The sequence below is a fragment of the Rhizobium sp. M10 genome (assembly GCF_002531955.1).
Lineage (GTDB): Bacteria > Pseudomonadota > Alphaproteobacteria > Rhizobiales > Rhizobiaceae > Rhizobium > Rhizobium etli_C.
The window spans coordinates 1-56915 of the sequence record NZ_NWTA01000025.1 but is presented as its reverse complement, the minus strand read 5'-3'; the positions used below and the strand labels follow the sequence as shown (position 1 = coordinate 56915).

The following is a 56915-nucleotide window of genomic DNA, read 5'->3' as shown; positions in this document are numbered from 1 at the left end:
CTCGTCTCCAAACGCAAAAAACCTCTGGCACGGAATTCAATCCGTGAACCAGAGGCTACATAGCCATGATGTGAATGCGGCAGCCCTGCCGCTGAGCAAACCTGCTCATTATCTTTAGGCTGGCACGAAAGAATGTGACCGTCAAGCCGCCTTAGCAGGCATTTTCGAAGCCGGCAGTTCCAGCGACTTAAGGTTGATTTTTTCCGCCGATGGAAAGCCCGAGGCTTTTCATGGTGTCTTGCGCGGCAATGATGGATTCGGCGATCGTCGCCATCGGAACGCGCTTGGACGTCGCCTGATCGCGCAGGAGCTTGTAGGCCGCCTCCTCGTCGAGACCGTTCATGGCCCGCAGCGCTGAAACCGCTTTTTCCACAAGCCGGCGACTCTTCAAGGTTTCCTCGAGTTTCTGCACCTTGCCGGCGAGCCGTTTTTCGTAGCTCTGCCGATAGCGTGCAAGCACAAATTGCGTCAGGATGCCGAGCGGGCGCAACGGTTTGCTGATCACGCCGTGGGCGTTGAGATCGATGATGGCCTGGAGGGCGGTCGGGCTCTCATATGTTACGATGGCGATGATCGCCGTCTGCTGGAGGTCGATGATCTCAAGCGCGTGCTCGACATGCACATCCTCGATATGCAGGAAAACGGTGTCTATGTCGGGAGGCAAGGATGGCGGAAGCGGCCAGGTCGCCCGGACCTCGCAGCCAAGGCGCTTGAGGTGAGCGATCAGCACGTTGCCGTCCTCGTCGCGCGGATGGACGACAAGAACGCGTGCGCGCCGCAGATCCTGAACGATCCTGCTGGGTCCCGCCATCTCAGGCCTCCAACCAAACGTCTTCGAACCGCGACGCCGTCAGGTACGGGTCCGGCCGGACCGGGCCGGGCGCTTGCCAGGCAATGTCGAAAAGCCCGTCGGCCCGCGCCACGCCGATGCGGGGATGCAGCCAGAGATGACGGGTATCGGTGTCGAAGTTGATCCGGCCCTCTGGAGCAAGAAAGTCCTCCAGGAGAATTTCTTCGGAAATACGATGGGTATCGAGCGAGCCAGCCCGGGCAAGCGCACGGGCGAAGAGGTGAACCTGCGCATAGGCAGGCTGCGACCACACGCTCGTCGTGCAGTCCTGGCCAAAACGGGCCTTGAACGCACTTACGAAGCGCTCATTTGCCTCGTTCTCGACCGTCTGGAAATACGTCGCCGAAAGAATATGGCCGGTGCAAGCGTCGGCTCCGATCTCGCGGATCTCGCTCTCGGCCATGGTCAGGCTGGCGATCGGAACCTTCTTGCGATCGATTCCGGCCTCGGCATACATGCGGTAAAAGCGCTGCGCCGGCCGGCCGATGATCGTCGAGAAAATAGCATCGGGCTGAAGGCGGACGATATCGGAAATAACCGAACGCAAGGTTTGTTCGTCGGCATGAAGGGGAAGATATCGCTCGCTGACGACTTCGCCGCCCTTTGCTTCTACCACATCGCGCATCACCCGATTGGATTCGCGCGGATAGATATAATCCGCGCCGACGAAGAGGATGCGGCGTCCATGGTGGCGGAGAAGATATTCCGCGAGCGCGAAAGTATTCTGATTGAGGGTGGCGCCGGTATAGACGACGTTCTCCGAATATTCGAAACCTTCATACATCGACGGATAAAACAGCAGTCCATTGTGCCGCTCGACGATCGGCAGCACGGCCTTTCGGCTGGCCGACATCGAGCCACCGAAAATGATGTTGACGTCGTCGTCCGCCAGCAAGCGCCGCGCCAGATTGCGATAGGCGGTTTGGTCCCCGCCGGGATCATAGGCGATCGGGACAATGGGCTTGCCAAGCACGCCGCCCGCCGCATTGACTTCCTCGATCGCAAGTGCGGTGCCAAGAAAGTGCTCGGTTTCCGTAACTTCGCTAATTCCGCTTCTGGAAAACAGCACTCCCACCCGCCATTCGGAGCTTGTCATCTTTGCCTTTTCCGACGTGTTGGAGGATCGAAAGCGGTGAATGCCTCAGTTCCGCGCCTTCGACTTCCATACCCTTAGTGCTTTTTAATGGGATGCTGCAAGCGGGTACGATGCGGGGTCGCTGTCCCAGTGGACGAAGACGGGACGACATCGGCATCCGGCCCGGAAATCGCGGTACAAATTTTGCTGAGTGCAACCCAACGAATGTCGGGAACCGTCGATCCCTATCTGTGGCCGGTCCCCATTCTCATACATTTGCATCAAATCCGATATAGGCGAGCGGCGTTATGATGAAATAAGGCAAGCTGCTCGTCGCCGGTGTAGTTCGCTGTAATCACCTTGAAGGCGTCCATGATCTTGTCGTAGCTGCCGAACAGCTTGTCGACCGGGAAGTTCGAAGCGAACATGCACCTCTCGACGCCGAACGCTGCAATCGCCTCCTCCACATAGGGCCTGATGCTTTCGACCGTCCAGGTCCAGTCGCCCATTCCGAGGCCTGAGATTTTGCAGGCCACATTGGGTGCCTGTGCAAGCATGCGCATCCCACTTCGCCACCCCTCGAAATGGCTTGGGCCGTCAACCTGCATGCCCGTGTGGTTCAGGATGATCTGCACGTCGGGAAAGGCGCGGGCAAGATCGAGAAATTCTTCCATCTGCCAGTAGTAGAGCTGGAGGTCGAAACTGAGATCCCGTCGGGCAAGTTCCTTGAAGCCCCTGCGCCATTCCGGCGTGCGGCTAACGCCAGGTTCGGTCAGGTAGGTCTTGGCAGGATCCTGGTGATAGTTCATCGACTGCCGGATGCCGCGGAAGTTCGCGAAAGTCATGTGCTCGTCGAGGAGATCGCCGACGTCGGGTCTGCGGAAATCGGCATATCCGACGATGCCGTGAGGAAAACCGTGCTTGTCGGCCACGCCCTGCAGCCACCGCGTCTCGCCGGCCGGATCCTTCGGATCGTATCCGACGTCGAGGTGGACTGCCTTCACCAGGTTCTGATTCCTGGCGTCCGCCAGGAAGTCGTCGATGAGGTAAGTCTTGTTGATGGCGGTATAGTCGCCGAAGGCAGACTGTTTCACGCCGTCCGACAGCCACGGATAGTAGTTGTTGTCGAGATCCCAGAGATGAAAATGCGGATCGATGATCGGGAGGTCTTTCATGCCTGCGGCCCTTCAAGAGATCGCCGAAATGGACGCCGGCCAGAACAGCCGGCGTCCACACCACCTTAGTTGGCGGGCGGGAACACCCGCGCGATGACGGCCTTCGCTTCCGGCGAGTCAACCTTATCGGCCGTCACCAGCGGCATGACGAGAGCGAGGTCTTTCTTGACCGGCGCGCCGGAGATTGCATTGAAAACCTGCTGAGTCCCGTCGATTCCTTGTCCGACCGCCTCCTGGAAGAAGATGCCCTGGATCGCGTTCGACTTCAGCAGCGAGATCGTCGTCGGGCTGCCGTCTGCAACCGCAATGCCGACCTTGCCGGTAAGACCGCGGGTTTGAAGCACTTTCGCGGCACCTGTCCCGGCCTCATCATACATGCCGTAAATGGCCTTGATATCAGGATGGGCGGTGAGCATGTCATTGGCCTGCGTGACCGCCTCGTTGACGGTAAGTCCCCTGGTCTCCAGCATCTGCGCCAGATCGCAGCCGCTCGCCTTGAACGCTTCTTCCGCCCCCTTCAGATATTTCTGGGCATTCTCGCGATCCTGCGGCAATGAGAGCATGCCGACCTGGTTGCCGCCGCGGTCCTTGGCAAGCTTGCAGACGAATTCGCCCTGCGCCTTGCCGGTCTCGTAATTGTTTGCCGTAACTGACGACGTGTAGTCGGTCTGGCCGGGCTGCGGGCCGATGCCGGCGAACGCGATGGGGATGTTCTGCGATTTCAAATAGGCGAGGAGCGGCGGCGTGCTCGTCGAGCTCACGGGGCCGATCACGATCGCATCGACGCCCTTGGTCACGGCGGTGCGGGCATTGTCCATCTGCTTGGCCGGCGAATTTTCCGACGTGTACTCGACATAGTCCATGCCGAGTTCCTTGGCCTTCTCCTTCACGCCATAGCCGACCCACTGCCAGTAGGAGATGTCAAGCGACGGCGCCAGGTACGCCACGGTCTTCTTTTCCTCAGCATGGGCGGCAGCCGAAAGTGAAAGGGCCACCATTGCAACGCCGGCAAACAACCTCATTGCGTGTTTCGTGCTTTTCATTTTCATTCCTCCTCCAAAGACCGGCTTTGCCGGGTTGATGTCAAACGGCCCCCCGCCGCGACTTGCTGAAGCGGTCGATAAGGACCGCGATGAGAATGGCGACGCCGGTGACCGACCCCTGCCAGAAGCTGTTGATGCCGATGAGATTGACGCCGTTCTGGATGACCGTGATCATCAGAGCCCCCAGCACGGCGCCGACCGCGGTGCCCGTGCCGCCGAGCAGGCTTGCACCGCCGATCACGACCGCCGCTGTAGCCTGAAGCATCAGGCTCGACCCCGCCGTGGATTCGGCGTTGAGAATGTAGGAGATCGTCAGGAGGCCGGAGAACGATGCAAGCAGCGACGACGCGACATAGGCCATGAATTTCGTTCGCTTGACCGGGATGCCAAGCAGATAGGCAGCCGTCGAACTGCTGCCGACAGCATAGAACCATCGGCCCGCCACCATCTTCTTCAGGAAGAGCTCGATCGCGATCAAAAGGATCACGCAGAAGAGGATGTAATTCGGAACGCCCGGTATCAGGCTGCCGCTGTTAAGGAGCCAGAAGTCCGGATCGCCGATTGGCATCGAGCGCCCGTTGGTGACGATGAAGGCGAGCGAGCCGGCAACGGCAAAGGTGATGAGCGTCACGACGAACGGCGCCAGGCCGGCGATCGTGACGAGGAAGCCGTTGATCGATCCGAAAAGAAGTCCGACGCCTAGACCGATCAGGCTTGCCGAGATGCCGCCAAACCCATTTGCCATCGCCTGAGCCGTCACCATGCCGGTCAAGGAGAAGACCGAGCCGACGGACAGGTCGATACCGCCGGTGATGACGACAAGCAGGACGCCCAGCGACATGATGATAAGAGGCGCACCTGCCTGTGTGATATTGGCGAAGTTGCCCCAGGTGAGCGCCTGCGGAACCCGCGAGCCGACCGCAAGGGCCAGCAGCACGATGGCCAGAGCGATGGCGATCTCGGTCCTGTAGGCGCTAAAGAGGCTTTCCCTCTGTTTGATTTTTGTTGCGGGCGCCTCAGTCGGCGCGATGTGTGCCCGGGTCTCAGTCATGCGGCCATTCCAGTCAAGGTAACAAGTTTCTCTTCACTGAAGTCGACGCGGTCCATCACGCCGGCACAGCGTCCCTCGGTGTCGAAGCCGATGACTCGGTCGCAGACTTCCAGCAGTTCGACATTTTCGGTAGACCACCAGACGATCACTGTGCCTGAAGCGGCCATCTGTCTGATGAGCTGATAAATCTCACGCTTGGTTCCGATATCGACGCCTCTGGTCGGTTCCTCGAGGACCAGCAGCCGGGAGGGCACGCCCAGCCAGCGGGCAAGCAGCAGCTTCTGCTGCGTGCCACCGCTCAGCGTGCTCGGCAGATCCCAGACGGAAGCGGCCTTCACCTTCAAGGCCTTCAGCAGATCGAGGCATTCGCCCCCTTCAGAGCCGCCGGCGAGGAGCGCGCCTCTGGTCACACGGCGGGACGCCATCACGTTATCGATGATCGGAAGACTGTGGAGGACTCCCTTGTGTGCCCGATCGCCGGTCACATATCCCGCTCCCAGGCGGGCGGCTTTGCGCGGCGATCGGAGCTGGTCCGGCCATCCCCCACGCGCAACCGTCCATCGCTTCTTCCGGGCGGCGCCTGTCAGCGCTTCGATCAGTGCCGCCGGTCCAGCCGGTGCGCCGGCCACGCCGAGGACGGTGCCCGGCAGCAGTTCCAGTCTGAAACCTGCCTCCTCGATGGTGATGGTGTCCGTCGCAGCGGAGGCGTCCGACCGGTATTCGGGCTGGGGCGCCCGTTCCGGTGCATGAGAGGCTGCCACCTGCCCCATCTTTTCGATGATGCCGGCGTCTGTCAGCTCTGCCATCGCCTGACGATCGACTACCGTCCGGCCGTCGCGGATGATCGTGCAGACATTGGCGATCTGCCTGATCTCCTTCATCCGGTGCGAGACGAACACGACCGACAGACCGGTGTCCCGGGTGAGCCGCCTCAGGACCGCAAACAGCCTCTCCGTCTCAAGAGTTGTGAGATTGGCAGTCGGCTCGTCGAGGAGGATTAATTCCGCACCCGAAGAAAGAGCCCGGGCAATTTCGACCATCTGACCTTCGTGGAGGCTCAGGCTGCCCACCAGCCTGTATAGAGACTTGGCGGCGAAATCCTGGTCGATCGTTCTCAGCGCATCGTAGGCCTGTCCCGCTGCGGCCGCACGCCGAAACAAGCCCGCACCTCTGCGTTGATGCGGCAGGGCAATGTTTTCGGCGACGGTCAAATGCGGCAGGAGCGCAAGTTCCTGGTGCACGACTGCGACCTTCGCCCTACCCTCGGCCTCGCTCCGTTCGCTGCCGTTGCTGTCGAAGAAGCGGATCTCTCCATCATTGCGCGAGGCCGCGCCCGTGATGATCTTGATCATCGTCGACTTGCCGGCGCCATTACCGCCAAGCAGCGCATGAACCTCCCCCCGAGCAACGGAGAAGTCGACGCCCTTGAGGACCGAGGTCGCACCGTAGGACTTTGTGAGTCCTCGGACGGTGATGACGTTCTTGGACGTTTCGCTCATCGAACGCTCCTCAGTAGATCGTCAGCGCGGGCACGAAGCTGACCGCGAGAAGGAGGAGCATGGCCATGCCGAAAAACGGCCAGAGCTCGTTCGTTGTGGTGCCGAGCGGCGCCTTTGCGATTGAAGACGAGATGAACAGGGTCGTGCCGATCGGCGGCGTGTAGAGACCGATCCCGAGGTTGATCACCATCATCAGGCCAAGCTGGACCCGGTCGAGGCCGATGGAATCGGCCAGAGGAACGAAGATCGGTCCGAGCAGGAGGATCGCCGGCGGCATGTCGAGCGGCATGCCGACCACCAACATGATCAGGTTCATCATGAGAATGATGACCATCGGGCTGGAGATGTGCGTCGAGACCCATTCGGCCATGTGCTGCGGGGCCTGATCGAATGTCAGAACCCAGCCGACCGCCGCGCTGCCCATGATCACGAGCATGACGACACCCGTCGCGACGCCCGCCTCCACCATGTTCTCGCAGAAGCGTTTCCAGGTCAGGTCACGGTAGAAGAGGATGCTGAGCAGCAGCGAGTAAACGACCGACAGGACCGAGACCTCTGTCGGCGTCGCCAGGCCGGAACGCAGAAAGACGATGATCAGGATCGGCAGCAGGATTGCCGGCAAACTTTGTAGTGCCAGTCGCGCCAGCTCACGCTTGCGGACCTTCACGGCCGCGGCGGCATACCCCCGCCTCACGGAGACATACCAGCAGACGAAGACGAAGCTCGCCGCCATGATCAGCCCCGGAACGATGCCGGAGATGAACAGATCACCGACGCTGACGCCGCTGATCAGAGCGTAGAGGATCATCGGGATCGAAGGCGGGATGAGGACGTCAATGACGGCGGAGGTCGCGTTGTTGGCGGCGCAGAGTGCCGGCGGGAACCCGTGCTTCTTCTGCCATGGGATGAGAACGGAGCCAAGCGCACTGGCATTCGCCACGGCCGAACCGGATACGCCGCCGAAGACGACCGAGGATACGACCGTGGTCGAAAGCGGTCCGCCCCGCCACCGCTGCATCGCGCGAGAGGCGAGCTCCAGGAGCTGACGCCCCAGCTCGCCGCCAAGCATCAGCGTGCCTGCAAGCATGAAGAACGGGAGCGCCAGCATCGGGAAGGACTGGGTCTGGTCGTAGACCTGCTGGGCGACCACCGAGAGCGGGACGTAGCCATTGAACAGCACTCCAAGCCCTGCTGCGATGATCAGCCCATAGCCGACGGGAACGGCGAGGACCATGAGGATGCAAAAGGAAAAGATCATGACGAGTGTCATAGCGCGATCTCCTCGGGCTTGATTTCGAGGCGGTGATCCCAGCCGAGGCGGAGAACGCGGACGGTCGCGGCGATGGTGACGATAGACACCAGCACGGCACCGATCGAAAGCGAGTAGTATCCGATGCTGTTCGGAAGCTGCAGAACGGGGCTGCGTTCAGCCCCGGCGATCTCGGCCACCACGGTCGCCTGATATGCCAACACCAGAAATGCGGCGACGCTGATCGCGTTCGCTACGATGAGGGCCGTCGTCCGAGCACTGCCGTCGAGCTTTTCGTAGAGCCATTCGACGGCCATATGCCCGCCCGTGTGGGCCGCAATGATGATTCCGGCGATGATGAACCATGGAAACATCAGCATCGGCAGCTCCTGGGCGAACGACAGTCCCCCGCTCGCCGAAGCGTATCGAGCGACGACGTTGGCCGTGGTGACCACCGTCAGCGCTACGCCGCTGACGATGATGACCAAACGGGCAAATAAGACGATGATACCGGCGACCAGATCGACGGCTGAATAGAACCTGCTCATGAGGCCTCCGGATCGTTGGAGAAGCCTCAGCCCCTCGCAGCCGCTTCCACCTGGGTGACAAAATCGCCGAAAGGCTTCTTCTTCCAGGTGTCGGCGACGGGCGCGGTCGCCTTGACGAAAGCGTCGTGGTCGACTTCCACCACCTCGACGGCGGAGTTCTTCTTGAAGTTCTCGAGCACTTCAGCGGCCTTCTCGCTCGAGAGCTTCCGCTGCAGAGCACCCGCCTCCTTTGCCGCGGCCTTGACCGCATCTAAATCAGACCCCAAGCGGGCCTGAGCGATCTTCGACATCAGGAACGGAGTGGATTCCCATTTGTGGGCGGTCAGGCTGATGTATTTGTTGACCTCGTGAAGTTTCGAGCTTTCGATATTGGCGAGCGGATTCTCCTGCCCATCGACAACGCCCTGCTGCAGGGCGATGTAGAGCTCGCCGAAGGCGATTTGTTCGGTGCCTGCTCCCAATGCCTGGAAGATGTCGATGGTCATCGGATCGGCGGGCGTCCTGATTTTCATGCCCGCCAGCTCAGCAGGCGAAGTCACCTTCCGCTTCGAGTTCGTCAGGTGCCGGATGCCGTTGTCCCACCAGTCGAGCGGTACGACTCCGACCGCTTCGAAGCGGCGGTTGAGCTCGGCCCCCACCGGACCGTTCAGGACAGCCACGGCCTTGTCGGTGTTTTCGAACAGAAACGGCAGGCCGAGCGCGCTGAGTTCCGGAACGATCGCCGAAGTTGCGCCCTGGCTGTTGGCGGTGAAGTCCAGCGCGCCTGTCCTGAGACTGGTGAGCATCGCGGAGTCGCTGCCAAGCGTCTCGGCGCCTGCGACGTTGATCTGGATACGACCTTCGGTCTTCTGCTTGACGAGTTCCGCGAACTTAGCGGCAGCGACGGTTCGGGGGTTGCCGGGCGCGGCGCCATGGCCGAGGGTCAGGGTCGTGGCGGCAGCGCTGGCGGATCGGCTCGAAAGCACGATTGCCGGGGCCGCGAGCGCAGCAGTGGCGCTCGCCAGGAAAAATCTTCTGTTCATCTGCACGCTCATATCATCCTCCATCACAAGCTTGTTTAAACGGCCGGCATCTCCTCAACCGGCCAATGTCGTCAGGTCGAGAGCCAGGCCTTGACCGCCTCCGTCATCTTCACGGTCGATAGCCCGTATTGGTCATGAAGCGTCGGCAAGGCGCCCGCCTCCAGGAACTGGTCGGGCAGGCCGATCTGGCGGAAGGCCGGCGGTGCGACGCCGGCACGCAACAGCGTTCCGGCGACTGCCTCTCCAAGGCCGCCAATGACCGTGTGGTTCTCCGCGACGACCACGAGCCGCCCACCTTTGCGGCACTCGGCGACGATCGCCGCCTCATCGAGCGGCTTTATGGTCGGGACGTGCAGGACGGCAGCGTCGACGCCGTCGTTTCGAAGCTGCTTGGCAGCCTCGAGCGCCCGCATCGTCATCAGCCCCGACGAGATGATGAGAGTGTCCTTGCCATCACAAAGGAGCTTGGCCTTGCCGAGTTCGAACTTGTAGCCGTATTCCTCCAGAACCAGCGGAACGTTGCCGCGCAGCAGGCGCATGTAGACCGGCCCCCTATGGGCGGCGATCGCCGGAACCGCCTGCTCGATTTCGCTCGCGTCGCACGGATCGACGATCGTCAGGTTCGGCATGCCGCGGAACATCGCGAGATCCTCAGTCGCCTGATGGCTCGGCCCATATCCCGTCGTCAGGCCCGGAAGGGCGCAGACGATCTTCACGTCAAGCATCTCCTCGGCAATCGCCAGGCAGATGAAGTCGTAGGCCCGCCGGGACGCGAAGACGGCATATGTCGTCACCCAAGGTTGAAAGCCTTCGCGCGCCATGCCGGCCGCCGACATCATCAGCAACTGTTCCGCCATGCCCATCTGATAGAAGCGGTCGGGATGGGCAGCGCGAAACACATGAAGGTCCGTGTATTTCGCGAGGTCGGCGGACATGCCGACAATACGCTCGTCGTTCCGCGCCAGGGCGGCAAGCGCATTGCCGAAGGGTGCCGGTCTCGTCGGCTGATCGGGACCGGCGATCGATGCGATCATCGCCGACGTCGTCAGGCGGGGCTTGTCGATGCCGCTTTCAAGATGGGCAGGCCGGATGTACTTCGAACGCCTCATGCTTCAACTCCCGCATCGATGATCCTGAGGGCCTCGGCCCATTCGTGGGATTCGACGCGCAGGAAGTGGTTTCGATCGCGCGCCTCGAGAAAGGGCACCCCCTTCGCCATTTTCGTGTCGCATATGATGATGCGGGGCTTCAGCTCGGCGTGGTGACGAGCGGCGTCGAACGCCTTTACGAGCGCATCGAGATCGTTGCCGTCGACCCGCTGGACGAACCAGCCGAAGGCCTCGAATTTGGGGCCCAGCGGTTCGAAATTGAGCACGCCGACCGACGGGCCGTCGGCCTGCATCTGATTGACGTCGACGACGCCGATCAGATTGTCGAGCTTGTAGGAACCCGCCGACATCGCGGCCTCCCAGGTCGAACCTTCGTCGAGTTCGCCGTCTGAAAACAGATTATAGACAAAGGAAGAGGACTTCTTCCGCTTCAGCGCCAAGGCCATGCCGACCGCGATGCCGAGCCCGTGTCCGAGCGAGCCGCCGGTGATTTCCATGCCGGGCGTGTAGGCGGCCATGCCGGACATCGGCAGCCGGCTGTCATCCGTGCCGTAGGTTTCCAGCTCGTCCTCGGGAATGATCTTGGCTTCGATCAGAGCTGCGTAAAGCGCGATCGCATAGTGGCCGATCGACAACAGGAACCTGTCGCGGCCGTCCCATTCCGGATCTTCCGGCCGGTAGTTCGTGGCGTGGAAGTAGGATACGGCAAGGACGTCGGCGACGCCGAGCGCCTGGGCGATATAACCCTGCCCCTGCACTTCCCCCATACGCAGCGCGTGACGGCGGATGCGCCGGGCGCGCTCTGTCAGGCTGATATTGTGGCCAATCTGGCTCATGTCGGTGTCTCTCCAGATTGGGCCTCAATGGATCAGCATGCCGCCGTTGACATCGATGACCGCGCCGGTGACGTAGGCCGACAGATCCGAGGCGAGGAACAGGTAGATATTCGCGACGTCGGCGGCCTCTCCGAGCCGGCTCAGAGGGATGCCCTTGATGACGTCGGCGCGCATCTGGTCGGTCAGTTTGCCACCGGTGATATCCGTCTGGATGAGGCCAGGCGTGACGGAGTTGACGCGAATGCCGGCTGGACCGAATTCGCGGGCCATCGCTTTGGCGAGGCCGAGCACGCCTGCCTTGGCTGCGGAGTAATGTGGCCCGCCGAAGATGCCGCCGCCACGCTGCGCCGAGACAGAAGACATGCAGGCAATCGATCCGCCACCATTGTCGCGCATGTAGGGGATGAAGGCTTGGCTCAGGAAGAGCACGCCGGTCATGTTGACCGCCACGATCCGCTGCCAGTCTGCTTCGGTGATATCGAGCGTGCCGACGGGCTGGGTGATGCCGGCATTGTTGATCAGCGCGTTTACCGAACCGAACGAGGCGATCACCTTGGATGCGGCATCGGCGCAGGACGACTTGTCGGCGACGTCGCAGCGCAGGCCGACATGGTTGCCAGACTTGACGCTCGGCAGCGCCGCGGCGGCCTCCGCAGCGGCGTCGGCATCGATATCGAGGATGGCGACGCGGGCGCCATGCTCGGCGAAAAGCTGCGCCGTTGCACGGCCGATGCCGCGCCTGCTCGCCGCGCCAGAAATGACCGCGGTCTTCCCATTCAGTAACATGTAATCTCCTCCCGATGCGTCCCGAGCATCTGGCAAATTTTCGACAAGTCAGTTGGCTTGCTGGGTCGAAACTGATCGAGTTGATGCCGTTCGACAAACGCGAAGTTTACAACGGTGGGTGAATCTGGTTCACTAATCCGATGTTACAGATGGCCTCACTTTCCGCGGTCCGCATCTTTGAAGCCGCAGCCAGGCTGGCATCTTTCCGCGCTGCAGCCGAGGAGCTGCACCTCTCACCCAGCGCCGTAAGTCACGCCATTGCAAAGCTCGAGCGTGACCTTGGCATCTCCCTCTTCGAGCGAAGCACGCGAAAGGTCACCTTGACTCTGGCGGGGCAGACGCTCCTCTCCCATGCCTCCAACGCCTTTGAAGAGCTTCGTCGGGGTGTTGAGATGATTTCATCCAACAAGACCCACCTGCTGCGGGTTCACTGCGCGCCGAGCTATGCCGCGCAGGTGCTCTCGGCACGCCTTCCCGACTTCCTCGGCAAGAACGAGGGGGTAGAGGTCCGGGTGGCGGCGAGCACAAACTATGCGCGTTTCGTGGACGGCCTGTTTGATGTCGACATCATCTACGGCGAACCATCGAACAGAGAAGATTTGATCGTCGTGCCGCTTGGAGAAGAGATCATTTCTCCGCTGTGTTCTCCAAAGATGGCTGAACGACTGAAAAACCCGCGCGATCTCGCGCGTCTTCCCCTCATCCGCAGCGACCTGAAAAGGATCCAGTGGATCGACTGGTTCGAACTCAACAATCTCGGCCCTCCGCCCCTGCCCGCCATGAGCTTCGACAGAAGCTTTCTGGCAGTCGACGCCGCGGCGAACGGGCTGGGGGTGGCGTTAGAGTCCAACACTCTGGCAAGGCGCGAGCTCGACAGCGGGCGTCTGGTTCGCCCGTTCAGCAACAGCCGCGACAACCGCTACATCGGCCACTACCTCGCTTATCCAAAAGTCGGCAGCCAGCGGCGGCTGTCAAAGGTGTTCGCCGATTGGCTGACGTCGCAGACTTTTTGAGGACGTATTTGTTCCTCCCTGAGGAGGCTGGGCGTTCAAACCGTCTCCACTGATAACAACATCGGGAAGGCCGCAAAATGTGGGGGAGCTGCCAAGATGCTCCGCACCATGGCGCGGAACTCGGTATGTTCGAAAACTCGAGCTGTTGGGCAAGCCGGTGGATGCTTGCCGAAACCTGCACTTGCGCGCGATTGCAGCAGCATTACCCCTTTTCCAACTCTGGGAGTGTGCCCCATGAATCAACTGCGGCCAGCGGCGATCAGGGCGTGAGCGGCATCGCGGAGCAAGCCGGTCGCCTCGCCGGGTTCGAAGACCTGCATGCTGACAAAGGCGCCGTTGATCAGCACCGCGAGTTGCCCGGCAAGCCGGTCGGGCGCCGCAACCGCCAGTCGCTCGGCGATGGCCTTTAGGCGCCGCCGCATTTCACGCATATGGGCTTCGGCGACCTTGCGGGCGGGGTGACCGGCTTCCGGAAACTCAGCAGCGGTGTTGATCTGCGGGCAGCCGCGGTAATTGTCCCGTCCGACCCGTTCGCCGATCCATTCGAAATGGGCGTCGAGTTCGGCCAAAGCGTCATCCGCATGCCGCTCGGTTACCCGGTCCCAGGTGCTCCAGAAATCCAGGTCCTCGCGCTTAAGAAAGGCGGCAATCAAATCGTCCTTTGTGCCGAAATGGCGGTAGAGACTGGTTTTGGCGACCCCAGATTTTTCCACCACCAAATCGACGCCGACGGCGCGTACGCCGCGCCGGTAGAAGAGTTCCGATGCCGTCTCGAGAATTCTGTCCCGGACCTCGTTCACGGCTGGGGCAGGTGCGTTCGCTGTGCTTTTCGTCATTCGCTTATCTCCAATTCAGCCACACTAGCAGAAAACTGGTTGACACGCTACAGACCTGTATGTTTTGTAAAGAACAGACAGGTCTGTAGCGAAGGAGAGAGCAATGACCATGCATCAAGCCGCCGTCACCAGAACACCCCAGGCCGCCGTCGCGGTTTTCGGCGCGAATGGCCATACCGGCAGGTTTGTCGTCACCGAACTGTTGCGGCGCGGGTTGAAACCGATTGCGATCGGTCGGAGTGCCGGGCGATTGGCGGAAGCGGGTTTTCCGGAACGTGGCGTCGAATGCCGCGAAGCAGCCATAGAGGATGACGCGGCGCTCGACAGGGCACTCGCCGAAGCGGCGGCGGTGATCAACTGCGCCGGCCCGTTCATCGAGACGGCCGACGCGGTCGTGCGTGCCGCGTTGCGCGCCGGCATCCACTATCTCGATGTAACGGCTGAACAGCCGAGTGTTCAGGCCACGTTCGACCGGCATGGGGCTGCGGCCGGACAAGCAGGCGTAGCCATCATCCCGGCCATGGGATTTTACGGCGGTCTTGCCGATCTGCTGGTGGCAGCCCTGATGGACGAATGGCAGGATGCAGACACTGTCGAAATCCGGGTCGCGCTCGACAGCTGGCTGCCCACGAAAGGCACGCGCGTGACCGGCGAGAAGAACAGGACACAGCGCCTCGCCGTCAGCGGCGGAGAGCTTCGGCCCGTCCATCAGCCACCGGCGGAGAAGGTGGCCGTTTTACCGGCCCCGTTCGGCCGGCAAACATTCGTCGAGCTGCCATTTTCGGAAGTACCGCTCATCGCCCGCCACGTCCGCATCAGGGAGCTGCACACCTTTCTCAGCACGACAGCCCTGCGGGATGTTCGCGATCCGTCAACGCCCCCGCCCCAGGCCATCGATGAAACCGGGCGTTCGGCGCAGCGCTTCGCCGTTGAAGTGATCATCACGCAAGGCGACCTGCGTCGCCGGCTTCTCGCCCAGGGACAGGACATCTATGCCGTCACGGCGCCGATCATCTGCGAAGCGGTCCAGCGGATCCTGTCGGGCGACATCCGCGACACCGGTGCAAAGCCACCGGCTGCCATTTTTGATGCCGGGAGTTTCCTGCAGGCGCTCGGCTCGAATCTGCTGGTTGAGACATCGGAAACCTGAGCTTTCCGCGAGAGATTGCTTCAAAGACGGATGGCGCGCTCAGGCCGCCAAAAATGCTCCCGTCCCGCCTGAAATTGCGGGACCTCAGAAGCAGAGAGAGGTAGAACTGCCGCCATGACCGGGGCCGCCACTCCTAACGAACTTGCTGGCCAGACTGGCCGTCCAGAGTGGAAAACGTCGGCGGAATGATGGTCAGGGACGGCGCAAGGTCGAACGTTCGCAATAACCGGGCGCGACATTTGCCAATCGGCGGGGATCGCTCCCCGCCGACTGGTCACTGCATTCTCAAGCCAGGTATTTGGTAAACCAATCGACCGTCCGCTGCCAGGCGAGCTTGGCGGCGGCCTCGTCGTAGCGCGGCGTGGTATCATTGTGGAAGCCGTGATTGACGTCGGGGTAGATATAGGCCTCGTAGGTTTTGCCGGCGGATTTCAGCGCCGCTTCATAGGCCGGCCAGCCTTCGTTGATGCCCTTGTCCAGCCCGGCATAGTGGATCAGCAGCGGCGCCTTGATCTTCGGCACGTCTTCGGCGCGCGGCTGCCGGCCATAGAACGGCACGGCGGCGGCAAGCTCGGGATAGGCGACCGCCGCGGCGTTGGCGACGCCGCCGCCGTAGCAGAAGCCGGTGATGCCGACCTTGCCGGTGGTGAGATCATTCTTCATCAGGAACTCGACCGCCGCGAAGAAGTCGTTCATCAGCTTTTCCGGATCGACCTTCTGCTGGAGTTCGCGCCCCTTTTCGTCATTGCCGGGGTAGCCGCCGACCGAGGTGAGGCCGTCGGGCGCAAGCGCGATGAAGCCGGCTTTCGCCACGCGCCGCGCGACATCCTCGATATAGGGGTTGAGGCCTCTGTTCTCATGCACGACCACGACGGCGGCGACCTTGCCGGTGGCGTTTTTGGGACGGACGAGATAACCGCGGACATCGCCATTTCCCTTCGGCGAGGGATAGGTGATGTATTCGGCTGAGATATCGGGATCGGTCGCCTCGACCTGGGTCGCCAGCGCATAATCGGGGCTCAGCGACGCCAGGATCGCGGCCGCGGTCACGCCGCCGACAGCGAATTTGCCGGCCCGGTCGAGAAACTCGCGCTTGGTGATCCTCCCATGCGCGTAATAATCATAGAGTTCGAGCAGTTCCTGTGGGAAATCCTTGGCTGTCATGCGGGTCATGATGGCTCCTCCTGGCCTCGGGTTCTCGCAGCATCCTACACAGGTAAGCGCGCGGCTCTTTTCAACATTTCGCGAGATTCGCGTGAGCTTGCCGGCGCGATTGCCGCCAGTTGCAATGAAGCCTGGCGTCGAGGTCCGGGGCTTCAAAAATACGCCTGCTGTATCCGGCGCGCCCGCATCCGAGCCGATCGAAGCGCCTGATCGGCAGCCGCCTACCGACTTATGAAAATTAATTTCATGCTCGCGTCTTGCGGCCCGTTTTCTATTGACGCCTTCCGATTTTTGTCCCAACTTAAAGAAAATAAATTACTTAAATTGGGAACTTGATCGGCATGAAAGTGGGAATCATCGGGCTCGGATTCCGGCTCGGCTATCTCGGCTATGTCTTCAAAGCGATCGATAGCAGCTTCGACATCGTCGGCTATGTGGATCCCGATCCCGCCGGCCTTCCCGATTTGACGGAAAAGGGCATTTCCGCCGGCAAGGCCTATGCTTCGCCGGAAGAGCTTCTTGCCTCCGAGAAGCTCGATCTGCTGATGATCGGTTCTCCCAATCACATGCATCTCGGCCATATCAGGCTCGGGCTGCAGGCCGGCCTCAAGGTCTTCTGCGAAAAGCCGATCGTCACGACGATCGCCGAAAGCATCGAGCTTGCCCATCTGATGGCGAAGTTCGGCCATGAGCGGCTGATGGTCGGCCTGGTGCTGCGTTACTCCCCTCTTTACAAGGATCTGCGCGCCATCCAGGCCGAGGGCAAGCTCGGCCAGATCGTCTCGATCGAGGCGTCCGAACATATCGAGCCCTATCACGGCGCCTTCTTCATGCGCGACTGGCGCCGTTACGAACGTTACTCCGGCAGCTTCATGCTGGAGAAATGCTGCCACGACCTCGACCTTTATAACGGCGTCGTCGGCGCGCGGCCGGAGCGGGTCGCCAGTTTCGGCGGCCGCAAGAGCTTCATTCCGGCCAACGACCCGGCCCGCGAGGGCATCAACGACCTCGAGCTTTTCCACCGCAAGCCGAGCGGCTGGATGGGATCGGACAAGGTCTTCGACAGCGATGCCGACATCATCGATTACCAGGTGGCGATCGTCGAATATGAGAATGGCGTCGGCATGAACTTCCACACCAATCTGAACGTGCCCGACCAGTTCCGCCGCTTCGCCATCATGGGCTCGCGCGGCATGGCCGAAGGCGATTTCGTCCGCGGCTATCTCGACGTGCACGAGCAGCTGACCGGCAAGAAGGTGGTGGAAAACAAATATGCCGCCACGGAACTCTCCCAGCATTACGGCGCCGATGAGCAGATGGCGAGCGACCTCTTGGAAAGCGTGCGCACCGGGCTCGAACTGCCCGTCTCCACGCTGAATGCGCTCGAGGCCGGCATCCTGGCGCTGGCGATGGACGAAGCGAGGATGAAGAAAACCGTCGTCGACCTGCGTCCCATCTGGGACCGCTTCGACGAGGCCCTTCACGCAAGAGCGGCTTGAGGACGGCGGCAAGATGAGTGTTCAAAGAAGCGCCTTCATCTTTGCCTGGATCCTTCTTCTTCCGGCTGTTCTCTATGTCCTCGCCATCGTCGCCTATCCCCTGGTCGATACCTTCATTCTTTCGTTCACCGACGCGTCGCTGAAGAAGACGACCAATTGGGTCGGCTGGGTCAATTACGAGAAGATCTTCAACGCCACCTTTGCCGAGGTCATCTTCCGCACCTTCGTCTGGACCTTCTTCTCGGTTGCCCTGAAAATGGTGATCGGCACCTTCGGCGCCTGCATGCTGAATGCCGCCGTGCCCGGCCGCTCGCTGTTCCGGCTTTTGACCATGCCGCCATGGATCGTGCCGATGGCGATCGGCATCTTCATGTGGGGCTGGATGTATAACGGCCAGTTCGGGATGATATCCGGCCTGTTGCAGCGTTTCGGCCTGGTGGACGGCCCGGTCGCCTTCCTCGCCTATGGCAGCACCGCCTTCTGGGCGACCATCGTCACCGACGTCTGGATCGGCGTGCCGCTGGTGACGATCTATTTCCTGGCGGCGATCCAGTCGATCCCGAAGGACCTCTACGAGGCCGCCTGGACCGACGGCGCCGGCCGCTGGTACCGCTTCCGCCGCATCACCCTGCCGCTGATGGTGCCTGCCATCATCACCATGTCGATGCTGTCCTTGATCGCCACCTTCAACTCGTTCGACATCATCTGGATCCTGACGCAGGGCGGCCCGAGCGGCGAGACGACGACGATGATCATCGATACCTACCAGACGGCGATCGGCTCGAAGAAATACGGTGAGGGTGCAGCGCGCGCCGTCTTGATCTGCATTTTCCTGTCGCTCTTCTGCTTCGCCTATTTCCGCGTCACCCGCCGCCTCAACCCGGAGAAGCGCGCATGAGCAGTGCTGCCATGATCGACCGTTACCGCTGGTGGGAGATCATCCTGATCTATTGCGGCATCGCGGTGTTTTTATTCTTCGTCCTGGCGCCCTTCGTGGAGGGCTTCCTGGTGTCGCTGAAGCCGCTCGCCCAGCTCTTCTCCTCGCCCTATCGTTTCTGGCCGGAGAACGGCTCGTTCGAAGCCTACCGGACGATGTGGATCAGCGTGCCGGGTTTCGGGCGCTATATCTTCAATTCCTTCTTCATCTCGATCATCGTCACGCTGATCGTGCTCTGCCTCGTCATTCCGGCGGCTTATGCCTTCGCCAAGTTCGAATTCAAGGGCATGGGCATCCTGCTCGGCGCCTTCCTGACGGTGAACATGTTCTCCGGCGCCGTGCTTCTGATCCCGCTCTTCCGGCTGATGCGCAGCATGGGCGTGCTCAACACCTATCTCGCCATGATCGTGCCGGGGGTCGCCTTCCTCATCCCGTCGGCGATCTGGCTGCTGCGCACCTATATGATCCGCATTCCCCAGGAGCTCAACGAAGCCGCCTTCATGGATGGCGCCAGCCACTTCTACACCCTGCGCCGCGTCATCCTGCCCATTGCGATGCCGGGAATCATCGTCGTCGCCATCACCACCTTCATCGGCGCCTACGCCCAGCAATTCATCTTCGCGCTGACCTTCAACTCGAAGAGCGAATACATGCCCTTGCCGGTGGGGCTCTTTGCCTACTTCGGCAAGCAGGAGGTCATCTGGAACGAACTGATGGCGGCTTCCTTCGTCGGCATTGCGCCGGCGATGGTCGTCATCTTCTTCCTTCAGCGTTACCTCGTCGGCGGTCTGACCGCCGGTGCGGTGAAACAATAAAAGCAAAAAACCAGTGAACAGCTAACCAAGAATGGGAGTTACGACGTGAGCATTACAATCAAGACAGGCCTTATGGCGCTCGCCTTGCTCGGTTCGACGGCACTGACCGCAGTCACTGCCCAGGCGGCCGACAAGGAAATCAGCTGGATCTATTGCGGCGACACGATCGACCCGGTCCACACCAAATATATCAAGCAGTGGGAAGAAAAGAACGCCGGCTGGAAGGTCACCCCTGAAGTCGTCGGCTGGGCGCAGTGCCAGGACAAGGCAACGACGCTTGCCGCCGCCGGCACGCCGGTTGCCATGGCCTATGTCGGCTCGCGCACGCTGAAGGAATTCGCGCAGAACGACCTCATCGTCAAGGTGCCGATGACGGATGAGGAAAAGAAGGCTTACTATCCCCACATCGTCGACACGGTGACCTTCGAGGGCACGCAGTGGGGCGTTCCGATCGCCTTCTCCACCAAGGCGCTTTATTGGAACAAGGACCTCTTCAAGCAGGCCGGCCTTGATCCCGAGAAGCCGCCGAAGACCTGGGCCGAAGAAATCGAGATGGCAAAGACCATCAAGGAAAAGACCGGCATTCCGGGCTTCGGTCTCTCGGCCAAGACCTTCGACAACACCATGCACCAGTTCATGCATTGGGTTTACACCAACAACGGCGCGGTAACGGATGCGGACGGCAAGGTCACCCTCGACAGCCCGCAGATTCTCGCTGCGCTGAAGGCTTACAAGGATATCGTCCCCTACTCCGAGGAAGGCCCGACGGCCTATGAGCAGAACGAAGTCCGCGCCATCTTCCTCGACGGCAAGGTCGCCATGATCCAGGCCGGATCGGGCGCTGCCTCCCGCCTGAAGGAGACGAAGATCAGCTGGGGCATCACGACGCTGCCGCTCGGTCCCGACGCCAAAGGCCCCGGCACGCTGCTGATCACCGACAGCCTGGCGATCTTCAAGGGTTCGGGCGTCGAGGACAAGGCGACCGAATTCGCCAAGTTCATCACCTCGCCGGACGTGCAGCCGGAATATGAGCTGCAGGGCGGCGCCGGCCTCACCCCGCTGCGTCCTTCCGCAAAGGTCGACGAATTCGTCGCCAAGGACCCCTCCTGGAAGCCGCTCATCGAGGGCATCAGCTATGGTGGTCCCGAGCCGCTCTTCACCGACTATAAGGGCTTCCAGAACTCGATGATCGAGATGATCCAGTCGGTGGTGACGGGCAAGGCCGAACCGGAAGCGGCGCTGAAGAAGGCTGCCGGCGAAATCGAAGCCTTCAAGTAAGCACTCTCCCTGGGGTCGCGGCACAGGCCGCGGCCCCTCCCCTCTATCGAATGTGCGACGAAGGCCGCCGGCGGAGACAGATTTTTGGGACAGCTCCTTCTCAACAAAGTTCAGAAATTCTACGGCGACTACGAGGTCCTGAAGGGCGTGCAGCTCGAGGTGCGGAACGGCGAATTCGTCGTTTTCGTCGGGCCGTCGGGCTGCGGCAAGTCCACGCTCTTGCGGATGATCGCCGGCCTCGACGCGACGACGGCGGGCGACATCGTCATCAACGGCGTCAGGGTCAATGACCTGCCGCCGGTCAAGCGCGGCATCGCCATGGTCTTCCAGTCCTACGCGCTCTATCCGCACATGACTGTATTCGAGAACATCGCCTTCCCGCTGCGCGTCGAGAAGATGGAAGAGGCAAAGCTCAAGGCCAAGGTGGAAAACGCCGCGCGCATCCTGCATCTCGACCAGCGGCTGCAGCAGAAGCCCGGCATGCTCTCCGGCGGCCAGCGCCAGCGCGTCGCGATCGGCCGCGCCATTGTGCGCGAACCGAAGATCTTCCTGTTCGATGAGCCGCTCTCCAACCTCGACGCGGCGCTGCGCGCCGATATGCGCATCGAGCTTGCCAAGCTGCACCGGCAGCTGAAGGCGACGATGATCTATGTGACGCACGACCAGGTCGAAGCCATGACCATGGCCGACCGCATCGTCGTGCTCGATGCCGGCAATATCTCGCAGACCGGCGCGCCGCTCGAGCTTTACCACAAGCCCGCCAACCAGTTCGTCGCCGGCTTCATCGGCAACCCGAAAATGAATTTTCTCCCCGTCACCTGCAAGGGCGTCAGCGCCGCCGGCGTCGAAGTTGATTATCTCGGCCAGTCCGCTGTCCTGCCGGTGACGCCGCGCGACGGCATGGCCGGCAAGACGCTGACCCTCGGCATCCGCCCGGAGCACATCCAGCTCAACGGCGGCGACATCGTCTTTACCGTGACGCCCACCGTCATCGAACGCCTCGGCGCCAATACCGTCGCCTATGCCTCGCTCAACGGCGAGTCCGAGAATTTCTGCGCCATGCTCCCCGGCAGCGTCGGCATCCGCGCCGATGCGCCGGTTGCGACCGGCATCAACGCCGCCGACTGTCATCTCTTCGACGAGGCGGGCATTGCGTTTGAGCGGCGGGTGGAACTGACGGAAATCGATATGAACGTGATCAATCCGACGGCGGCTTGAAGCGGCTATTTCAGCGGCTAGTTCTGCCAGGGGGCGGAGCTCGAAATGGAAGCAATTACGAGTGCCCGCCGACAGCAGTTCAAGTGTGCTTTTTACTCCCCAAAAGTCGTTTGACAATCTCCTGCCGATGATAAAGCCCGGGCCTAAAGCGGACACTGTCCTGCATGTGCTAGCAGGTCCAAGGGGAGAGCAAAAGCCTGACGGGCTCGTGATCACCCGCTCGCAGGTAGACTAACGTGCCAATCTGCGTTCACACTCGGGGTTCTCCTTTGATAAGTACGCCAGCAGTAGTTGAACACCGCTCGGGACCTTGGTAGCGTTAGCTCGTGAAAGATTTATACATTTCAAGAGAACTGGTTGTAGGCGAGGGAAGCTATAGTGAGGAGGAGCTACTCCGCACTGGTTCGCTATTTCTCGTTCTGGCCGAACCCGGTGCAGGCAAGACGGAGCTTCTGTCAAGGCTCGGCAAGCTTCTGAATGTCACCCCTACTCGGGCGGGCGTTTTTCGAAACAAGGTCCTTGGTGCTCAGCCCAGCGCGTTGGTCATCGACGCAATGGATGAGGTTGCCCGCATCGACCCGTTGGGCATCGAAGACATCATTCTGAAAGCTAGTGAAGCGGGCAGTGGGACGGTCATTTTCGCGGGCCGTTCCAGCGAGTGGGACAGTGCCGAGACCGAGCACGTGAAAGATTATTTCGGGGCCGAGCCTATCGTCGTCAAGCTCAAGGCATTCACCACGTCCGAGCAGCGTCAACTTTTCACCGCTAAATTTTCCGGGGAAAGCTTCGATGCTTTCGCAGCTGAATGCGCGCGTTTCGAACTTGGTCCGCTCCTGGGAAACCCTCAGTTTTTGCTGCTCTTCGGTGAAGCCTACATCGAGAGTGGGCGGCGGTTCGTCTCCAAGAAAAAAATTTATCTCGACGCCGTTCGCCGCCTCGCCCATGAAGCAAATCCGCGGGTGAAACGTCCGAACCGCCCGTCTGACGGCGAAATCGTTGAGATGGCCTGCGAGGTCTCTGCCAAGCTGATGCTATCCGGCGTCGCCGGAGTCAACTCCAGCGAAAGCCTCACATCGAACGACTTTCCCTACTTGCGGTCACTCGTCGCCGAAAGCCCTCAAGACGCGCACTTTCTCGCTGATACGCGGCTTTTGAAGCCTTCCTTCGAACCAGGGCAGCATGAGCCCATACACCGCATAGTCGCAGAGTATTGTGCCGCGAGATATCTAATCGGAAGAATCGACGATCCGGCCGACCGCCTGTCGCTTGCTCGAATTCTAGCGATTATTGCACCGAAGGGGGCAGTTCGAACAGAGTTAAGGGGCATGCTCGGATGGATGGCGGCACTCGCGCAAGGTGCGACGCAGCGCCAGCTGATTGAACTTGACCCCTACGCCGTCGTAGCGAACGGCGATCCGTCAGAGCTCGCGACATATTCCAAGAAGGCTCTCCTCCGGACGCTAAGCCTGCTCGCGGAAAACAACCCCCTTTTTCGCCGAAGTGACGCTTGGCGACAATTCAATGTGGGCACATTCTTCGCCGCAGACATTCGAGATGATGTTGCGGCCCTAATGAGCCCCGCGATGGTCGACAGTCCGCTTCGGGACCTAGTACTGGAACTGCTGTCTTCTTCCCAGGCCGCGAGCCAATTCGAACCGGAGTTGCGGGAGCTTGCACTGAATGCCGCCTCCAGGCGTGATGTTCGCAAGGCTGCATTATCTTTGCTGCTCGAAAGCACGGGCTATGACCCCCGCCCTGATGTCCCTGCGCTCCTATTGGAGCACTCTCGTGTTTCGCTTGAGCTAGCTGCAACGGCAATACGCTTGTTTGGATCGCAGAATTTTGACAGTGCGTTGGTGGTTGAGCTGCTTCGCAAGCTGGCTGACTTATACCCGAAGAACAATGATGGGAGGGAGCGGAACCGGGAGTCCCGCTACTACGTCAAAATGATGGTCAATTCTTTCGATCAGGAAAATACAGTTGTAGCCTTGGGCCAACTCACGAATGGGCTGACCTGCATTTGCAACACAAAATACGAGTTTCAGTGCACGTGCCGACCTGGGATCAGCAAAATAGTTGGCCTGCTTCTCGATCATCATTTGCCGGAGGCGCGCGATCTCGATCCTGCGCGAGTTTGGGGGTGGACAAAGGCCCTCGTTTACCGCAACCACCGATCCGGCGATGACAGCCCAGCTGTAAAGCTCCTCAACGATAGCGTGGTCCTGCGCCAGGCGGTACAGCGACTGGCAATCGCAGACCTAACTGGTGAGCAGGCGCGAGAGGCGGTAAGGCGGCTTTTTCATTCAAGCATACACTCCGGGATCCGGTTTCATGCGCCCGACATCGCGGCGCTGGCGCAGCACGCATTTGAGCAAGGCCTGGTTGACGCCTGGTCCGCCCTCTGGGTGCGACACGATATTTATAACGAACAAAGCCGGGCAAACCCCCAACGAACGCTGATGAGGGCACACGCAAATAAAGACCTACGCTTTATGCAGATATGGGCCAAGCTCGACAGGTCGGCGAAGCGAGACAGTGAAGAACGGCGTTTTATGGTTCGCTCTCGCCGTCGGCGCTTCGAGAGCCGCGAAGCTGAGACCATCGAAGGCAATCGAGCCCATCTGATAGCAAACCGCGCCACAATCGAGGCTGGGGAGCATTGGGGTTGGCTGTGGGAGTTTGCAAACAATTATCTCTTTGAGCCAGATAAGCTAAGCAACCCGGACTATGCGCAGACTCCTGTGCGGGCTTTGCGGAATTGCATTCCCTTTCTGTCGTCCCAGCATATCCCGACGCTGGAGGAACTTGCGCGTGGGGAGTGGAACCACGTTGCCGAAGTGTTTTTTGCCCACTGCCTAATACGCTTCAGAAGTAACGAGTCCTTCGACGATCTCGATCCTAGGATTCTCCGGGCCGCGATTACGGAAACCGGCCCTTATCCGGCAATGGAGAATGAAGAAGAATTAAACGCAATCGAAGCGGCGATGCACCGGCTGGTTTTCGCAGAATCAGGATCAGTGAAAGCGTTTGCGCAGGCTTTTATCGAGCCGCCTTTGGCATCCGGCGAAGCAAACTCTACGAAAGTCGAGTGGCTAGACCGTAAGCCCATCTTCCGAGAGTTGCGCGCGACACTGCCGCTAGAATGGTTGCAGCGATATCCTAACATGCCCGTTGCAGCTCAAAAAACTCTCTTTGCGATGGCTGCCATGCATGGCGAAAGGAAGCAGCTTGCTGACCTAATCGACGCTCGGTTTGATCAGCCTATTCCCGATTTTGAGGCGGGTAGCCCGGAACGTCAAACCGCCGAAAACTGCCATCGCTTTTGGGCACTTAATGCCTTCTTCTTCACGACGGCGCGCAGCGATGAAGCTATGGCCGAGTTGCGGCGGGACCCAACCTCAATAATTTCCGTCGCGGATCGCGCCGGGCGGTTTGGTCGGCACGAAAGTGATTTTGTTCCCCCACTCTCCGCTGAAGCGATCTTTAAGGTATTGGACGCGTATGTTGACGCTTGGCCCAAAGTCCATTTGCCCAGCAGTTATGGGAGTGGCGATCCCATTAACGAAGCGGCGTACCGTTTCCTGCGCGACGTAGTCTGGCGTATTGCGAGCGATCTACCTGCACGTAAGCTTCCGGTCCTTGACAGACTTATAGAAGATATTCGCTTTTCAGATTTTCGTCCGGTTTTGCTGACCCTTCGCGCCGATGCGCTTCGCGAAGGAGCCCTGCAGGATTTCCGCGCCCCTTCGGTTGAGGATGTCTCTCAGCTTTTGGACAGGAACGCCGTGGCGAGCGTCGAAGATTTGCGCGCGCTCATGGTCGAAGAACTGGATGGCGTTCAGGCTGACTTGAGAGGGCTTGATACCGACCCGCTGGATACGTTCTACCACGGAGGAAAACACGTAGACGAGAACACGGCGCGCAATCGCGTCGTCGATATGGTTAGATCCCGTCTGAAGGCTCTCGGGATGCCGGTGGTGATTGAACACCATATGGCTCGGGGTAACAGGTCCGATTTCACGGCAACCGCCTCAGTGTCGGGGATGAATCTCCTCCTCGTTGTGGAGGCCAAAGGGCAATGGCATTCGGAGCTTTTTACTGCGGCTTCCGCGCAACTCAACGACCGCTATGCCATTCATCCCGATGCCTCAGGCCAAGGCATCTATCTCGTCTTCTGGTTCGGAAATGGAGAAACGGTCGCCGGAAAGGTGGACGAGACTATTACCAGCGCCTCGGACCTGCGTCGAGCAATTCTCAAGCAAATGCCGGAGGAACTCAAGAAGTCGATCGATGTTGTCGTCCTTGATGTGTTTCGCCCGGCGCTCACATCAAAGATGCCTAAATCTGGCGCAGCTAGGAAGCCTGGAAAGAAATCGACCGTCAAAGGCGCTGATAGCACCACGCCCGTCGGGCGCGCAGCCAGAACAAAGAAGTCGGGCAGCGAATTGTCCGGCTGAAAGCATGTCCACGACAACTCAAGGGACCGTCACCCGCCATCTGACACCCAAGAGCAGTCAGTCCGGTGTCGGCGCTTAAACGCCACCCGTCGAAGCTGAGCTGATGTCCGCAACTGGCGCAACGAAGTCATCCGCCGCGCACGCGTCTTGCAATCCCAGCTACTGTACCTGTTAATACCGAGATCGCGAGCAAACCACCGATCACTGCAGCCTCCGACGGTGAGAGCCATCTCGCCCTACCCGCCCTACTAGACAAGACCGCGGGCCGCGACTTCCTCAATACGGGTCACCACGCCGCCGCGATGAAACACCATCGTATCGAACAGGTTGGATACCACGCAGGTGTGGTTCGGGATAATGAAGAGCTTCTCGCCGATCTGCGGCCGGGGGCCGGTGCAGGTTGAGAGATCGATCACGCCATGTTCTTCCGAGAGGCTGGTGATCCGCGCCTGGGGTTAGCCGACGATCAGGCCGTAATCACTGAAGCCCTGGAGGTCCGAGGTCAGCGTCTTCGAGCCGGCGTCGATGACGGCGCGGTCGGCGAGTTTGGCGGCGAAATGACGGTGCAAGATGGCCGATTACGCCGCTGCCGGGCTGCCGATCGTCTGCCTGAGCTGGCGTATGTCGCGCACCGGGGGTGCGCCGAATTGCCGGAGATATTCGCGACTGAATTGTGAGGCGCTTTCGTAGCCGACTGCGAAGGCGACGTCTGAAGCGGTTCGGTCACCGGAGAGCAGCAGTTGTCGCGCCTCCTGCAATCGTAGCTGCTTCTGATACTGGATCGGGCTTAGCCCGGTCAGTGCCACGAAGTGGCGGTGCAGGCTGGCGCGGCTCATGCCGCTTGCGTCGCACAGGGCCTCGATCCGCAGCCGCCCGTTCTGGTGATCGCGAATCCATTCGACCGCACGCCGGATCCGGCCGAGCGCTCCCTCGGGTTGGGCGATATGGCGCAGCAGGCGTCCCTGCGGGCCTTGCAGGAGACGATAAAGCAATTCGCGTTCCGCCATCGGCGCCAGAACCGGAATGTCGGCCGGGGTGTCGAGCAACGCCAGCAGACGCAGCAGCGTGTCGCGCAGCGGCGGGGTCATCGGATTGATTGCGATGCCCACGCCAGGCGCATCGGCGTCGCGCACCGGCGGCATGGTGGACGCGACCTCGGCCAGCAATGCGGGGTCGAGGACGAGCGACACCGCGACATAGGGCCGGCCGCCATCGGCATCGTGGATCTGGCCGCTCAGCGGCAGATCCAGCGCGCTGACGAGATATTGCGCAGAGTCGTAGCGCAACAGCGTGTCGTGGATCACCACATCCTTCGATCCCTGCAGGATGAAGCAGATCATTGAGCGGTACAGGCAAGGCGCGGTGCCTGATGTCGCTTGCCCGACGCCGATCTCCAGTCGCTGGATCGGCGTAACGGTCATCCCCGATCGCGCGTGGCGCAGGGCAAGGTCGATATGCGGCTGGAGATGCTCGGTCATCAGCCTTCTATGGCATTATTTTCAGGACAAGCAAAGAGCTTGAGACAATCAGGCAAGAGATTGAGAGCATTGGGCGGGCGGGCGCGGTGCGCTCTGCTTATCTGGTTGGCATCGGAACGACGCCGCAGCGGTGCGGCCTTCCGGAAAAACCATTTCACGAAGGACAGATCATGACCAAGCAGATTGCACTCATCACCGGCGCCAGCCGCGGCCTCGGCCGCAGCATGGCGCTGCATCTTGCCAAGCGCGGCGTCGTCATCATCGGCACCTATCGCAGCGCCGCCGCGGAGGCCGATACGCTGCGCCAGGAGATCGAGGCGCTGGGCGGCAAGGCCGCAATGATCGCGCTCGACGTCAGCAATTCGGCGAGCTTCCCGGCATTTGCCGAGACGGTGGCCGAGACGCTGACCCGGTTCGGCCGCCAGCAGTTCGATTTCCTGGTCAACAATGCCGGCCACGGCCTGTATGCGCTGCTGACCGATACGACCGAGGAGCAGTTCGATTCGCTGATTGACACGCATCTGCGCGGCCCGGTCTTCCTGACGCAGAAGCTGCTGCCGCTGATCGCCGATGGCGGGCGCATCCTGAACGTCTCGTCGGGCTTCGTGCGCGTCACCATGGCGGGCTACGGCCTCTATGCGGCGGCGAAGGCGGCCATCCAGACGCTGACCAAGTTCATGGCGGTCGAGCTGGGCGCGCGGCAGATCCGCGTGAACACGATCGCGCCGGGCGCCATCGCGACCGACTTCGGCGGCGGCGTGGTCCGCGACGATGCGAACGTCAACGCTTATGTCGCCGGGACCATCGCGCTCGGCCGTGTCGGCGAGCCCGACGACATCGGCGGCGCGGTCGCGGCCATCCTGTCCGACGACATGGGCTGGGCGAACGGCACGACCTTCGACATCTCGGGCGGTCAGGCGATCTGACCGTCCATCCGGAATTGCCGTCACACCGAGAGGCCATCATGCCCGACCCCAGCCTGACACTCATCAGCCATCCGCTCTGCCCGTTCGTTCAACGCGCCGCGATCGTCCTTCTCGAGAAGAACGTGCCGTTCGAGCGGATCAACGTCGACCTCTCGGCCAAGCCCGACTGGTTCCTGGCGCTGTCGCCGACCGGCAAGGTGCCGCTGCTCAAGGTGCACCAGACCGACGAGGAGGACGCCATCCTCTTCGAAAGCATGGTGATCTGCGAGTATCTGGAGGAAACGCAAGGCGGCGCGGCGATGTATCCCGACGATGCGCTGCTGCGCGCCCGGCAGCGCGCGTGGATCGAATTCGCCACGCAGACCCTCGCCGATGGCTGGCAGTTTCTCAACGCCACCGATCCGGCGACCGCGGACGCCAAACGAACCGCGTTCCGCGACCGGCTCCGGAAGCTGGAGGCCGAGCTCGGGTCGGGGCCGTATTTCGCCGGCGCCGCCTTCGGCATGGTCGATGCGGTCTACGCCCCGCTCTTCCGCTATTTCACGATCATCGATCCCGCCGTGTCGCAGGCGATCTTCGAAGGCTTCCCGCGTGTCTCGGCATGGCGGGCGGCACTGGCGGCGCGCGCCAGCGTCAGGAATGCGGTGGTCGGGGACTATGCCGACCGCTTCCGCGCGCATCTGCGCCAGCATCAGGCTCTCCTCGCGGCCTGACGCCGGCCGCAGGGGCGAGCGCCCGAACATCATCCAAACAAAGGAACAACATCATGACCGACCACGCATCCCACGAAGCCGGCGCCAGGAGCGCGCTGATCCTCATCGAATATCAGAACGACTGGCTGGCCCCCACCGGCGGCATCAACGGCCAGTTCCAGGACCGCGAGCAGATCGACACCGCGATTGCCAATTCGAAGAAGGTCCTCGAAGAAGCCCGGCGCCGCAACATCGAGGTCATCCATGTCAGGATGGTGCTCGAACCAAACTACCGGGTGCTGGGCGAAGGGAAGTACGGGCTGCGCAAGATGGTGCGCGACTATGGCTCGTTCCTCGGCGAGCAGACCGATTTCTTCCCGGGGTTCGAGCCTCGCGACGGCGAATATGTCATCAGCGAGCGTACCGGCGGCAGCAGCGCCTTTGCCGCCACCACGCTCGACAGCTATCTGCGCAACAACCGGATCTTCGACATCTACGTCATGGGCTTCGCCCTGCGCCAGTGCGTCGAGTCGACCGTGCGCAACGCCCACGACCTCGGCTATCACACCAACGTCATCTACGATGCGTCGGCGGCCTTCACCAGGGAACAGCAGACCTCGTTCCTCAGCGACATCGCACCTTTCTACGCAAATGCGATCACGACGCAGGCATTCATGACGCAAGCTTAAGCCGTTGCGATGCCGAGCTCCACCGATGTGGCGCTCGGCATCGTTATTCCGCCCAGCGTGCGACCGGAGCCGCCCCTACCAGACGAGGCCGCGGGCGGCGACGTCCTCGACGCGGGTGACGATGCCGCCCCGATGAAACACCATCGTGTCGAACAGGTTGGAGACCACGCAGGTGTGGTTCGGGATGATGAAGAGCTTTTCGCCGATCTGCGGCCGAGGGCCGGTGCAGGTTGAGAGATCGATGACGCCGTGTTCTTCCGAGAGGCTGGTGATCCGCGCCTGGGGATAGCCGACGATCAGGCCGTAATCGCTGAAACCCTGCAGGTCCGAGGTCAGCGCCTTCGAGCCGGCATCGATGACGGCGCGGTCGGCGGTCGGGCGGGAGACGACGGTTGCGAGCACGTGCATGGCGCAGTCGTCCTCGCTGCAATGGCCCATGCGCACCATCTGGCGGTCGTTGTAGATATAGGTGCCGGCTCGGTGTTCGGTGGCGGAGGGAACGAGATGCGCCTCGAACAGGCTCGGCGTTCCGCCATTGCTGACGATCGGGCAGGCGATGCCGTCGGATTTCAGGCGGTCCAGCGTCTCGGCGATGAAGGTCTCGACGGCGGCGGCTGATTGCGGCTTCGGATAGGTGACGATGCCGCCGAAGGTGAGGCCGTCGGCGGCGGCAATGCGCCTGGCGAGCGAGGCCGCTTCCTCCGGCGTCTGCACGCCGCAGCGGCCGCCGCCGGTGTCGCATTCGACCAGCACGGTCAGCGGCTTGTGGCCGGAAAAATGCGCGGCGAGGCCGTCGACCGTCACCTCGCTGTCGGCGACGACCTTGAGGGCTGAAATGCGCGCGTTCAGCCGGGCGAGGCGCTCGAGCTTCTGCTGTCCCAGGATGTTGAAGGTGATGAGGATGTCGTTGAAGCCGGCTTCGGCGAAAACCTCGGCTTCCGTGACCTTCTGGCAATTGATGCCCTTGGCGCCGGCGGAGACCTGGGCGACGGCGAGCGCCGGGATCTTGTGGGTCTTGATATGCGGGCGGAAGTTCAGCCCGTGCTCATCCATATAGGATTGAACGCGGGCGATGTTGGCAGCCAGCCGGTCTTCGTCGATGACGGGGCGCGGCGTCGAGAGATCGGCGATCCGGTCTCCTGCCTTGGCGACGACGGCAAAGCTGCGATCAGGCATTCAGGCGGCTCCGCGTTCTCTTCCGTGTGGATCGGCCACGATCGGCCATATCGTCTTCGGCGCCCGCCGGTACGGCGTCGTCGCCGGATTATTGGGATAGGGCGTTCCGGCGGAGCAGTAAAGGATTTCCGCGGCGATCTTCGAAAAGGAGGCGAAGAAATGATTGGTGGATTTGATCACCAGGATCTTCTGCTTCTCGGGATCGATGCCCATCGCCGAAAACAGGCTCGGATCGAAGCTCTGGGCGCGCGTCGAATTGAGGATGATGTCGATGCCGTCGAGCACGATATGGGCGGCATCGCCGAAGGGCGCCAAGCTCTCGCCGAACTGCATCTCGGCATTTTTCACCAGCCTGACGACCTTGACCGTGCCGTCGATCGGATTGCCGGTGCCGGGCGCCGATTTGGCGCCGAAGCGCAGCGGGATTTCCGCCCCCTCGCCTGCCGCAAAGCAGATCTGCACCGCCATCGGATCCCAGATGGTGCCGACCGCGGCACTCTCGACGCCGCGGGCCATCAGCTCGGCGAGGATGACGGTCGCGTCACCCGCCGTGCCGCCGCCCGGATTGTCCCAGACATCGGCGATGACGACGGGCCATGCGGTGGCGGCGATGGCGCGCGAGACCGCTTGCCTCTCGTCGATTTGCGGCACCATGAAGGTGCCGCGCTTGGAAAACAGTTCGAGGCCGAGCTCGCGCGCCAAGGCGGCGCCCTTTTCCGGCTTGTTGTCGGTGACGACGAGCAGCTTCGTTCCCATTTCGGGAACGTCGCCGACCATGAAGCCGTGGATCACCGAGATCGACAGGATCTCGGGGTCGTCCTTTTCGATCCGCATGATCTTGTCGACGAAGGAGCGCATCGGGTCGCGCGAGGTCGGGAAGACGTCGATCATGCGGCAGTCGAAGACCGACATGCGGGGCTTGGCCCGGCCTTCAAGCGTGTCGATGGCGATGCGCCAGAGATCCTCGGCGCGGTCGACGAAGTCCGTGTGCGGAAATTCCTTGAAATAGACGGCGAAATCGAGCGCGGCGACGCGCTTGGCGGTCAGATGGCTGTGCGGATCGAGTTCGGCGCAGATCAGGACGTCGGGGCCGACGATCTCGCGCATGCGTGAGAGAAGATCACCTTCCGTATCCTCATAGCCGGCCGCCACCATGGCGCCGTGCAGGCCCATCACGACGGCATCAATCGGCATGGCCGCCCTCAGCTGGCCGAGGATTTCGTCGCGCAGTTCCTCATAGGTCGTCCGGTTGACGAGGCCCGCCGGATCGGCCCAGGTGGCGGTGCCCTCGATCAGCTCCCAGCCCTTTTCTCTCGTGACGCGCCTTCCGACGGTGATCGGCGCGGTGCAGAGCGTCGGTGTATCAGGATGCTGGCCGGGCGGGGCATAAAGCGAGGCTTCGAATGCGCGACGATCCACGCAGATCGGGGAGAAGGTGTTGGTCTCGGTCGCCAGTGCTGCCGTGAATATGCGCAAGAAAGTGGCCTTCGTGTTGTCGGCCCCGCGTCACCCCATCGGGTTCGGCAGGTAGCCGGTGAAACCTGAGATTTTCCAGCGTCCCTCGTGCAGCCTGCAATAATAGAGCGTCTGCCATTGCAGGACATCGCGGGTGCCGTCGGCCTTGGTAATGCCGCCGTCGAATTTCTTGCGGACCAGCGCTGTCTCGCCTTCGATCTCGATGTCTTCGAGCGTCGTCGTGGTGAAGATCGCCGTGCGCGGATCTTCGCCGAAGCTCTGCTCGGCGAAATCTCTCGCCTGCCTCAGCCACTCCTCGCGATAGGCGGCGAGCGAGGGGAAGGCGAGCCGCCAGTTGTCGGGGTTCAACTCCTTGCGGCCGTCGATGCCGATGAAGCCCTCTTCGACGAAATCATCCTCGACCATCGACCAGTCGGCGGCGAGAAAGGCATCGATATCGCGCGAAACGAGCATTTCCCAGATCGCCTGCCGGGCGCGGTCGGACGGGAAAGGGTTTTGAAAAGGATCGCGCATGTCTGCCCCGGATTGAAATTCTTTTCATAAATCGCGTTTTTCACTGGTCAAATTCTGCTTTCTATGGTCATTTGTCAACGTATTAAGAAAATAATTTGCAAGGACTTCAGCATGCCCATCAAGCGCTATGGCACGGTTCAAACGGGCGCCGGCGGCAAGACGTTGCCATTCGCGCGTGCGGTCGAAGCCGACGGATGGCTCTATGTTTCCGGCCAGGTTGCGATGGAAGACGGCGAAATCATCGACGGCAACATCATCGCCCAGACCCACAAAACGATCGCCAATGTGCTGGAGATTCTCGAGGAGGCCGGCTACGGCGTCGAGGATGTCGTGCGCGTCGGCGTCTGGCTCGACGATCCGCGCGACTTCTGGACCTTCAACAAGATCTATCAGGAGTATTTCGGCGCGCATCCGCCGGCACGCGCCTGTGTGCAATCGTCGATGATGGTCGATTGCAAGGTTGAGATCGACTGCGTGGCCTATAAGAAGAAGGACGCGTAGGAAAAATCGGTGGGAGTCGGTTTGGATATCTTTTCGACATTGCAGGAAGATAAGAGCCGGCTTTCTCCTTCGGAAAACCGCATCGCGGAGATCATCGTCAACGATTTCGAGTTTGCGGTGAATGCCTCGATCATCGAGCTCGCCGAGCGGGCCGAGGTCTCGCCGCCGACCGTCACCCGCTTCTGCCGGCGGCTCGGCTGCGAGAGTTTTTCCGATTTCAAGGTGCAGCTCGCCCGCACCGCCCATATCGGCGTGCGATATCTGAAGCCGGAATCGAAAAGCACCGAACCGGCCGATGTCGCCCAGGATATCATCACCAAGGCGCAGAACGCGCTGTTTCTCCTGCACCGCTCGCTCGATCTGGCGGCGATCGAAGCCGCCGTTTCGCATATCGCCAAGGCCGAGATGATCTATGCCTTCGGCTCGGGCGGCAATTCGTCGATGATCGCCGACGAGCTGCAGAACCGCCTCTTTCGCCTCGGCCTGCGCATCACCGCCAGTTCCGATCACAGCATGCAGCTGATGATGGCGGCCGCGGCCCGGCCGGGCGACGTGCTGATCGGCTCGTCCTTTTCCGGGCGCAATCTGGAGCTGGTGCGCGCCTTCGAGCTTGCCCGCGGCGCCAAGGTGAAGACGATCGCGCTGACCCAGACGGCAAGCCCGGTTGCCGAGGCGGCCGAAATCGTCGTGCCGATCGACCTTCCCGAAGGCAACAATATCTATCGCCCGACCTCGACGCGCATCGCCTATATCGCCACGGTCGATATTCTCTCGAGCCTGGTCGCCTATGCCGTTCAGCCGAAGGCGACGACCACGCTGCGGCGCATCAAGCAGCAGCTCGTCATCCACCGCGACGGTGACGACCGGCAATTGCTTGGAGACTGAAATCTATGAGCGGGAGTCTGGGAAAATGACCCAATCGGCAGCCATCGTCACCGGTGCGGCGGGCGATATAGGTGCTGCGATCGCCGCACGCCTTGCCGATGATCATGACGTCGTGCTGCTCGCCGATATCGATGCCGCGGCGGCGGCCGCCGTCGCTTCCAGGCTCGGGCCGGCCAGCCGTTTCGTCGCCGTCGGCTGCGATGTGACCAGCGAGACGAGCATATCGGAACTGGCAGGACGCGCCGCCGAGGCCGGGCTGGTGCGAACCCTCGTCAACAATGCCGGTGCGGCCCGCGCCACCAGCCTGCACGAGACGACGCCGGAGATCTGGCGGGCGGACAATGCGCTCAATCTCGAAGCCGCCTTCCTGTGCTTCCGCGCCTTCGAGCCGATGCTGAAGGCGTCCAACGGCTCTGTCGTCAATATCGCCTCGGTCAACGGCATGCAGGTTTTCGGGCACCCGGCCTATAGCGCCGCCAAGGCCGGCCTTCTGCATTTCACCCGGCTGGTCGCCGTGGAATACGGCAAGTTCGGCATCCGCTCGAATGCGGTCGCCCCCGGCACGGTGAAGACGCAGGCCTGGGAGGCGCGCGCCGCCGCCAATCCCAACGTGTTCGAGGAAGCGCGCCGCTGGTATCCGCTGCAGCGCGTCGTCGATCCCCGCGATGTCGCCAATGCCGTAGGCTTCCTGGCTGGCCCGCTCGCCGCTGCCATCACCGGAGTCTGCCTGCCCGTCGATTGCGGGCTGACGGCAGGCCAGGCCGAGCTGGCGCGGACCTTCTCGCAATCGGAGCATTATTGATATCGGGCGCTCCGATCTCTGAGCCGACTAGACAGCATAATTTGACCTTTTGGACTGCCCGCCGCGGCCGCGCCTGCCGATTTTCCTGACGATTGACGACCCGATGAGCCGCCTCTTTCCTGATGTCTTCCGCAATCCGGCGATCCGCGCCAGCATGATCGCCATTTTCACCTTCGGCATGGCGGGGGCGATGACCGCGCCCTATCGGTCGATCGTCGGCATTCGCGAACTGGGGTTGAGCGACGGGCTCTATTCCTTCCTCGCCTTCGCCTCGGCGGCGGTGAACGTGGTGATCAGCGTTCTGCTCGGCAATCTCGCCGACCGGCTCGGCGAATACCGTTCGGCGATGATCGGCGCCTGTCTCTTCGGCATCGTGGGCTACGGCATGATCTATGCCGTTCCGAGCGCGGCGATCTTTGCCGTCAGCGCGCTGCTGCCGATGCCGATCTACGGGGCGCTGAACTCGCTGCTGTTTGCCAATGCGCGCGCGGCAATGCAGGGCATGAGCCGCAACGACATGGTGACGGCCAATTCAGGCGTGCGGGCGATGATCTCGCTCTCCTGGGTGCTGATCCCCGGCATGACGGGCCTTGTGCTCTCCGGTGCATCGAGCATGCTGCCGGCCTATCTCTTTGCCGCCATCGCCTGCGTTCTATGCCTGGGCATCATCCTCTTCGCCCTGCCGAAGCGCGCGGCAGCGATGACGGCGGAGGTTCGCCGCCTCACCTATTTCGAAGCGCTCCGCCAGGTGGTTTCGCCGCGGATTTCGGCGCATATCGCAGGCGTGGCGCTGATCACCAGCACGCTGCATCTGAACGACGCCCTGCTGCCGCTGATCGCCACCGGCGCAGCCCATGGCCGGCTCAGCGACGTCGGCATTCTTGTCGGCATCGTCGCGCTTCTGGAGGTCGTCTTCATCATCGTCTGGTCGCGGATCGCCCGGAAGACCGGGCAGATGACGGCGCTTGCCGCCGGCACCGTCATCTATGCACTGTTCCTCGCCCTTCTCGGCTTTGCCTCCGCGCCGTGGCACCTCTATGCACTGACCCTGCTTGCCGGCATAGGTGCGGCGGCGATCATCAGCATTCCGATCACCTATCTGCAGGATCTCATCGCCGACCGGCCGGGGCTCGGCAGCGCGCTGATCTCCGTCAATATCTTTGCGAGTGCCGGCATCGGCGCTCTGGTCTTTGCCGCCGGCACATCGGTGGCGGGCTATTCGGGAACCGCCGTCGTCAGCGCCGTCACCGGCCTGTCGGGGATCACGATCCTCGGCCTCCTGCACCGACGCAAGGCCGTTGCGCCTGCCGACGCCGAGGTTCAATAGGCCGAAGGAAGAATGTGGCTTTCATCCCTACCCGTCTTGTGACAAGGGTGAGGCTGCATTTCCTTTGAAGGCGACATGAAGGCGATCTCCGGCACGAATCTCGAGCAGGCCAAGTCTCACAATCGGCGGGTGGTGATCGAGTTGATCCGCACGCACGGTTCGCTGTCGCGGGCGGCGATCGCCCGGATGACGGCGCTGACGCCGCAGACGGTGTCGAATATCGTCGAGGAGCTGGAGCGGTCGCATCTGCTCGTGGCCGCCGAGGCGCAGAAGCTGGCGCGCGGCCAGCCGATCATCCCCTATTCGATCAATCCGGCCGGCGCCTATTCGATCGGCCTCGAGCTTGGCCGCCAGCGGGCGAGCGGCGTGCTGACGGATCTCTCCGGCGCCGTCTGCGCGCGCATCGAACGCCAGGTCGAACACCCCGATCCGCAAAGGGCGATGCCGGTCCTCCAGTCGATCGTCGAGCATCTCAAGCAGGCCTTCGCCTTCGACCAGGAGCGGTTGCTCGGCCTCGGCCTCGCCCTGCCCGGCCGCTATGCCGAGGGCGGCACCACCTCTCTCAGCCCGCAGAGCCTGCCCGGCTGGCAGGGTTTTCCTGTTGGCCGCGAGCTGGAACAGCGGCTCAACGTGCCGGTGCTGGTCGAGAACGATGCGACGGCAGCGGCGATCGGCGAGCGCCTTCACGGCGTCGCCCGTGGCCTGGCCAGCTTCGTCTATCTGTTTCTGGCCGGCGGCGGCGGCATCGGCGCCGGCATGTTCCTCGACGGCCATCTCTACAAGGGCAGCCGCAACAATGCCGGCGAGATCGGTCATATCATCGTCGAGCCGAATGGCAGGCTCTGCAGCTGCGGCAAACGCGGCTGCCTCGATCGTTATGTCTCGCCGTCGGTCGCCTATGAATTCATGGGCATCGCCGATACCGCGGAGCTGTCGCCCGACGCGCTCGACGCGCTGATCGACAGGGGCAGCGACGGTCTGGACGCCTGGCTCGACCAGGCCGTCCAGCCGCTGCGGCAGACCGTCGATTTCCTCGAGCTCGCCTTCGATCCTCAGACCATCGTGCTCGGCGGCAGCCTGCCGCCATCGCTGATGCGCCGGCTTGCCGAGCGGCTGGAGCCGCTGCACGATCCGATTGATCCCGGCCGGCAGCGAACGGTGCCGCGTGTGATGATCGGCATGACCGGCCAGGATACCGCCATCCTCGGCGCCGCCGCCCTGCCGATCTTTTCCGAAACCAATCCACGCTTCGACGTGCTGCAGAAGCCGGTCGGCTAAAAAGGTTGGCCGATATTTTGACGATTTCCCGTTAGCTTAGAGAGTAGGTCAACGGCCACGGGATATGCCCCTCACCCTAACCCTCTCCCCGTTACGACGGGGAGAGGGGACGTGCCCTGCGAGACGTTGGCGAGGGACGGAGGGGTTGCGGCATCTTCCCTTCTCCCCGCGGGCGGGGAGAAGGTGGCGGCAGCCGGATGAGGGGCAGCCCTCTTGAGAGGGCGCGCAAAGATGATCACGTTCCCGAGCAGCGTCAGCGCCAGGCCGATCAGGCCGAGACCGCTCCAGTGGTAGCCCTCGAAGACCGTCGACAGCGACAGGGCGACGATCGGGAACAGCACAGTCGCATAGGCAGCGCGTGAGGAGCCGATGCGGGACACCAGCATCAGGTAGGTGGTGAAACCGATCACCGATCCGATCGCCGAGAGATAGAGCAGCGCGGCAAGATAGGTGATGCCTGATGGTGCCACGATCGGCGTCTGCGTCACGGCAATCAGGACGAGGAGGACGATCGTGCCATAGGTCATGCCCCAGGCATTGGCGGTCAGCGGTGAGATTCCGGCCGCGCTGTTGCGGCGCGATGCCATGTTGCCCAGCGAGAAGAACAGCGTGCCGAGCGCTGCCAGCCCGATCCCTTTCAACGTGTCCATATCGAAATCGACGACGACCTCCTCTCCGAACAGCAGGAGAAGGCCGGTGGCACCGAGCGCCGCTGCGAAGAGCGTGCGGCCTGTTATGCGGTCGCCGAAGAAGAGCCGTGCATTGACGGCATTGTAGATCGTCGCGAGCGAGAAGATCACCGAGATCAGCCCTGAAGGGATCGAGGCGGCGGCGTTGTAGAAACAGATGAAATTGAGGCTGAACAGGCAGAGCGCTTGCGCAAGGATGAAAGGTTGATCGCGCAAGGCAGGAAGCTTGAGCCTTCGCATGACGGCCAGGATGGCGACGAGGATCACCGCTGCCAGCGCAAATCGGTAAAAGACCGAGATCAGGACCGGCACAGGACCGACCTGCATCGAAATGGCGATCCAGGTCGTCCCCCATATGAGGACGGTCGCGATGAAAAGAACGGCGTTTGCCATGGAGTAATCCTCGTTTTCTCCACGAATAGGCAAAGCGTGAGCAGGTCTCTTGCAGATTCTTGCTATGAAATCGATGTGCCCGGACTTCCCCCTCGCCATATCAGGCGTCTCTTCGTATTGTTCTGAACGCGTGGCCAGCTGTGGGAAAGAATTGGTGAAAGATAGCCGCCTCTCGGTTTTCAGGTTTTTGTCCGCCTCTCCCAAGGCGCGGATGTCACAGTCGATCGATCTCGGTTTCGGGCGCTCGGCTGCCATCTGGAGCAATGCGCATGACCGGATGAGCTATGAGCGGCCGGACGGTCATACGTTCAGTCTTTATCTGAGCGGCGGCGCCGGAACGCGTCGGCTGGATGGCGGCCCCGACGCGCGCGGCCGTCCTGGTGTGCTGTGCATCATGCCGCAGGGGCATTCGTCCGAATGGGAGATCACCGACTTCTTCGAATTCGTCCATCTGTATGTTCCCGACGATCAGATGCGCCGGATGTTTGCCGAGACGTTCGACCGCGATGCGCGGCTCATGGCTCTTCCCGAAGTGACCTTCGCCGATGCCCCCGCTTTGGCGCTGAGGCTTCGGCAGATGACGGAAGCGATGTTGGCGGGCGGCCATCTGCTGGCCGAAGAGGCGATGACCCAGGCGATCAACGATCTCTTCGTCGATCCGCGTTATGGAGGCATGCGCGCCCGCGCGATCAGCGGCGGGCTTGCACCGCATGTGCGCCGCCGAACGCTGGACTATATCGAGGCCCATCTCGGCGAGACGATCCGCTTGCAGGATCTGGCTGATATCGGGCAGCTCAGCGCCTTTCATTTTCAGCGGATGTTCCGGGCAAGCTTTGGTGTGTCGCCGCATGGCTGGGTGGCGCACCGGCGTGTCGAACGCGCCAAATCGATGTTATCGGGCATGGAGCCGATCGCGCAGATCGCATCGGCCTGCGGCTTCAGCAGCCAGAGCCACCTGACCCGGGCCTTCAAGCTGGGCACCGGTCTCACACCCTCCGCCTACCGGCAGCGACAGTGAAGGCCGGCGCTAAAGCGTGTCGCGATCTTTCAGATTCGCTTGTCACGCTTTAGGTCTTTGCTTTTACGCATGTCTTTATCGCAAAACCGCTGCACACTTTTGCGAGACATGCCTTACGACTGTTGCAGCCCGTAAAGCAGCGGCATCAGCCCTGCGAGCGCCTTGAAGCGGTCCCAGGATTTGGCCGGCGGCTTCGTCCAGCCGGTTTCGGCAAGCCCCGAGATGCGCGGGAAGACGAGGCGGTCGAAGACGGCGCGGTCGGTCATCGGTTCCGACCAGATGCAGGCCTGGATGCCGAGCAGCTGCTGCTTCTGCGCCGCCGTCCAGCCACTGAGCGGATCGAAGTTGTAGAGCTTTTCCGCATCCGAATTCCCCGCCCAGCTGGCGCCGGGCTCATCCCAGTCCGGCCTCAGCGCCATGTCGAGGTAATAGACCTGCCCGGGGCAGACGACCATTTGATAGCCGCGTTCGGCAAGCTCGGCCGAGACCTCGACATTGCGCCAGCTGCAGAGATAGCTCTTCTCCTTGTCGATGACGTCGCCATGCGCCGCCTCTTCCCAGCCGCCGGTGATGCAGCCCTTACCCGCTAGGAAACGCTGCACGCGTTCCAGGAACTCCGCCTGCAGGATCGCTGCGCCCGAACCGTGAATATCGTCGGCGCCATGCGTATTGGTGACGACGTTCAGCCGCTTGGCATGGGCATCGGCAACCGCGTCGCCGGCGACGGCGCGCAGGCGATCGAGTGCTGCCGGCGAGCCGGACCACGCGCCGAGCGGCACCTCGTCGGCGCCGAGATGGATGGTCTTGAACGGAAAGAGCTCGATCAGTTCCGAAAGGATCGTCTCGACGATTTCGTAGGTCTGCTCGCGGGCCGGGTTGATGCAATTGTCGGGAAAGCCCTGGACGGAGTAGTAGCTGCCCTTCTCGGCCGGATCGCGCAGCTCCGGTATCGCCTGCTGCATGGCGTAGCAATGGCCGGGCATGTCGATCTCCGGCACGATCTCGATGCCGAAGCTTTTCGCCTCTCCGACGATCTCGCGGATGACGGCTTTGCTATAGTAACCGCCCGTCCGCGCCGGGCTTGAGCCGAGCAGCGGCGGCACGGCAAGGCCGTGGCCGCGCCAGGCGCCGATCTCGGTCAGGGCGGGATAGGCGTCGATCTCGACGCGCCAGGCCTCGTCGTCGGAAAGGTGCCAGTGGAAGCGGTTGAGCTTGTTCCAGGCAAGCACCGCCAGCAGCTTCTTGACCTCGGCGGCGCCATAAAACTGGCGAGCGACATCGAGATGCAGGCCGCGCCAGCCCATCGACGGCTCGTCGATGATCTCGCCGGCTGCAGGAAACTGGAAGACCCCGGGATGCAGCCTGGCGCCGCGCCAGATCTGGCCGAGCGTGACGAGGCCGTAGAGGAAGCCGGTACGGCTGCTCGCCTCGACCGTCAGCCTCTCCTCGTCGAAGCTCAGCCGATAGGCTTCGGGGCCGAAGCCGGCTGTATCCTTCAGCACGACCGGCACCGCGCCTTCCGCCTCGGTGCGCACAATGCCTTCGACGGCGAAGAGATGGTCGACCAGCGCCGCGAAGCCTTTTGCCGCCGCCTCCCCTTCGCCACTCTGCGCCCGCGGCGCAAAACCGGCCGGCAGCGGACGGCGGGAGGCGACCGCCACGTGGTTCGGCCAGGGGATGACCGAAATCTGGACGGGCGCGTTGGCGGGAACCGGATAGATTTCGGCGCCGCGCTTCAGGGCCGCATTGCTGACCGAAGAGCGCGTCGGCTCGATGCCGAGCACGACGGTGCTGCCATCGGAAAGCGCGAGATAGGCGCTCGTCGCGCCGTCCGTCCAGTGGCGGAACTGCCAGCTCAGCGCATAGACGGAGATTGTCCAGGTCTCGCCGGCGCCGAGCACGAAACCGGCCGGCGGCCGGAATTCGGTGAAATTGGAAAGCCGCTGCGAAACGGTCGCGCCTTCGACGCGCCCGGCGGGATCGACACGGCCCGGGCCGCTGACGCAGAGGGAAAAACTCGAAAGCGGTTCGCTGCCGAGGTTCTTGAGGCGCAGGACGTAGGAGAATTCCTTGCCGTCGGCAGGCGGGTTCCAAAGGGTTTCAAGCCGCAGGGCGTTCGGTCGCGGTGTCGACATCATCACTCTTCCTTGAGGAAAACCAGGTTTTGAGCGTTCCGGCACAGGCGCCGGGATCGGCATGGCGGTTGAAGTCAATCAAATTGATTTAATATTGATAGTCGGTTTTTCACCGAGGCGTCAATCGGCGATGCGGAATTTCGGCGGCCGACCCCAGGGCCAATGCCGGCCGCCGATCACAGGATAAGCGCCCCATGGTCGAGGTGTCGCAATTCGGGAAAAAATTTCGGCCGGCCGCCGCGCGTTAACGATTAAGGTACCTTTAAGTACCATAATTGATCCAACGATGGCGAATTGACCGCCCGATACGGGTCGATAAGCATGAGGCTGCTCGCCACGGCCCGGATGTTCCCGGGATGCAACCCGTCCAACTTCCGAATCAGGCGAATTTCCAATGACGAGCATCAATACGAACAATTCCGCGATGGCTGCCCTTCAGACGCTGCGCAGCATCAACTCCAACCTCGAATCGACCCAGAACAGCGTTTCGACCGGTTATCGCGTCGACACCGCATCCGACAACGCTGCCTACTGGTCGATCGCCACCACGATGCGCTCCGACAACAAGGCCCTTTCGGCCGTCTCCGACGCCCTTGGCCTCGGCGCGGCAAAGGTCGATACGGCTTACACGGCGATGGAAAGTGCGATCGACGTCGTCGACGAGATCAAAGCCAAGCTCGTGGCCGCCACCGAAGACGGTGTCGACAAGTCCAAGGTCCAGGAAGAAATCAGCCAGCTGCAGGAGCAGCTGATGAGCATTGCCCAGTCAGCGTCCTTCTCGGGCGAGAACTGGGTTGCCGGCGAGAGCGGCACGAAAAGCGTCGTCTCGTCCTTCGTTCGCGACGGCTCCGGCGCCGTGTCCGTCAAGATGACGGAATATGCATTGGACACCAGCTCCGCCGGCAACGTGCTGTTCGGCATGAGCAGCGGGTCGATCGAAACCTCCTCGGGTATCCTCGGAACGGCCGATGCAAACGGCGATTCCGTTTACTCGCTCGACATTACCGACTTTACCACCGGTCAGATCCAGTCGGCGCTGTCGACCATCGAATCGGCGCTGTCGGCGATGACCTCGGCCGGTGCGCAATTGGGTTCGATCTCGACGCGCATCGAACTGCAGGAAGACTTCGTCAGTGCGCTTTCGGACTCGATCGACTCCGGCGTCGGCCGCCTGGTCGATGCCGATATGGAGGAGGAGTCGAGCAAGCTGACGGCCTTGCAGACGCAGCAGCAGCTGGCGATCCAGTCGCTGTCGATCGCGAATTCGTCGTCCCAGAACATCCTGTCGCTGTTCCGCGGCTAATTCTGGTCGATGCAAAGGGAGCCGGGCGCATAGAACGCCCGGACCACATTCGCTGATCGAACCCCGAGCCTGGCCCCCGGCCAGGCTCGGTCGCATTTCGGGCATGGAGCCGCCATTTCACGAGACCTTGTCGATCTGCCGATCACCGGTAAGATTTCTCTCACTCTTTTTGCGCCATCCTCTGATTCCCCTCTGGCACTCATCGACGAGATCTCCATGGCCCCCAACCGGACGCGCAGCTTGCAAATGCCACGACGCGAAGAGCTTGGCCTCTTTACGATCAGCAACGGTTTCGGCCTGTCGATATCGGCGCTGCCGAACGGGACGCTGTTTGCCATCGACTATGCCGACGACAAGGGATCGGTGCAGATCAACCAGATCCAGGGCTCGCCGCTCATCGGCGGCATTGGCCGCCTTTATCTGCGCGTCGGCGGCGCCCGCCCCGATGTCGTCGAGATCGTCGGCCCCCGTGCCAAAGGCAGTTTCGCCTATGATGCGACGAGCTTCTCCTGGAGCGGCAAGACAGGCGATATCGCCTATGACGTCCGCCTCGCGCTTCATCCCTCCGAAACGGCATGGTTCTGGCGTGCCTCGATCCGACATCTGCAAGAGGGAACGCTGCCGGCGGATCTGGTGCTGATCCAGGATGTCGGCCTCGGCGACCGCGGCTTTCTGATGAACAGCGAGGCCTATGCCTCGCAATATGTCGATCACCACATTTCCGAGCACGAGGCCTATGGCTGCGTCGTGATAAACCGGCAAAATCTCAAACAGTCGGGCGGCCGCAACCCCTGGCTGGCGCAAGGCTGCCTCGACGGGGCTGTCGCCTATGCCACCGATGCGATCCAGCTGGTGCAGGCAAAGGGCCGGCTCGACGACCTGCTGGTCGGCGCTTTCGGCACGCCGCTGCCGAGCGAACGGCGGCAGCAGGAGACCGCCTGCCCTGCCGTTCAATCGCGATCGCTGTCGGTCGCACCAGAAGGCGCGACGGCGACTTTCTTTGCCCTGTTCGCCGCCGATCATCCCGAGGCGTCGAGCGATGCCGATCTTTCGCGGCTCGACGGCATCGCGCTGCCGGACGATGCGGCCGTCGAGCGAGAGGCGGCAGCACCGGTTCGCAGCCTGCTCCAGGACGCGCCTCTGTTGGAGGTTGAGACGCTGGATAAAAAGGCGATCGCCCGGCTCTATCCCGAGCGGAGCCTGGAAGAGCGCGGCCACGGAAAACTGCTATCGTTTTTCGTGCCGGACGGTGCGCTCAACCGCCATGTCGTGCTGCGCGACAAGGAACTCGCCGTCGCGCGCCGTCACGGCGCGATCGTCCGAAGCGGCCAGAACATGCTGCTGGATGACGCCACACTCGCCGCCACCTGCTGGATGCAGGGCATTTTTGCCGCGCAGCTGACGATCGGCAACACGTCCTTCCACAAGCTCTTTTCCGTCTCGCGCGATCCCTACAATCTGACGCGGGCCAGCGGACTGCGCATCATGGCGGATGTCGGCGCCGGCTGGCAGCTTCTGGCGGTGCCGTCGGCTTTCGAGATGGGTTTGAGCGACTGCCGCTGGATCTATCAATGCCCGGAGCAGACGATCATCGTGACGGCCGTCGCCTCCGGCGAGGATGCGGCGATGCAATGGAGCCTCTCCGTCGAGGGCAAGCCGTGCCGCTTCCTGGTCTTCGGTCATGTCGTGCTCGGCGAGCGCGAATATGACGCGGGCGGGCAGATCGACTTCGACCCCTCGCGCAAACGCGTCGCCTTCCGGCCCGACCCCGCCTGGCTCTGGGGCGGGCGTTACCCCGATGCCGTCTATTGGCTGGTCAGTTCGACGCCCGATGCCATCGACGAGATCGGCGGCGACGAGCTGCTCTATAGCGATGGCCTCGCGCGCGACGGCGCTTTCGTGGCGCTGCGCTCCCGGCCGACGCAGGCGCTCTCCTTCGCCGTCGTCGGCTCGATGACCGATGCCGAAGACGCCGAGCGGCTGGCGCAACGGTATGAGGCAGGCGTCAGCGATGAGGCCATGCTCGCGCCGGCATCGACATTCTGGCGCAACGCCGTGCGCGGCATGCGGATCGACAGCGCTTCGCCCGATCTTGCCGCCCAGGCGACCCTCCTGCCCTGGCTTGCCCATGACGCCATCGTGCATCTGAGCGTGCCGCATGGACTTGAACAATATACGGGGGCGGCCTGGGGCACGCGCGACGCCTGCCAGGGGCCGATCGAATTCCTGCTCGCCTATGAGCATGACCGCGAGGCCAAGCAAGTCCTGAAAACCGTCTTCAGCGAACAGTACCTGGAAAAAGGCGACTGGCCGCAATGGTTCATGCTGGAGCCCTATGCCAACATCCGGGCGGGCGACTGCCACGGCGATATCGTCGTCTGGCCGTTGAAGGCGCTGTGCGACTATATCGAAGCGACCGGCGATCTCGCCATTCTCGACGAGAAGGTGTCCTGGCGCGATGAAAAGACCATGCAGAAGGCGCCGGAGGCCGACACCATTGCCATCCATGTCGAGAAGCTGCTCGATACCGTCCGCGAGCGTTTCATCCCGGGAACCCATCTGATCCGTTATGGCGAAGGCGACTGGAACGATTCCCTGCAGCCGGCCGATCCGCATCTGCGCGACTGGATGGTCAGCAGCTGGACAGTCGCCCTGCTCTACGAGCAGATCGTCCGTTATTCCGCCATCCTGCGCCGTCTCGGCCTTGGCGAGAGAGCCAAGGCCCTGAGGAAGATCGCCATGGCGATGCGCCGGGATTTCAACCGCCATCTCGTGCGGGACGGCGTCGTCGCCGGCTATGGCATTTTCGACCCGGCCCATAACGGCGTCGAATTGCTGCTGCATCCGAGCGACACGCGCACCGGCCTCTCCTTCTCGCTGATCGCGATGACGCAGGCGATGCTCGGCAAGCTGTTCACGCCGGCGCAGCGGCGCGATCATATGCGGCTGATCGAGGAGCATCTGCTTTTCCCCGACGGCGTGCGGCTGATGGAAAAGCCCGCGACCTACGCCGGCGGGCCTGAAACGCTGTTCCGCCGGGCCGAATCCTCCTCCTTCTTCGGCCGCGAGATCGGGCTGATGTATGTGCATGCGCATCTGCGTTATTGCGAAACGCTTGCCCTGGACGGAGCGGCGGACGCGCTCTGGGAGGCGATCGCCGTCGTCAATCCGATCGCCGTCACCGCGGCCTTGCCGCAGGCGTCGCTGCGCCAGCGCAATACCTATTTCAGCAGCAGCGACGCGGCCTTCCCTGATCGCTATCAGGCGGCGGATGATTGGGCGCGCGTCAAGGCCGGAAAGGTCGCCGTCGACGGCGGATGGCGCATCTATTCGAGCGGGCCGGGCCTCTACACCAGGAGTTTCGTGGAAAACATCCTGGGCTTCAAACGACGCTTCGGCCGGCGCAGCCGCAAACCGCTGCTGCCGGCGGCGCACGCCGCCGTCGATCTGCGGACCGATCATGCCGCCTGGCGGCGGTTGATGAAGCCGAAGCCGCAGATGTAACGAAGACGGTCACGACGGGCTGGTCGCGTCGCGCAGCTCTTCGAAGCGCGCGGCGCTCTTCGACAGGTGGCTGCGGATGGCGCGGCGCGCGGCCGCCTCGTTGCCGTCGCGGATCGCCGCGAAGATGGCGTGGTGTTCCCGGCGCATGCGGGCGGCATGGCGCTTGCGCTCGAAAGCCGTCATCTTGTCGAGGCGCGCCCATTGGCGCGGCACCATAATATCGCCGAACGTGTCGAAGAGGCGGCTGTAATAGGAATTTTGCGTCGCGACCAGGATCGACCGGTGGAAGGCGTAATCTTCCTGTGCGCCGTATCCGCCCTTTTCCAGTGCTTTGTCGAGGGCGTCTAGACGATCCTGCATACGATCGATGTCTTCCGGCGTGCGCCGCAGCGCGGCAAGACCGGCGGCTTCATATTCGACCCCGATGCGCAGCTCCAGCACACGCAGCACCTCATCGATCGACTGCAGGTCGTTGGGAATGATGGAGAAGGAGCGCGGGTTGGGATCGTTTGAAACGAAAGCGCCGAGGCCCTGGTGCGTGGTGATCAGGCCCTTGGCGCGCAGCGTGGCGAGCGCCTCGCGCACGATCGTCCGGCTGACGCCGGTTGCCGCCATGATCGCCTGTTCGGTCGGCAGGCGCTGGCCGGGTTTCAGGTCGCCGGATTCGATCTGTGCCATCAGCGTATCGGCAAGGCCGCTGCGCAGGTTCGGCGGCTGGCGAATGGTCGTGAAGAGCGCGTTGTCCTTGTCCGTCATCCCGATCGAAATCCTGCCTGTCGAGGCGCCGGCGCCCGCCGCTATGCCTTTGCTAACCCATGCCGGCCGGAAAGGCAAAAACGACGTGCGGCTTGGCGGCTGTGAAACTCGGGAGCGGCAGGCCGGATCACCGCGCCAGCCAGCCCCCGTCAACCGGCAGGACCGTGCCATGCACATAGTCGGATGCCGACGATGCCAGGAATACGGCCGCACCGCCGAGTTCATCGGGCTTCCCCCAACGCCCGGCCGGAATGCGTGCGAGGATGGCGGCATTGCGATCCGGATCCTCGCGCAGCGCCGTCGTATTGTTGGTGACGAAGTAACCCGGCGCGATGGCGTTGACGTTGAGGCCCTTGCCGGCCCATTCGCAGGCAAGCAGCTTGGTCAGGCCGGCAAGCCCGCTTTTCGAGGCGGTATAGGAGGGGATGCGGATGCCGCCCTGGAAGGACAGCAGCGAAGCGATGTTGATGATCTTGCCCCTGCCCTTGTCGACCATATGGCGGCCGGCCGCCTGCGACAGGAAGAAGGCCGTCTTCAGGTTGACGTCGATCACCGCGTCCCAGTCTTCTTCGGTGAAGTCGAGCGCATCGGCACGGCGGATGATGCCGGCATTATTGACGAGGATGTCGAGGCCGCCGAAGGTCTGGATGGCCTCGGCGACGATCCCCTTGACCGGTTCGATGGTGGCGAGATCGGCCTTGATGACGTGGAAACGGCTGCCCGCTTCCTTCACCAATGCTTCGGTTTCGTCCATCGAGGAGCGCCCGACGGCGACGATCGAGGCGCCGGCCGCGGCGAGCGCGGCCGCGATGGCCTGGCCGATACCGGTATTGGCGCCGGTGACGACGGCCGTCTTGCCGGAAAGATCGAAGGGATTGGCCACGGCGCTCACCTCAGATCCGCAATGACGATATGGTCCATGTCGGTGAAGCTCTTGTTGTCGCCGGCCATCGCCCAGATGAAGCTGTAATTCTTGGTGCCGGCGCCGGAATGGATCGACCAGGGCGGCGAGATGACCGCCTGCTCGTTGGCGACCAGCATATGCCGGGTCTGCTGCGGCTCGCCCATGAAGTGGAAGACGCGCTGCTCGGCTTCGAGATCGAAATAGAGATAGGCTTCCATGCGCCGGTCATGCGTGTGGGCCGGCATGGTGTTCCAGACGCTGCCCGGCTCGATCATGGTGAAGCCCAAAGTAAGCTGGCAGGACTGGCAGACCTCCGGGTGGATGAACTGGTAGATCGACCGCTTGTTGGCCGTCGCGGCTTCGCCCGGCGTCAGGTGGCGGGCCTTTTCGCGGGTGAGCAGCACGGTCGGATGCGTCTGATGGGCCGGCGTCGAGACCAGATAGAACTTGGCCGGATTGGCGGCATCCGCGCTTTCGAACCTGACGTCCTTTGCGCCCTTGCCGGCGTAGAGGCAATCATATTTGGCAAGATCGTAGCTGGTGCCGTCGACGATGATGCGGCCGGCGCCGCCGATGTTCAGCGCGCCGAGTTCACGCTCGGCAAGGAAGGTTTCCTGTCCGATCGCCGTCGGCGCCGTCAGCGTCAGCCCGCTGCCGAGCGGCGTGGCGCCGCCGATGACCATGCGGTCGTAATGGGAATAGGTCAGCCGGATCTCGCCGCCTTCGAAGATGGTTTCCACCAGAAAGTGACGCCGCAGCGTTTCGGTGTCGTAACCGCGCACGGCCTCGGGGTGGGAGGCGTGTCTCACGTCGATCTGCATGTCAATTTTCCTTCAGCTTCATTGTCGTCAGGCGGTGCCGCTATTGCGGAAAGCTGGTCATATCTGACGGTTTTCCGCTGCGGTGGTATCCGTCTGGTTACATAGTTGTACGACAAGTTCGGTGTCAACAGCTTTGTCCGCGCTTGCCTTAAAGACAAGCGAGGCGGTGGGAGCATTCAAGCAGAGCTGAGAACAGACAGGAGAATTTGCTCGGGGTTTGATGACGACATCCCCATCGCAAGCGGCCGCCCTCGGCGTGGTCCGGTGGCCAAAACGAAAAAGCCTGCCGCGGGAGGAGGTGCGGCAGGCTTTTCGAAAAGAACCGAACGACAGCTGGGAGGAGGAGTGCTGTCGTTCCCGCAGGCGACCTTGGGAGGAGGATGGGCGCCTGCATATCGAAGGGATGCGGGAGGAGATGCATCGCTTCGATGGAAATAATCATACTTATTTTATGCCCAGTTGATAGGCATTTCTTTGCAAGGCAGCCATGCATTATGCGAAATGCTCATGGCTGGCAGGCACCGCAAAAGCAAAGCGCCCGCTCGGGAGAAGCAGGCGCTGGGCAGGCTCGAAGATGGTCGTCTGTCAGGCCGTTAGCGGCCGATGGCTGCACGGGCGATGTTGCGGATTTCGCCGCGGCCGATGCCGAGGTCGTCCAGTTCGCGCGTGGTCATACGGCCCAGTTCAGCGACCGTCTGACGGTACTTGCGCCAATTGTTGAAAGAGCGTGCTACGTTCATGATGATCCCCTTTCCGTGGGCTTTCGAAGCCTAGCTGCCAGTCCTTGGCGCTTCGTTCGCTTCGATGACCCGTATATAATATGAGACCCGCGATTGTTGCAGCGCCAATGCATCACTGCACCTATGCGGTCTTTGCATGGGTCGTGTCGGGAGGGGTTAGTTCAGGATCCGAACCGCTTCGCGGTCAGAGTTTGAAACGATCGAAGGCCGTCAGCCGCACGGTCGGCGGATCCGCCTCTCTCCATCGGTAGATTTCCGAGCGCAGATAGGAGAGTTCGTCACCGAGATCATCTTCACCGACTTCGATCCACCAGGACTTCAGGCGGCCGTCGCTTCCGTCAGACCAGCGATAGCCCCTCGCCTTCAGGTGGTCCTTCATTTCGAACGGGCTGTGTTCGGCGAAGATGCGGATGCGCGAGCGCTGGCTGGCCCGGTAGAGCTCGGCAAACGGGCTTTCACCCTCACCTTGCTGCCGGTCGAGGATTTCCAGGAGCGCGTGGCAGTCGTCCACCGCGCGATGGCCCTCATGGAAATAGCCGGCCTGGCCGACGAGGTAACCGAGCTTGGTGCCCTCGAAGCCGCGCGCGCTCCAGTCGATTTCCGACACCGAGCATGCCCAGGCCTTGCCGGCGAAAATCCTGGAGAAGGCCTCGCAGAACGGCCGGTCGAAACCGGCATTGTGGGCGATGATCAGATCGGCCGGCTCGATCAGGGCGCTCAACGACCTCATATCGATGACCTGGCCTTCGACCATCGCATCGGTGATCCCCGTCAGCCGGGTAATCTCCGGCGGTATCGGCCGCGACGGCTGTTGCAGGCCGCCATAGATGCCGACGATATCGCCAATCGCGCCGTCGTCGTCGAACGTGAAGGCAACGGCGCCGATTTCGATGATCTCGTCGTTGCGGTGATTGAGACCGGTCGTCTCCGTATCGAGAATGACGCCGAGCCGCGAAAATTCCGGCCGCCTGACCGAGGCAATCGGCCGGGCGGTCAATTTCCTCAGGATGCGATAGTTGCCGCTCTCCTCGAGCGTGCGCGCCATATCTTCATCGGACCGGGCGGCCGGCTCCAACGGCGGCCGGCGCGATGGAGCGCGCGCCTTGGCGACCACGGGTGACGCCTTCGTCACCTGCGGCGATGGCTTGGCAAACATGTCGAGTTGCGAATCTCTCTGCACGCTCATCGGACCTGTATGTCACGCAAACGCCGTTTAATCCACCGCGCGAGGCGCTATCCCCAGCCCTTGCCTTTTGTGGACATCAAAGTTTAGCTGGGCATGCGCAGCCAAAGGAGAAGACATGTCTGGTGACAACGGCAAGGGGGCCGACGAGGACGTCGTCATCATCGGCGCCGGTGCTGCCGGCACTGCTGCTGCCCGCCGCCTGCAGGCAATCCGTCCGGATCTTTCGATCCTTCTCTTGGAAGCCGGTGATCGTCTTGGCGGCCGGGCCTGGACGGTCGGGCTGCCGGGAGCATCCGACATCGCGCTCGATCTCGGCTGCGGCTGGCTGCACGGGGCGCGGACCAATGCCTGGACGGCGATTGCCGAGAAGGTGGGACTGACGGTCGACCGCACGCCTGCGCCCTGGAACGGCGGGCGGCGGCTTCAGCGGGATGGCGTCGACATCCATGCCGCGCAGGAGGCGATCGGCGGCTATTTCGAGCGCCTCGACAGCCATGAAGGCGATGATACCGATCTGGCCGCGATGCTCGAACCCGGCAATCCCTGGAACGGCCAGATCCGGGCAATCGGCACCTACATCACCGGCGCCGAACTGGAACGGTCTTCGGTCGTCGACTACAACAGATATGACCCAGGCCCTGGTCCCGACTGGCGGGTGCGCCAGGGCTACGGAACCTTGATCTCGCTCTATGGCAGGCCGGTTCCGGCAAGGCTCGGCGTCGAGGTCAGGCGTATCGATCATCGACATGCCGGCCGGATCGGCATCGAGACGAACCAAGGCGTGCTGAGCGCCCGCGCCGTGCTCGTGACCGTTTCGACGAATATGCTTGCCGCTGAAAAGATCGCCTTCGATCCGCCTTTGCCCGACAAAACCGAGGCGGCCGCCCGTTTGCCGCTCGGGCTCGCCGACAAACTCTTCCTCGGGCTCGCGCATCCGCAGGCGCTGCCGGCCGATACGCATATGCTCGGCTCCATCAGCCGCGGCGCCACCGGCACCTATCAGCTCCGGCCGTTGGGGGCTGGCGTCGTTGAAGCCTATTTTGCCGGCGACCTCGCCCATGACCTGGAGCGGGAGGGCAGAGACGCCGCCTTCTCCTTCGCCGCCGATGAGCTGGCGGCGGAATTCGGCGCGGATATCCGCCGGGAATTGTCGGTGGCGGCGATCTCGGCCTGGGCCGCGGAACCCCATATCGGCGGCTCCTATTCCTATGCCGAACCCGGCGCCTCGGATCTGCGCGGCGTGCTCGCAGCACCACATGATGGGCGGATTTTCTTTGCCGGCGAAGCCTGTTCGTATTCGCGTTATTCGACGGCGCACGGCGCCTACGACACCGGTATCGCCGCAGCCGATCGGATCGCCGCCTCGTTATCGAAAAATCCGTAACTGTCGCCCGCCCGCGGGAATATGTTTTCCCACTTGTGGCACGGGCGGGATTGGTTATGCTGCCCTCGCCCCTGCGCTGGATGAGCCCAGGGCGCCATACGTCATCCGGCGGCAGCGGCCGCCTCAAGCTCGATATTGTCATTGGATTGCGGAAGCCCCGGCTTCTACCCCGGCGATTTTGCGCGTCGGCTGCGGGCCTCCGCATGAGGAGGAAGATATGGATTATCGCAAGCTCGGTCCCAGCGGGGCCGTCGTTACCGCCTATTGCCTGGGCACCATGACCTTCGGCGCGGAGGCCGACGAGACGGCCTCGCACAAGCTGCTCGACGATTATTTCGCCTGGGGCGGCAATTTCATCGATACCGCCGATGTCTACAGCGCCGGCAAGTCGGAAGAGATCATCGGCCGCTGGCTGAAGGCGCGCCCGACCGAGGCCCGCCAGGCGATCGTCGCCACCAAGGGCCGGTTTCCGATGGGCAACGGACCCAACGATATCGGCCTGTCGCGCCGGCATCTCGGCCAGGCGCTCGACGATTCGCTGCGCCGCCTCGGCCTCGAACAGATCGATCTCTACCAGATGCATGCCTGGGACGCGCTGACGCCGATCGAAGAGACGCTGCGCTTCCTCGACGATGCGGTTTCATCAGGCAAGATCGGCTATTACGGCTTCTCCAACTATGTCGGCTGGCACATCGCCAAGGCGTCGGAGATCGCCAAGGCGCGCGGTTATACGCGGCCGGTGACGCTGCAGCCGCAATACAGCCTGCTCGCCCGCGACATCGAGCTCGAAATCGTCGCCGCCTGCCAGGATGCCGGCATGGGCCTGTTGCCATGGTCGCCGCTCGGCGGCGGCTGGCTGACCGGCAAGTACAAGCGCGACGAGATGCCAACCGGCGCCACCCGCCTCGGCGAGAACCCCAATCGCGGCAGCGAGTCCTATGCGCCGCGCAATGCCCAGGAACGCACCTGGGCGATCATCGGCGCTGTCGAGGACATCGCCAAGGCCTGCGGCGTCAGCATGGCGCAGGTGGCGCTCGCCTGGACGGCGGCGCAGCCGGCTGTCACCTCGGTCATTCTCGGCGCCCGCACGCCCGAGCAGCTCGCCGACAATCTCGGCGCCATGAAGCTCGAGCTTTCCGGGGAGGAAATGGCCAGGCTGAACGAGGTCAGTGCGCCGCAGCCTCTCGATTATCCCTATGGCAAGGGCGGCATCGCCCAGCGCCACCGCAAGATCGAGGGCGGCCGCTGAGCCTTTCGGCCGGAAAGATCGACGCAAAAAGCCGCCATGTTTTCCATGGCGGCTCAGACTGCTGACAAGGTCGGCCAAGCCCTCATTTCGTCGTGCTCGGGCTTGTCCCGAGCATCTGGCCCCGGTCGATAGGGCAGCAGATCCTCGGCACAAGGCCGAGGATGACGTCGAGGAGAGCAAGGTTGCCATCAAACTGAGCTGCCATGTTCCATGGCGGCTTTCGTATCTTCAGGGCAACGAGACAAGCGTGTCTTTACCCTCAAGCGGCCTGTACGGCCGCGTTCAGCGGGATTTCGACGTCGATCTCGAGCGTCGAGACAAATTCGTTGCGGTCGATCGTCACCTGCACCTTGTCGTGGTCGAGTTCGACGTGCTTGGCGATCACCGCAAGGATTTCCTCGCGCAGCAGGGTGACCAGGTCCGATCCTGCCGAGGCGCGCTCGTGGGCGAGAAGCACCTGCAGGCGTTCACGGGCGGCGGGCGCGGTTCTTTGCTTGTTGAAGAGACGGAAAATATTCATGCCGCCCTCCGTCCGAAAAGTTTGCCGAAAATATTGCGCTTTTCCTCGGGGATGGCCATCGGCAGGGTCTCGCCGGCGAGCCGGCGGGCGGCATCGAAATAGGCCATGGCGGCCGGGCTGCGGCTTTCGGCCAGCGTGACCGGCGCACCGACGTTGGAGGCGCGCAGCACATCCATGCTTTCCGGCACGATGCCGAGCAGCGGGATGGAGAGGATTTCCAGCACGTCGTCGACCTTCAGCATGTCGCCGCGTTCGGCGCGGTTGGCGTCGTAACGGGTCAGCAGCAGGTGCTTTTCCATCCGCTCGCCGCGTTCGGCCTTGGCGGTCTTGGCATCGAGCAAGCCGATGATGCGGTCGGAATCGCGCACCGACGACACTTCCGGGTTGGTGACGACGACGGCGACATCGGCATGGCGCATGGCAAGTGTCGCGCCGCGTTCGATGCCGGCCGGGCTGTCGCAGATGATCCAGTCGAAATAGCGCTTCAGATCGTTGATGACGCGCTCGACGCCCTCGGCCGTCAGATTGTCCTTGTCGCGCGTCTGCGACGCCGGCAGCAGGAACAGCGTCTCCAGTCGCTTGTCGCGGATTAGCGCCTGGGTGAGCTTGGCGTCTCCCTGGATGACGTTGATGAGGTCGTAGACGACCCGGCGTTCGGCCCCCATCACCAGGTCGAGATTGCGCAGGCCGACGTCGAAGTCGACGACGACGACCTTTTCATTGCGTTGCGCCAGCGCCGCTCCCAATGCGGCCGTCGAGGTTGTCTTTCCGACCCCGCCCTTGCCTGACGTGACGACGATCACTTTCCCCATTTCTCTCTCCTTTGCCGTGCCGCAGTAATTCAAAGTGTTGCGCCGCGTCCTTTGCGCGTCTTTTGAAGACGCGCGGACCGTAGTCAGATCAGTTTTTCCGCCATGATCGCATCGTCTTCGAGCCAGAGCTGAACAGCCTGTCCGCGAAGATTGGGCGCCATGTCTTCCGCCATTTTGTAGATGCCGTCGATTGCCACCAGCTCGGCCTCGAGCTTGCGGCAGAAGATCCGTGCCGAGGCGTTGCCGATCGAGCCCGCCATGGCGCGGCCGCGCAGCGCCCCGTAGATATGCACCGAGCCGCCGGCGATGACCTCGGCGCCTGAGGCGACCGACCCGACGATGGTGACGTCGCCTTCCGGAAAGATCACCGATTGCCCGGAGCGCACCGGCTCGCGAATGACGATGGATTGCGTCGCTGCCGGGCGGATCTCGGGAGCCACCGGCTTGCTCGACGAATCGACAGGCTCACTCGTCTGAACCTCGATGTCGGAAGCCGAGCGGCCGCCTTTGAGCGCCGGCGGCATGCCGGAGCCGAGAAGGGACGGCCGAGCGCCTTCGATGCCCATGATGCTGACGTTGCGCTTGGCAAGCTCGGCAATGAGCTCCTTCAGCTGCGGCTTGTCGATTTGCAGGTCCGTCAGATCGAGCACGACAGGGCGTCCCAGGAAGAACCCGGCCGAACGCGCGGCCAGATCGTCGAGCCTCGCCAGCCAATCATCGAAAGGAAGGTCCGGAGACAACATGACGGCCAGGAAGGAGCGGCCCTTGATGCGGATAGAGCGAGCGTCTGTTAGCACTTTGGTCATCTGTGTGAAGAAATCGTTGACCATGTCTACCGCTGACATGGTTAACAAAAAGTTAACGCGGCCTCGATATTCCCTAACGTGACACGGCCACATTCAGTTGATGAATTTATCTAAATAATTGAATAAATTCACATTTATGCAAAGGATGAATAATCCTCACATATGACCGGAATGAAGATCTGTTGCCGACGATCTCATCGACGGCATGATCGAGATTCTTGCCGCCGCGTTAACCTCTCGGCGACTCAGCCCATGCGTTCGGAGGCGTAGCTTCCGGGGCTTGCCGGGAAGACGACGGTGCGGTTGCCGTTGATGAAGGTGCGGTGGTGGATATGGGCGTGG

The 56915-nt window shown here is 62.2% G+C and carries 49 protein-coding genes and 2 pseudogenes; 21 read left to right on the top strand and 30 right to left on the bottom strand.

Annotation, left to right across the window (positions count from 1 at the left end; translation table 11 throughout):
- Positions 1–187 precede the first annotated feature (187 nt).
- The 12 genes from CO671_RS27950 to CO671_RS27895 all read right to left on the bottom strand — a co-directional run bounded on the left by CO671_RS27950 (position 188) and on the right by CO671_RS27895 (position 12243).
- Positions 188–811 carry an ANTAR domain-containing protein gene (locus CO671_RS27950; RefSeq protein ID WP_010030221.1) on the bottom strand — a complete coding sequence of 208 codons (624 nt, stop codon included), beginning with the start codon at positions 809–811 and terminating at the stop codon, positions 188–190.
- Between the two features lies 1 nt (position 812).
- A complete protein-coding gene (locus CO671_RS27945; protein WP_097608667.1) occupies positions 813–1946 on the bottom strand; it encodes a transporter substrate-binding domain-containing protein in 1134 nt (377 codons plus the stop codon).
- 260 nt (positions 1947–2206) lie between these two features.
- On the bottom strand, positions 2207–3100 hold the full coding sequence (locus tag CO671_RS27940; RefSeq protein ID WP_010030579.1) for an amidohydrolase: 894 nt from the start codon (positions 3098–3100) through the stop codon (positions 2207–2209).
- Between the two features lie 65 nt (positions 3101–3165).
- Positions 3166–4143 carry a substrate-binding domain-containing protein gene (locus CO671_RS27935; RefSeq protein WP_097608694.1) on the bottom strand — a complete coding sequence of 326 codons (978 nt, stop codon included), beginning with the start codon at positions 4141–4143 and terminating at the stop codon, positions 3166–3168.
- 40 nt (positions 4144–4183) lie between these two features.
- Entirely contained in the window at positions 4184–5194 is a 1011-nt protein-coding gene (locus CO671_RS27930; protein ID WP_097608666.1) for an ABC transporter permease, read from the bottom strand.
- On the bottom strand, positions 5191–6693 hold the full coding sequence (locus CO671_RS27925; protein ID WP_097608665.1) for a sugar ABC transporter ATP-binding protein: 1503 nt from the start codon (positions 6691–6693) through the stop codon (positions 5191–5193). Before CO671_RS27925 ends, CO671_RS27930 begins: the two co-directional genes overlap by 4 nt.
- A gap of 10 nt (positions 6694–6703) precedes the next feature.
- Positions 6704–7963 carry a TRAP transporter large permease subunit gene (locus CO671_RS27920; RefSeq protein ID WP_097608664.1) on the bottom strand — a complete coding sequence of 420 codons (1260 nt, stop codon included), beginning with the start codon at positions 7961–7963 and terminating at the stop codon, positions 6704–6706.
- On the bottom strand, positions 7960–8490 hold the full coding sequence (locus tag CO671_RS27915; RefSeq protein ID WP_097608663.1) for a TRAP transporter small permease subunit: 531 nt from the start codon (positions 8488–8490) through the stop codon (positions 7960–7962). Before CO671_RS27915 ends, CO671_RS27920 begins: the two co-directional genes overlap by 4 nt.
- A 26-nt stretch (positions 8491–8516) precedes the next feature.
- On the bottom strand, positions 8517–9524 hold the full coding sequence (locus tag CO671_RS27910; RefSeq protein WP_097608693.1) for a TRAP transporter substrate-binding protein: 1008 nt from the start codon (positions 9522–9524) through the stop codon (positions 8517–8519).
- A gap of 59 nt (positions 9525–9583) precedes the next feature.
- Positions 9584–10621 carry a transketolase family protein gene (locus CO671_RS27905; protein ID WP_097608662.1) on the bottom strand — a complete coding sequence of 346 codons (1038 nt, stop codon included), beginning with the start codon at positions 10619–10621 and terminating at the stop codon, positions 9584–9586.
- Positions 10618–11457, bottom strand: coding sequence for a transketolase (locus CO671_RS27900; protein WP_097608661.1), 840 nt, complete (start codon positions 11455–11457; stop codon positions 10618–10620). The genes CO671_RS27905 and CO671_RS27900 overlap by 4 nt, the downstream gene beginning before the upstream one ends.
- A 24-nt stretch (positions 11458–11481) precedes the next feature.
- Complete coding sequence (locus CO671_RS27895) at positions 11482–12243, bottom strand: glucose 1-dehydrogenase (protein WP_097608660.1); 762 nt, start codon at positions 12241–12243, stop codon at positions 11482–11484.
- Between the two features lie 140 nt (positions 12244–12383).
- On the opposite strand from CO671_RS27895, the gene CO671_RS27890 reads away from it, so the two are divergent.
- Complete coding sequence (locus CO671_RS27890; RefSeq protein ID WP_097608659.1) at positions 12384–13256, top strand: LysR substrate-binding domain-containing protein; 873 nt, start codon at positions 12384–12386, stop codon at positions 13254–13256.
- Positions 13257–13495: 239 nt separating this feature from the next.
- On the opposite strand, the gene CO671_RS27885 is transcribed toward CO671_RS27890, so the two are convergent.
- A complete protein-coding gene (locus CO671_RS27885; RefSeq protein ID WP_097608658.1) occupies positions 13496–14092 on the bottom strand; it encodes a TetR/AcrR family transcriptional regulator in 597 nt (198 codons plus the stop codon).
- 103 nt (positions 14093–14195) lie between these two features.
- Between CO671_RS27885 and CO671_RS27880 the strand changes: the two genes are divergently transcribed.
- Positions 14196–15242 carry a saccharopine dehydrogenase NADP-binding domain-containing protein gene (locus tag CO671_RS27880; protein WP_097608657.1) on the top strand — a complete coding sequence of 349 codons (1047 nt, stop codon included), beginning with the start codon at positions 14196–14198 and terminating at the stop codon, positions 15240–15242.
- 285 nt (positions 15243–15527) lie between these two features.
- Here CO671_RS27880 and yghX read toward each other — a convergent pair whose 3' ends face one another.
- The gene (gene yghX, locus CO671_RS27875) at positions 15528–16415 is read right to left on the bottom strand and encodes a YghX family hydrolase (protein WP_097608656.1); all 888 of its coding nucleotides are present in this window, start codon (positions 16413–16415) and stop codon (positions 15528–15530) included.
- A 332-nt stretch (positions 16416–16747) separates the two neighbouring features.
- Between yghX and CO671_RS27870 the strand changes: the two genes are divergently transcribed.
- The 6 genes from CO671_RS27870 to CO671_RS27845 all read left to right on the top strand — a co-directional run bounded on the left by CO671_RS27870 (position 16748) and on the right by CO671_RS27845 (position 26610).
- Complete coding sequence (locus tag CO671_RS27870; RefSeq protein ID WP_097608692.1) at positions 16748–17905, top strand: Gfo/Idh/MocA family oxidoreductase; 1158 nt, start codon at positions 16748–16750, stop codon at positions 17903–17905.
- A 13-nt stretch (positions 17906–17918) separates the two neighbouring features.
- The gene (locus CO671_RS27865) at positions 17919–18803 is read left to right on the top strand and encodes a sugar ABC transporter permease (RefSeq protein ID WP_097608655.1); all 885 of its coding nucleotides are present in this window, start codon (positions 17919–17921) and stop codon (positions 18801–18803) included.
- Positions 18800–19657 (top strand): carbohydrate ABC transporter permease, encoded by an 858-nt coding sequence (locus CO671_RS27860; protein WP_004672438.1) that lies wholly within the window; start codon positions 18800–18802, stop codon positions 19655–19657. Before CO671_RS27865 ends, CO671_RS27860 begins: the two co-directional genes overlap by 4 nt.
- Positions 19658–19729: 72 nt before the next feature.
- Positions 19730–20935 carry an extracellular solute-binding protein gene (locus tag CO671_RS27855; protein ID WP_097608654.1) on the top strand — a complete coding sequence of 402 codons (1206 nt, stop codon included), beginning with the start codon at positions 19730–19732 and terminating at the stop codon, positions 20933–20935.
- 84 nt (positions 20936–21019) lie between these two features.
- Positions 21020–22153: a sn-glycerol-3-phosphate ABC transporter ATP-binding protein UgpC gene (gene ugpC / locus CO671_RS27850; RefSeq protein ID WP_097608653.1), complete on the top strand. Its 1134-nt coding sequence runs from the start codon at positions 21020–21022 to the stop codon at positions 22151–22153.
- Between the two features lie 326 nt (positions 22154–22479).
- Positions 22480–26610: a hypothetical protein gene (locus CO671_RS27845; protein WP_097608652.1), complete on the top strand. Its 4131-nt coding sequence runs from the start codon at positions 22480–22482 to the stop codon at positions 26608–26610.
- A gap of 248 nt (positions 26611–26858) precedes the next feature.
- Here CO671_RS27845 and CO671_RS27840 read toward each other — a convergent pair.
- Positions 26859–27175 (bottom strand): annotated as a pseudogene (locus CO671_RS27840) (D-TA family PLP-dependent enzyme); the annotation flags it as partial.
- 13 nt (positions 27176–27188) lie between these two features.
- Positions 27189–28088, bottom strand: coding sequence for an AraC family transcriptional regulator (locus CO671_RS27835; protein WP_097608651.1), 900 nt, complete (start codon positions 28086–28088; stop codon positions 27189–27191).
- 170 nt (positions 28089–28258) lie between these two features.
- Between CO671_RS27835 and CO671_RS27830 the strand changes: the two genes are divergently transcribed.
- Genes CO671_RS27830 through CO671_RS27820 form a run of 3 tightly spaced genes read left to right on the top strand, consistent with a single transcriptional unit; the run spans position 28259 to position 30395 of the window.
- On the top strand, positions 28259–29014 hold the full coding sequence (locus tag CO671_RS27830; RefSeq protein ID WP_097608650.1) for an SDR family oxidoreductase: 756 nt from the start codon (positions 28259–28261) through the stop codon (positions 29012–29014).
- Between the two features lie 38 nt (positions 29015–29052).
- Entirely contained in the window at positions 29053–29727 is a 675-nt protein-coding gene (locus CO671_RS27825) for a glutathione S-transferase family protein (RefSeq protein ID WP_097608649.1), read from the top strand.
- Positions 29728–29780: 53 nt separating this feature from the next.
- Complete coding sequence (locus tag CO671_RS27820) at positions 29781–30395, top strand: isochorismatase family cysteine hydrolase (RefSeq protein ID WP_097608648.1); 615 nt, start codon at positions 29781–29783, stop codon at positions 30393–30395.
- A gap of 75 nt (positions 30396–30470) precedes the next feature.
- Here CO671_RS27820 and CO671_RS27815 read toward each other — a convergent pair whose 3' ends face one another.
- Genes CO671_RS27815 through CO671_RS27805 form a run of 3 tightly spaced genes read right to left on the bottom strand, consistent with a single transcriptional unit; the run spans position 30471 to position 33560 of the window.
- Complete coding sequence (locus CO671_RS27815; RefSeq protein WP_097608647.1) at positions 30471–31571, bottom strand: D-TA family PLP-dependent enzyme; 1101 nt, start codon at positions 31569–31571, stop codon at positions 30471–30473.
- Complete coding sequence (locus CO671_RS27810; protein WP_097608646.1) at positions 31572–33047, bottom strand: M81 family metallopeptidase; 1476 nt, start codon at positions 33045–33047, stop codon at positions 31572–31574.
- 30 nt (positions 33048–33077) lie between these two features.
- Complete coding sequence (locus tag CO671_RS27805; RefSeq protein ID WP_097608645.1) at positions 33078–33560, bottom strand: hypothetical protein; 483 nt, start codon at positions 33558–33560, stop codon at positions 33078–33080.
- A 111-nt stretch (positions 33561–33671) separates the two neighbouring features.
- Between CO671_RS27805 and CO671_RS27800 the strand changes: the two genes are divergently transcribed.
- The 5 genes from CO671_RS27800 (at position 33672) to CO671_RS27780 (ending at position 38353) form a co-directional block, all read left to right on the top strand.
- Positions 33672–34061 carry a RidA family protein gene (locus CO671_RS27800; RefSeq protein ID WP_097608644.1) on the top strand — a complete coding sequence of 130 codons (390 nt, stop codon included), beginning with the start codon at positions 33672–33674 and terminating at the stop codon, positions 34059–34061.
- Positions 34062–34082: 21 nt separating this feature from the next.
- Positions 34083–34946, top strand: coding sequence for a MurR/RpiR family transcriptional regulator (locus CO671_RS27795; protein ID WP_097608643.1), 864 nt, complete (start codon positions 34083–34085; stop codon positions 34944–34946).
- Positions 34947–34971: 25 nt separating this feature from the next.
- Complete coding sequence (locus CO671_RS27790; protein WP_097608642.1) at positions 34972–35748, top strand: SDR family oxidoreductase; 777 nt, start codon at positions 34972–34974, stop codon at positions 35746–35748.
- A 103-nt stretch (positions 35749–35851) separates the two neighbouring features.
- Positions 35852–37075 carry an MFS transporter gene (locus tag CO671_RS27785; RefSeq protein ID WP_097608691.1) on the top strand — a complete coding sequence of 408 codons (1224 nt, stop codon included), beginning with the start codon at positions 35852–35854 and terminating at the stop codon, positions 37073–37075.
- A 75-nt stretch (positions 37076–37150) separates the two neighbouring features.
- Positions 37151–38353: an ROK family transcriptional regulator gene (locus CO671_RS27780; protein ID WP_097608641.1), complete on the top strand. Its 1203-nt coding sequence runs from the start codon at positions 37151–37153 to the stop codon at positions 38351–38353.
- 71 nt (positions 38354–38424) lie between these two features.
- Here CO671_RS27780 and CO671_RS27775 read toward each other — a convergent pair whose 3' ends face one another.
- Positions 38425–39435: a DMT family transporter gene (locus tag CO671_RS27775; RefSeq protein ID WP_097608640.1), complete on the bottom strand. Its 1011-nt coding sequence runs from the start codon at positions 39433–39435 to the stop codon at positions 38425–38427.
- A 277-nt stretch (positions 39436–39712) separates the two neighbouring features.
- Between CO671_RS27775 and CO671_RS27770 the strand changes: the two genes are divergently transcribed.
- Positions 39713–40453, top strand: coding sequence for an AraC family transcriptional regulator (locus CO671_RS27770; RefSeq protein WP_097608690.1), 741 nt, complete (start codon positions 39713–39715; stop codon positions 40451–40453).
- 113 nt (positions 40454–40566) lie between these two features.
- Here the strand turns inward: CO671_RS27770 and CO671_RS27765 are convergent, their stop codons facing one another.
- On the bottom strand, positions 40567–42588 hold the full coding sequence (locus CO671_RS27765; RefSeq protein WP_097608689.1) for a beta-N-acetylhexosaminidase: 2022 nt from the start codon (positions 42586–42588) through the stop codon (positions 40567–40569).
- A 394-nt stretch (positions 42589–42982) separates the two neighbouring features.
- Between CO671_RS27765 and CO671_RS27760 the strand changes: the two genes are divergently transcribed.
- Together CO671_RS27760 and CO671_RS27755 are read left to right on the top strand one after the other, a co-directional pair.
- Positions 42983–43891, top strand: coding sequence for a flagellin (locus CO671_RS27760; protein ID WP_097608639.1), 909 nt, complete (start codon positions 42983–42985; stop codon positions 43889–43891).
- Positions 43892–44107: 216 nt separating this feature from the next.
- The gene (locus CO671_RS27755) at positions 44108–47395 is read left to right on the top strand and encodes a cellobiose phosphorylase (RefSeq protein WP_097608638.1); all 3288 of its coding nucleotides are present in this window, start codon (positions 44108–44110) and stop codon (positions 47393–47395) included.
- Positions 47396–47404: 9 nt separating this feature from the next.
- Here the strand turns inward: CO671_RS27755 and CO671_RS27750 are convergent, their stop codons facing one another.
- The 5 genes from CO671_RS27750 to CO671_RS27725 all read right to left on the bottom strand — a co-directional run bounded on the left by CO671_RS27750 (position 47405) and on the right by CO671_RS27725 (position 51802).
- Positions 47405–48151, bottom strand: coding sequence for a FadR/GntR family transcriptional regulator (locus CO671_RS27750; protein WP_097608637.1), 747 nt, complete (start codon positions 48149–48151; stop codon positions 47405–47407).
- Between the two features lie 127 nt (positions 48152–48278).
- The gene (kduD, locus tag CO671_RS27745; RefSeq protein ID WP_280953351.1) at positions 48279–49043 is read right to left on the bottom strand and encodes a 2-dehydro-3-deoxy-D-gluconate 5-dehydrogenase KduD; all 765 of its coding nucleotides are present in this window, start codon (positions 49041–49043) and stop codon (positions 48279–48281) included.
- Positions 49040–49876, bottom strand: coding sequence for a 5-dehydro-4-deoxy-D-glucuronate isomerase (gene kduI, locus CO671_RS27740; RefSeq protein WP_097608636.1), 837 nt, complete (start codon positions 49874–49876; stop codon positions 49040–49042). The genes kduD and kduI overlap by 4 nt, the downstream gene beginning before the upstream one ends.
- Before the next feature lie 593 nt (positions 49877–50469).
- Positions 50470–50616 (bottom strand): DUF1127 domain-containing protein, encoded by a 147-nt coding sequence (locus CO671_RS27730; RefSeq protein ID WP_010026285.1) that lies wholly within the window; start codon positions 50614–50616, stop codon positions 50470–50472.
- A 184-nt stretch (positions 50617–50800) separates the two neighbouring features.
- On the bottom strand, positions 50801–51802 hold the full coding sequence (locus CO671_RS27725; RefSeq protein ID WP_097608634.1) for a 3'-5' exonuclease: 1002 nt from the start codon (positions 51800–51802) through the stop codon (positions 50801–50803).
- Between the two features lie 115 nt (positions 51803–51917).
- Here CO671_RS27725 and CO671_RS27720 point away from each other — a divergent pair, with 115 nt between their 5' ends.
- Together CO671_RS27720 and CO671_RS27715 are read left to right on the top strand one after the other, a co-directional pair.
- Positions 51918–53186, top strand: coding sequence for an NAD(P)/FAD-dependent oxidoreductase (locus tag CO671_RS27720; RefSeq protein ID WP_097608633.1), 1269 nt, complete (start codon positions 51918–51920; stop codon positions 53184–53186).
- Between the two features lie 217 nt (positions 53187–53403).
- Positions 53404–54435, top strand: coding sequence for an aldo/keto reductase (locus CO671_RS27715; protein WP_097608632.1), 1032 nt, complete (start codon positions 53404–53406; stop codon positions 54433–54435).
- A 259-nt stretch (positions 54436–54694) separates the two neighbouring features.
- Here the strand turns inward: CO671_RS27715 and minE are convergent, their stop codons facing one another.
- The 4 genes and pseudogenes from minE to purU all read right to left on the bottom strand — a co-directional run.
- The gene (minE, locus tag CO671_RS27710; protein WP_012490694.1) at positions 54695–54955 is read right to left on the bottom strand and encodes a cell division topological specificity factor MinE; all 261 of its coding nucleotides are present in this window, start codon (positions 54953–54955) and stop codon (positions 54695–54697) included.
- A complete protein-coding gene (gene minD, locus CO671_RS27705; RefSeq protein ID WP_016736745.1) occupies positions 54952–55767 on the bottom strand; it encodes a septum site-determining protein MinD in 816 nt (271 codons plus the stop codon). The genes minE and minD overlap by 4 nt, the downstream gene beginning before the upstream one ends.
- An 83-nt stretch (positions 55768–55850) precedes the next feature.
- Positions 55851–56573, bottom strand: a complete 723-nt coding sequence (gene minC / locus CO671_RS27700) for a septum site-determining protein MinC (RefSeq protein WP_097608687.1) — start codon at positions 56571–56573, stop codon at positions 55851–55853.
- 245 nt (positions 56574–56818) lie between these two features.
- Positions 56819–56915: pseudogene (gene purU, locus CO671_RS27695) on the bottom strand (formyltetrahydrofolate deformylase); the annotation flags it as partial.

What these genes read in the sequence shown, in the direction of transcription:
- CO671_RS27950 (WP_010030221.1), bottom strand. Translation starts at nt 811, where the DNA reads ATGGCGGGACCCAGCAGGATCGTTCAGGATCTGCGGCGCGCACGCGTT.
- CO671_RS27945 (WP_097608667.1), bottom strand. Translation starts at nt 1,946, where the DNA reads ATGACAAGCTCCGAATGGCGGGTGGGAGTGCTGTTTTCCAGAAGCGGA.
- CO671_RS27940 (WP_010030579.1), bottom strand. Translation starts at nt 3,100, where the DNA reads ATGAAAGACCTCCCGATCATCGATCCGCATTTTCATCTCTGGGATCTC.
- CO671_RS27935 (WP_097608694.1), bottom strand. Translation starts at nt 4,143, where the DNA reads ATGAAAAGCACGAAACACGCAATGAGGTTGTTTGCCGGCGTTGCAATG.
- CO671_RS27930 (WP_097608666.1), bottom strand. Translation starts at nt 5,194, where the DNA reads ATGACTGAGACCCGGGCACACATCGCGCCGACTGAGGCGCCCGCAACA.
- CO671_RS27925 (WP_097608665.1), bottom strand. Translation starts at nt 6,693, where the DNA reads ATGAGCGAAACGTCCAAGAACGTCATCACCGTCCGAGGACTCACAAAG.
- CO671_RS27920 (WP_097608664.1), bottom strand. Translation starts at nt 7,963, where the DNA reads ATGACACTCGTCATGATCTTTTCCTTTTGCATCCTCATGGTCCTCGCC.
- CO671_RS27915 (WP_097608663.1), bottom strand. Translation starts at nt 8,490, where the DNA reads ATGAGCAGGTTCTATTCAGCCGTCGATCTGGTCGCCGGTATCATCGTC.
- CO671_RS27910 (WP_097608693.1), bottom strand. Translation starts at nt 9,524, where the DNA reads ATGAGCGTGCAGATGAACAGAAGATTTTTCCTGGCGAGCGCCACTGCT.
- CO671_RS27905 (WP_097608662.1), bottom strand. Translation starts at nt 10,621, where the DNA reads ATGAGGCGTTCGAAGTACATCCGGCCTGCCCATCTTGAAAGCGGCATC.
- CO671_RS27900 (WP_097608661.1), bottom strand. Translation starts at nt 11,457, where the DNA reads ATGAGCCAGATTGGCCACAATATCAGCCTGACAGAGCGCGCCCGGCGC.
- CO671_RS27895 (WP_097608660.1), bottom strand. Translation starts at nt 12,243, where the DNA reads ATGTTACTGAATGGGAAGACCGCGGTCATTTCTGGCGCGGCGAGCAGG.
- CO671_RS27890 (WP_097608659.1), top strand. Translation starts at nt 12,384, where the DNA reads ATGTTACAGATGGCCTCACTTTCCGCGGTCCGCATCTTTGAAGCCGCA.
- CO671_RS27885 (WP_097608658.1), bottom strand. Translation starts at nt 14,092, where the DNA reads ATGACGAAAAGCACAGCGAACGCACCTGCCCCAGCCGTGAACGAGGTC.
- CO671_RS27880 (WP_097608657.1), top strand. Translation starts at nt 14,196, where the DNA reads ATGACCATGCATCAAGCCGCCGTCACCAGAACACCCCAGGCCGCCGTC.
- yghX (WP_097608656.1), bottom strand. Translation starts at nt 16,415, where the DNA reads ATGACCCGCATGACAGCCAAGGATTTCCCACAGGAACTGCTCGAACTC.
- CO671_RS27870 (WP_097608692.1), top strand. Translation starts at nt 16,748, where the DNA reads ATGAAAGTGGGAATCATCGGGCTCGGATTCCGGCTCGGCTATCTCGGC.
- CO671_RS27865 (WP_097608655.1), top strand. Translation starts at nt 17,919, where the DNA reads ATGAGTGTTCAAAGAAGCGCCTTCATCTTTGCCTGGATCCTTCTTCTT.
- CO671_RS27860 (WP_004672438.1), top strand. Translation starts at nt 18,800, where the DNA reads ATGAGCAGTGCTGCCATGATCGACCGTTACCGCTGGTGGGAGATCATC.
- CO671_RS27855 (WP_097608654.1), top strand. Translation starts at nt 19,730, where the DNA reads ATGGCGCTCGCCTTGCTCGGTTCGACGGCACTGACCGCAGTCACTGCC.
- CO671_RS27835 (WP_097608651.1), bottom strand. Translation starts at nt 28,088, where the DNA reads ATGACCGAGCATCTCCAGCCGCATATCGACCTTGCCCTGCGCCACGCG.
- CO671_RS27830 (WP_097608650.1), top strand. Translation starts at nt 28,259, where the DNA reads ATGACCAAGCAGATTGCACTCATCACCGGCGCCAGCCGCGGCCTCGGC.
- CO671_RS27825 (WP_097608649.1), top strand. Translation starts at nt 29,053, where the DNA reads ATGCCCGACCCCAGCCTGACACTCATCAGCCATCCGCTCTGCCCGTTC.
- CO671_RS27820 (WP_097608648.1), top strand. Translation starts at nt 29,781, where the DNA reads ATGACCGACCACGCATCCCACGAAGCCGGCGCCAGGAGCGCGCTGATC.
- CO671_RS27815 (WP_097608647.1), bottom strand. Translation starts at nt 31,571, where the DNA reads ATGCCTGATCGCAGCTTTGCCGTCGTCGCCAAGGCAGGAGACCGGATC.
- CO671_RS27805 (WP_097608645.1), bottom strand. Translation starts at nt 33,560, where the DNA reads ATGCGCGATCCTTTTCAAAACCCTTTCCCGTCCGACCGCGCCCGGCAG.
- CO671_RS27800 (WP_097608644.1), top strand. Translation starts at nt 33,672, where the DNA reads ATGCCCATCAAGCGCTATGGCACGGTTCAAACGGGCGCCGGCGGCAAG.
- CO671_RS27790 (WP_097608642.1), top strand. Translation starts at nt 34,972, where the DNA reads ATGACCCAATCGGCAGCCATCGTCACCGGTGCGGCGGGCGATATAGGT.
- CO671_RS27785 (WP_097608691.1), top strand. Translation starts at nt 35,852, where the DNA reads ATGAGCCGCCTCTTTCCTGATGTCTTCCGCAATCCGGCGATCCGCGCC.
- CO671_RS27780 (WP_097608641.1), top strand. Translation starts at nt 37,151, where the DNA reads ATGAAGGCGATCTCCGGCACGAATCTCGAGCAGGCCAAGTCTCACAAT.
- CO671_RS27775 (WP_097608640.1), bottom strand. Translation starts at nt 39,435, where the DNA reads ATGGCAAACGCCGTTCTTTTCATCGCGACCGTCCTCATATGGGGGACG.
- CO671_RS27770 (WP_097608690.1), top strand. Translation starts at nt 39,713, where the DNA reads ATGAGCTATGAGCGGCCGGACGGTCATACGTTCAGTCTTTATCTGAGC.
- CO671_RS27765 (WP_097608689.1), bottom strand. Translation starts at nt 42,588, where the DNA reads ATGTCGACACCGCGACCGAACGCCCTGCGGCTTGAAACCCTTTGGAAC.
- CO671_RS27760 (WP_097608639.1), top strand. Translation starts at nt 42,983, where the DNA reads ATGACGAGCATCAATACGAACAATTCCGCGATGGCTGCCCTTCAGACG.
- CO671_RS27755 (WP_097608638.1), top strand. Translation starts at nt 44,108, where the DNA reads ATGGCCCCCAACCGGACGCGCAGCTTGCAAATGCCACGACGCGAAGAG.
- CO671_RS27750 (WP_097608637.1), bottom strand. Translation starts at nt 48,151, where the DNA reads ATGACGGACAAGGACAACGCGCTCTTCACGACCATTCGCCAGCCGCCG.
- kduI (WP_097608636.1), bottom strand. Translation starts at nt 49,876, where the DNA reads ATGCAGATCGACGTGAGACACGCCTCCCACCCCGAGGCCGTGCGCGGT.
- CO671_RS27730 (WP_010026285.1), bottom strand. Translation starts at nt 50,616, where the DNA reads ATGAACGTAGCACGCTCTTTCAACAATTGGCGCAAGTACCGTCAGACG.
- CO671_RS27725 (WP_097608634.1), bottom strand. Translation starts at nt 51,802, where the DNA reads ATGAGCGTGCAGAGAGATTCGCAACTCGACATGTTTGCCAAGCCATCG.
- CO671_RS27720 (WP_097608633.1), top strand. Translation starts at nt 51,918, where the DNA reads ATGTCTGGTGACAACGGCAAGGGGGCCGACGAGGACGTCGTCATCATC.
- CO671_RS27715 (WP_097608632.1), top strand. Translation starts at nt 53,404, where the DNA reads ATGGATTATCGCAAGCTCGGTCCCAGCGGGGCCGTCGTTACCGCCTAT.
- minE (WP_012490694.1), bottom strand. Translation starts at nt 54,955, where the DNA reads ATGAATATTTTCCGTCTCTTCAACAAGCAAAGAACCGCGCCCGCCGCC.
- minD (WP_016736745.1), bottom strand. Translation starts at nt 55,767, where the DNA reads ATGGGGAAAGTGATCGTCGTCACGTCAGGCAAGGGCGGGGTCGGAAAG.
- minC (WP_097608687.1), bottom strand. Translation starts at nt 56,573, where the DNA reads ATGACCAAAGTGCTAACAGACGCTCGCTCTATCCGCATCAAGGGCCGC.